The organism is Caballeronia sp. ATUFL_F2_KS9A, assembly GCF_023630765.1.
GTDB classification, from domain to species: domain Bacteria; phylum Pseudomonadota; class Gammaproteobacteria; order Burkholderiales; family Burkholderiaceae; genus Caballeronia; species Caballeronia zhejiangensis.
On the sequence record NZ_JALQEK010000010.1, the window covers coordinates 1 to 56948 of the forward strand.

At 63.4% G+C, this 56948-nt stretch carries 53 protein-coding genes and 2 tRNA genes (1 of these 55 running past the window's edge); 18 read left to right on the forward strand and 37 right to left on the reverse strand.

The features are described 5' to 3' along the window. Window positions 1-150 precede the first annotated feature (150 nt). The 6 genes from NCS67_RS08520 (at window position 151) to iolB (ending at window position 8400) form a co-directional block, all read left to right on the forward strand. Window positions 151-1317, forward strand: coding sequence for an ABC transporter permease (locus tag NCS67_RS08520; protein ID WP_008341964.1), 1167 nt, complete (start codon window positions 151-153; stop codon window positions 1315-1317). 14 nt (window positions 1318-1331) lie between these two features. Further along, window positions 1332-2117 (forward strand): ATP-binding cassette domain-containing protein, encoded by a 786-nt coding sequence (locus tag NCS67_RS08525; protein WP_008341966.1) that lies wholly within the window; start codon window positions 1332-1334, stop codon window positions 2115-2117. 13 nt (window positions 2118-2130) lie between these two features. Beyond that, window positions 2131-4122 (forward strand): bifunctional 5-dehydro-2-deoxygluconokinase/5-dehydro-2-deoxyphosphogluconate aldolase, encoded by a 1992-nt coding sequence (locus NCS67_RS08530; RefSeq protein WP_250434924.1) that lies wholly within the window; start codon window positions 2131-2133, stop codon window positions 4120-4122. Then, window positions 4119-6002 (forward strand): 3D-(3,5/4)-trihydroxycyclohexane-1,2-dione acylhydrolase (decyclizing), encoded by a 1884-nt coding sequence (gene iolD / locus NCS67_RS08535; protein WP_008341971.1) that lies wholly within the window; start codon window positions 4119-4121, stop codon window positions 6000-6002. Before NCS67_RS08530 ends, iolD begins: the two co-directional genes overlap by 4 nt. Window positions 6003-6685: 683 nt before the next feature. Next, a complete protein-coding gene (gene iolE, locus NCS67_RS08540) occupies window positions 6686-7591 on the forward strand; it encodes a myo-inosose-2 dehydratase (protein WP_250434926.1) in 906 nt (301 codons plus the stop codon). Then, entirely contained in the window at window positions 7588-8400 is an 813-nt protein-coding gene (gene iolB / locus NCS67_RS08545; protein WP_008341974.1) for a 5-deoxy-glucuronate isomerase, read from the forward strand. Before iolE ends, iolB begins: the two co-directional genes overlap by 4 nt. Window positions 8401-8483: 83 nt before the next feature. On the opposite strand, the gene NCS67_RS08550 is transcribed toward iolB, so the two are convergent. The 11 genes from NCS67_RS08550 to alaS all read right to left on the reverse strand — a co-directional run bounded on the left by NCS67_RS08550 (window position 8484) and on the right by alaS (window position 18375). Next, window positions 8484-8783 (reverse strand): PIN domain-containing protein, encoded by a 300-nt coding sequence (locus NCS67_RS08550; RefSeq protein ID WP_250434927.1) that lies wholly within the window; start codon window positions 8781-8783, stop codon window positions 8484-8486. Continuing rightward, window positions 8780-9019 carry a FitA-like ribbon-helix-helix domain-containing protein gene (locus NCS67_RS08555; protein ID WP_284504062.1) on the reverse strand — a complete coding sequence of 80 codons (240 nt, stop codon included), beginning with the start codon at window positions 9017-9019 and terminating at the stop codon, window positions 8780-8782. Before NCS67_RS08555 ends, NCS67_RS08550 begins: the two co-directional genes overlap by 4 nt. 54 nt (window positions 9020-9073) lie before the next feature. Further along, window positions 9074-9790: an ABC transporter ATP-binding protein gene (locus NCS67_RS08560; RefSeq protein ID WP_250434929.1), complete on the reverse strand. Its 717-nt coding sequence runs from the start codon at window positions 9788-9790 to the stop codon at window positions 9074-9076. Next, entirely contained in the window at window positions 9787-10527 is a 741-nt protein-coding gene (locus tag NCS67_RS08565; RefSeq protein ID WP_250434930.1) for an ABC transporter ATP-binding protein, read from the reverse strand. The genes NCS67_RS08560 and NCS67_RS08565 overlap by 4 nt, the downstream gene beginning before the upstream one ends. Next, on the reverse strand, window positions 10524-11606 hold the full coding sequence (locus NCS67_RS08570; protein WP_250434931.1) for a branched-chain amino acid ABC transporter permease: 1083 nt from the start codon (window positions 11604-11606) through the stop codon (window positions 10524-10526). Before NCS67_RS08570 ends, NCS67_RS08565 begins: the two co-directional genes overlap by 4 nt. Beyond that, window positions 11599-12480 carry a branched-chain amino acid ABC transporter permease gene (locus NCS67_RS08575; RefSeq protein WP_051996832.1) on the reverse strand — a complete coding sequence of 294 codons (882 nt, stop codon included), beginning with the start codon at window positions 12478-12480 and terminating at the stop codon, window positions 11599-11601. Before NCS67_RS08575 ends, NCS67_RS08570 begins: the two co-directional genes overlap by 8 nt. 70 nt (window positions 12481-12550) lie before the next feature. Continuing rightward, complete coding sequence (locus NCS67_RS08580) at window positions 12551-12988, reverse strand: acyl-CoA thioesterase (RefSeq protein ID WP_008341987.1); 438 nt, start codon at window positions 12986-12988, stop codon at window positions 12551-12553. A gap of 3 nt (window positions 12989-12991) precedes the next feature. After that, window positions 12992-14140: a 4-hydroxybutyrate dehydrogenase gene (gene gbd / locus NCS67_RS08585; RefSeq protein WP_250434932.1), complete on the reverse strand. Its 1149-nt coding sequence runs from the start codon at window positions 14138-14140 to the stop codon at window positions 12992-12994. A gap of 65 nt (window positions 14141-14205) precedes the next feature. Continuing rightward, window positions 14206-15240 (reverse strand): threonine aldolase family protein, encoded by a 1035-nt coding sequence (locus NCS67_RS08590; RefSeq protein ID WP_033537101.1) that lies wholly within the window; start codon window positions 15238-15240, stop codon window positions 14206-14208. Window positions 15241-15381: 141 nt separating this feature from the next. Further along, entirely contained in the window at window positions 15382-15627 is a 246-nt protein-coding gene (locus tag NCS67_RS08595) for a hypothetical protein (RefSeq protein ID WP_008341990.1), read from the reverse strand. A 123-nt stretch (window positions 15628-15750) separates the two neighbouring features. Then, complete coding sequence (gene alaS, locus NCS67_RS08600; RefSeq protein ID WP_008341992.1) at window positions 15751-18375, reverse strand: alanine--tRNA ligase; 2625 nt, start codon at window positions 18373-18375, stop codon at window positions 15751-15753. A gap of 200 nt (window positions 18376-18575) precedes the next feature. Here alaS and NCS67_RS08605 point away from each other — a divergent pair, with 200 nt between their 5' ends. Beyond that, window positions 18576-19796, forward strand: coding sequence for a CaiB/BaiF CoA transferase family protein (locus tag NCS67_RS08605; RefSeq protein ID WP_250434933.1), 1221 nt, complete (start codon window positions 18576-18578; stop codon window positions 19794-19796). Window positions 19797-19800: 4 nt separating this feature from the next. On the opposite strand, the gene NCS67_RS08610 is transcribed toward NCS67_RS08605, so the two are convergent. Next, window positions 19801-20013 (reverse strand): hypothetical protein, encoded by a 213-nt coding sequence (locus NCS67_RS08610; RefSeq protein WP_008341996.1) that lies wholly within the window; start codon window positions 20011-20013, stop codon window positions 19801-19803. 384 nt (window positions 20014-20397) lie between these two features. Between NCS67_RS08610 and NCS67_RS08615 the strand changes: the two genes are divergently transcribed. Both NCS67_RS08615 and NCS67_RS08620 read left to right on the forward strand, forming a co-directional pair. Further along, the gene (locus tag NCS67_RS08615; RefSeq protein WP_175982534.1) at window positions 20398-22107 is read left to right on the forward strand and encodes a glutamine--tRNA ligase/YqeY domain fusion protein; all 1710 of its coding nucleotides are present in this window, start codon (window positions 20398-20400) and stop codon (window positions 22105-22107) included. Between the two features lie 80 nt (window positions 22108-22187). Continuing rightward, on the forward strand, window positions 22188-23162 hold the full coding sequence (locus NCS67_RS08620) for a transporter substrate-binding domain-containing protein (RefSeq protein WP_244807460.1): 975 nt from the start codon (window positions 22188-22190) through the stop codon (window positions 23160-23162). A 9-nt stretch (window positions 23163-23171) separates the two neighbouring features. Here the strand turns inward: NCS67_RS08620 and NCS67_RS08625 are convergent, their stop codons facing one another. The 3 genes from NCS67_RS08625 to NCS67_RS08635 form a co-directional block, all read right to left on the reverse strand. Continuing rightward, complete coding sequence (locus NCS67_RS08625; RefSeq protein ID WP_008342000.1) at window positions 23172-23621, reverse strand: NUDIX hydrolase; 450 nt, start codon at window positions 23619-23621, stop codon at window positions 23172-23174. Window positions 23622-23640: 19 nt separating this feature from the next. Further along, window positions 23641-24039 carry an RT0821/Lpp0805 family surface protein gene (locus tag NCS67_RS08630; RefSeq protein WP_008342001.1) on the reverse strand — a complete coding sequence of 133 codons (399 nt, stop codon included), beginning with the start codon at window positions 24037-24039 and terminating at the stop codon, window positions 23641-23643. A 100-nt stretch (window positions 24040-24139) separates the two neighbouring features. Then, window positions 24140-25483 carry a cytochrome-c peroxidase gene (locus tag NCS67_RS08635; protein ID WP_250434934.1) on the reverse strand — a complete coding sequence of 448 codons (1344 nt, stop codon included), beginning with the start codon at window positions 25481-25483 and terminating at the stop codon, window positions 24140-24142. Between the two features lie 246 nt (window positions 25484-25729). Between NCS67_RS08635 and NCS67_RS08640 the strand changes: the two genes are divergently transcribed. Beyond that, window positions 25730-27301 carry an acid phosphatase gene (locus NCS67_RS08640; RefSeq protein ID WP_008342003.1) on the forward strand — a complete coding sequence of 524 codons (1572 nt, stop codon included), beginning with the start codon at window positions 25730-25732 and terminating at the stop codon, window positions 27299-27301. Window positions 27302-27370: 69 nt separating this feature from the next. Here the strand turns inward: NCS67_RS08640 and NCS67_RS08645 are convergent, their stop codons facing one another. Then, window positions 27371-28072 (reverse strand): GntR family transcriptional regulator, encoded by a 702-nt coding sequence (locus NCS67_RS08645; RefSeq protein ID WP_250434936.1) that lies wholly within the window; start codon window positions 28070-28072, stop codon window positions 27371-27373. 141 nt (window positions 28073-28213) lie between these two features. On the opposite strand from NCS67_RS08645, the gene NCS67_RS08650 reads away from it, so the two are divergent. Next, on the forward strand, window positions 28214-29506 hold the full coding sequence (locus tag NCS67_RS08650; protein WP_250434937.1) for a cyanate transporter: 1293 nt from the start codon (window positions 28214-28216) through the stop codon (window positions 29504-29506). Here the strand turns inward: NCS67_RS08650 and NCS67_RS08655 are convergent. The 3 genes from NCS67_RS08655 to NCS67_RS08665 all read right to left on the reverse strand — a co-directional run bounded on the left by NCS67_RS08655 (window position 29406) and on the right by NCS67_RS08665 (window position 31173). Next, entirely contained in the window at window positions 29406-29861 is a 456-nt protein-coding gene (locus NCS67_RS08655; RefSeq protein WP_063828766.1) for a response regulator, read from the reverse strand. The two genes, NCS67_RS08650 and NCS67_RS08655, sit on opposite strands and share 101 nt — an antisense overlap. A gap of 286 nt (window positions 29862-30147) precedes the next feature. Continuing rightward, window positions 30148-30224 (reverse strand) — tRNA-Arg (locus tag NCS67_RS08660). Between the two features lie 118 nt (window positions 30225-30342). Beyond that, window positions 30343-31173: an undecaprenyl-diphosphate phosphatase gene (locus NCS67_RS08665; RefSeq protein ID WP_250434939.1), complete on the reverse strand. Its 831-nt coding sequence runs from the start codon at window positions 31171-31173 to the stop codon at window positions 30343-30345. Between the two features lie 570 nt (window positions 31174-31743). Between NCS67_RS08665 and NCS67_RS08670 the strand changes: the two genes are divergently transcribed. The 3 genes from NCS67_RS08670 (at window position 31744) to NCS67_RS08680 (ending at window position 33799) form a co-directional block, all read left to right on the forward strand. Next, window positions 31744-32646 (forward strand): aldose epimerase family protein, encoded by a 903-nt coding sequence (locus NCS67_RS08670; RefSeq protein WP_250434941.1) that lies wholly within the window; start codon window positions 31744-31746, stop codon window positions 32644-32646. Between the two features lie 111 nt (window positions 32647-32757). Further along, window positions 32758-33450 carry a peptidoglycan DD-metalloendopeptidase family protein gene (locus NCS67_RS08675; RefSeq protein WP_250434943.1) on the forward strand — a complete coding sequence of 231 codons (693 nt, stop codon included), beginning with the start codon at window positions 32758-32760 and terminating at the stop codon, window positions 33448-33450. Window positions 33451-33478: 28 nt separating this feature from the next. After that, on the forward strand, window positions 33479-33799 hold the full coding sequence (locus NCS67_RS08680; RefSeq protein ID WP_008342014.1) for a hypothetical protein: 321 nt from the start codon (window positions 33479-33481) through the stop codon (window positions 33797-33799). Window positions 33800-33805: 6 nt separating this feature from the next. Here the strand turns inward: NCS67_RS08680 and NCS67_RS08685 are convergent, their stop codons facing one another. From NCS67_RS08685 to NCS67_RS08695, 3 genes are all read right to left on the reverse strand, one after another. Continuing rightward, complete coding sequence (locus NCS67_RS08685) at window positions 33806-34030, reverse strand: hypothetical protein (RefSeq protein ID WP_250434945.1); 225 nt, start codon at window positions 34028-34030, stop codon at window positions 33806-33808. A gap of 187 nt (window positions 34031-34217) precedes the next feature. After that, window positions 34218-34388, reverse strand: coding sequence for a hypothetical protein (locus NCS67_RS08690; RefSeq protein WP_167561874.1), 171 nt, complete (start codon window positions 34386-34388; stop codon window positions 34218-34220). Between the two features lie 71 nt (window positions 34389-34459). Further along, window positions 34460-34536, reverse strand: a tRNA-Pro gene (locus tag NCS67_RS08695). 106 nt (window positions 34537-34642) lie between these two features. Here NCS67_RS08695 and NCS67_RS08700 point away from each other — a divergent pair. Beyond that, window positions 34643-35110 (forward strand): SixA phosphatase family protein, encoded by a 468-nt coding sequence (locus tag NCS67_RS08700; protein WP_034474269.1) that lies wholly within the window; start codon window positions 34643-34645, stop codon window positions 35108-35110. A gap of 121 nt (window positions 35111-35231) precedes the next feature. Further along, entirely contained in the window at window positions 35232-36056 is an 825-nt protein-coding gene (locus tag NCS67_RS08705; protein WP_008342022.1) for a GNAT family N-acetyltransferase, read from the forward strand. 64 nt (window positions 36057-36120) lie between these two features. Here NCS67_RS08705 and ppx read toward each other — a convergent pair whose 3' ends face one another. Then, window positions 36121-37632, reverse strand: coding sequence for an exopolyphosphatase (gene ppx / locus NCS67_RS08710; RefSeq protein WP_008342024.1), 1512 nt, complete (start codon window positions 37630-37632; stop codon window positions 36121-36123). 253 nt (window positions 37633-37885) lie between these two features. Here ppx and ppk1 point away from each other — a divergent pair, with 253 nt between their 5' ends. Beyond that, window positions 37886-39949 (forward strand): polyphosphate kinase 1, encoded by a 2064-nt coding sequence (gene ppk1, locus NCS67_RS08715; RefSeq protein WP_175982589.1) that lies wholly within the window; start codon window positions 37886-37888, stop codon window positions 39947-39949. Window positions 39950-40191: 242 nt separating this feature from the next. On the opposite strand, the gene phoR is transcribed toward ppk1, so the two are convergent. From phoR to NCS67_RS08770, 11 genes are all read right to left on the reverse strand, one after another. Then, the gene (gene phoR, locus NCS67_RS08720; protein WP_008342027.1) at window positions 40192-41505 is read right to left on the reverse strand and encodes a phosphate regulon sensor histidine kinase PhoR; all 1314 of its coding nucleotides are present in this window, start codon (window positions 41503-41505) and stop codon (window positions 40192-40194) included. Window positions 41506-41566: 61 nt separating this feature from the next. Next, the gene (phoB, locus tag NCS67_RS08725; protein ID WP_008342029.1) at window positions 41567-42268 is read right to left on the reverse strand and encodes a phosphate regulon transcriptional regulator PhoB; all 702 of its coding nucleotides are present in this window, start codon (window positions 42266-42268) and stop codon (window positions 41567-41569) included. Window positions 42269-42313: 45 nt separating this feature from the next. Then, window positions 42314-43018, reverse strand: a complete 705-nt coding sequence (phoU, locus tag NCS67_RS08730) for a phosphate signaling complex protein PhoU (RefSeq protein WP_008342031.1) — start codon at window positions 43016-43018, stop codon at window positions 42314-42316. 38 nt (window positions 43019-43056) lie between these two features. After that, window positions 43057-43917, reverse strand: a complete 861-nt coding sequence (pstB, locus tag NCS67_RS08735) for a phosphate ABC transporter ATP-binding protein PstB (protein ID WP_008342032.1) — start codon at window positions 43915-43917, stop codon at window positions 43057-43059. Window positions 43918-43932: 15 nt separating this feature from the next. Beyond that, complete coding sequence (gene pstA / locus NCS67_RS08740) at window positions 43933-44820, reverse strand: phosphate ABC transporter permease PstA (protein ID WP_244807467.1); 888 nt, start codon at window positions 44818-44820, stop codon at window positions 43933-43935. Continuing rightward, window positions 44820-45803 carry a phosphate ABC transporter permease PstC gene (gene pstC / locus NCS67_RS08745; RefSeq protein WP_008342037.1) on the reverse strand — a complete coding sequence of 328 codons (984 nt, stop codon included), beginning with the start codon at window positions 45801-45803 and terminating at the stop codon, window positions 44820-44822. Before pstC ends, pstA begins: the two co-directional genes overlap by 1 nt. A gap of 126 nt (window positions 45804-45929) precedes the next feature. Beyond that, window positions 45930-46961: a phosphate ABC transporter substrate-binding protein PstS gene (gene pstS / locus NCS67_RS08750; protein WP_008342038.1), complete on the reverse strand. Its 1032-nt coding sequence runs from the start codon at window positions 46959-46961 to the stop codon at window positions 45930-45932. 221 nt (window positions 46962-47182) lie between these two features. Next, window positions 47183-48544, reverse strand: a complete 1362-nt coding sequence (gene glmM, locus NCS67_RS08755; RefSeq protein ID WP_008342040.1) for a phosphoglucosamine mutase — start codon at window positions 48542-48544, stop codon at window positions 47183-47185. 113 nt (window positions 48545-48657) lie between these two features. Further along, the gene (gene folP, locus NCS67_RS08760) at window positions 48658-49485 is read right to left on the reverse strand and encodes a dihydropteroate synthase (protein ID WP_250434946.1); all 828 of its coding nucleotides are present in this window, start codon (window positions 49483-49485) and stop codon (window positions 48658-48660) included. Between the two features lie 182 nt (window positions 49486-49667). After that, entirely contained in the window at window positions 49668-51554 is a 1887-nt protein-coding gene (gene ftsH / locus NCS67_RS08765; RefSeq protein ID WP_008342043.1) for an ATP-dependent zinc metalloprotease FtsH, read from the reverse strand. Window positions 51555-51739: 185 nt separating this feature from the next. Continuing rightward, complete coding sequence (locus tag NCS67_RS08770) at window positions 51740-52402, reverse strand: RlmE family RNA methyltransferase (RefSeq protein ID WP_008342044.1); 663 nt, start codon at window positions 52400-52402, stop codon at window positions 51740-51742. A 285-nt stretch (window positions 52403-52687) separates the two neighbouring features. Between NCS67_RS08770 and NCS67_RS08775 the strand changes: the two genes are divergently transcribed. Further along, window positions 52688-53224, forward strand: a complete 537-nt coding sequence (locus NCS67_RS08775; protein WP_175980371.1) for a YhbY family RNA-binding protein — start codon at window positions 52688-52690, stop codon at window positions 53222-53224. A 56-nt stretch (window positions 53225-53280) separates the two neighbouring features. On the opposite strand, the gene NCS67_RS08780 is transcribed toward NCS67_RS08775, so the two are convergent. The 3 genes from NCS67_RS08780 to carB form a co-directional block, all read right to left on the reverse strand. Then, window positions 53281-53796: a DUF4149 domain-containing protein gene (locus tag NCS67_RS08780; protein ID WP_008342046.1), complete on the reverse strand. Its 516-nt coding sequence runs from the start codon at window positions 53794-53796 to the stop codon at window positions 53281-53283. Further along, window positions 53796-54272, reverse strand: coding sequence for a transcription elongation factor GreA (gene greA / locus NCS67_RS08785; RefSeq protein WP_008342047.1), 477 nt, complete (start codon window positions 54270-54272; stop codon window positions 53796-53798). Before greA ends, NCS67_RS08780 begins: the two co-directional genes overlap by 1 nt. A gap of 114 nt (window positions 54273-54386) precedes the next feature. Next, window positions 54387-56948: the 3' portion of a carbamoyl-phosphate synthase large subunit gene (carB, locus tag NCS67_RS08790; RefSeq protein ID WP_008342048.1), read on the reverse strand. Its footprint extends 693 nt past the window's final position; only the last 2562 of its 3255 coding nucleotides appear in the window; the start codon falls outside the window, past its right edge — the gene reads right to left on this strand; the stop codon is at window positions 54387-54389.

Consider the following 56948-nt stretch of genomic DNA (forward strand, 5'->3'; position numbering starts at 1 on the left):
CGCCCCCGCCCGCCGGGCCGCGGGCGCCGCCCCCCCCCCCCCCCCCCCCCCCGCCGCCGCCCCCCCCCCCCCCGCCCCCCCCCCCCCCCCCCCCCCCCCCCCCGCCCCGCGCATCGGTACCGCATCGACATCGAGTCTCAAGGAGCCATCATGGGCGTAGCCGGCAAACACTACCCTCCTCACGTGAACCGTCAGCAGGACAACGCTGAAACACCTGACCAGGCCAAGCCCTCGGATGAGCGCGTACGCCACACGTCGTGGTTCGGTCATTTGCTGAATCGCCCGGAGTTCGCGGCCATTTCCGGCACCGTGCTCGTCTTCATCGTGTTCGGCTTCGGCGCGGGATCGTCGGGCATGTTCAACCTCGACGGCGTGATGAACTGGTCGCAAGTGGCCGCCTATCTCGGCCTGCTCGCGGTCGGCGCGTGTCTCCTCATGATCGCCGGCGAGTTCGACTTGTCCATCGGCTCGATGATCGGCTTCGCTGGCATGATGGTCGCGTTGCCGGCGGTCTATTTTCATTGGCCGCTATCCCTTTCGATTCTCTTCGCGTTCGTCATGTCGATGCTGCTCGGCGCATTGAATGGCTATCTCGTCATGCGCACGCGCCTGCCGTCGTTCATCGTCACGCTCGCGTTCCTGTTCATTCTGCGCGGCCTCACGCTCGCGCTGTCGATCATGTTCGCGGACCGCACCATCATCTCGGGCGTCGGCGATCTCGCCCAGGCCGATCCCATCGCCGACACGCTCTTTCATGGCGTCGCGTTTCACGGCCTGTTCACCTGGCTCGCGCACATGGGCATCGGCAAGCTGCTCGACAGCGGCCAGCCGCTCGTGCCGGGCATTCCGAAAGTCATCATCTGGTGGCTCGCGCTCGCGGCGGTCGGCGCGTTCGTGCTCGCCAAGACGCGCTACGGCAACTGGATTCTCGCGGTCGGCGGCGATGCGAATGCCGCGAAGAACGTCGGCGTGCCGGTGAAGCGCGTGAAGATATCGCTCTTCGTGCTCACCGCGTTCTGCTCGTGCCTCTTCGCCGTGCTGCAAGTGTGCGATATCGGCTCGGCGGCGGCGGATCGCGGCTTGCAGAAGGAATTCGAAGCGATCATCGCGGCGGTCATCGGCGGCACCTTGCTGACGGGCGGCTACGGATCGGTCGTCGGCGCATGTTTCGGTGCCCTGATCTTCGGTGTCGTGCAGATCGGCATCACTTATACGAACGTGAGCTCGGACTGGTTCCGCGTGTTCCTTGGCGTGATGCTGCTCATCGCCGTGCTCTTCAATCACTACGTGCGCCGCCGCGTGTCCCAGGCTCAATGAGAGGAGCAACGAACATGCAAGACGACAACATCCTCGCGCTCGAAAACGTCAGCAAGTTCTTCGGCAAGGTGATCGCGCTGAACGGCGTCACGTTGCGGCTCAAACGCGGTGAAGTGCATTGTCTGCTCGGCGATAACGGCGCGGGCAAATCGACACTCATCAAGACGCTCGCAGGCGTGCATCAGCCCTCTTCCGGCGACTATCTCGTCGATGGCAACCCCGTGCATTTCGACTCGCCGAAAGAAGCGCTCGATCTCGGTATCGCGACTGTGTATCAGGATCTCGCGCTTGTGCCGTTGCTATCGGTGGCGCGCAACTTCTTCATGGGACGCGAGCCGCAAAAGAAGCGCTTCGGCATCAGCGTGATGGACCTCGACCTCGCCGCCGAAACGTCGCGCGCCAAGCTCGCCGAAATGGGCATCAATGTGCGCGATCCGCATCAGCCGATCGGCACGATGTCCGGCGGCGAGAAGCAATGTCTCGCGATTGCCCGCGCGATTCACTTCGGCGCGCGCGTGCTGATCCTCGACGAACCGACCGCCGCGCTCGGCGTGAAGCAGAGCTTCAATGTGTTGAAGCTCATCCACAAGGCGCGCGAAAAAGGCATCTCGGTGATCTTCATCACGCACAACGTTCACCATGCCTATCCGATCGGCGATTCGTTCACGCTGCTCAATCGCGGCCGCTCGATGGGCACGTTCACCAAGGACAACATCAGCAAGAACGAAGTGCTCGACATGATGGCGGGCGGCGCAGAAATGCAGCAGATGATGACCGAACTCGAAGGCGCGACGATCTGAGGACATTGAATCCATGCCAACGCAAAATCCCTCTCGCTTCGCGCCGGATCGCACGCGCGATATCGTGTGTCTCGGCCGCCTCGCCGTCGATCTCTATGCGCAAAATGTCGGCGCGCGGCTCGAAGATGTATCGACGTTCGCGAAGTATCTCGGCGGCTCGTCGGCGAACATCGCGTTCGGCTGCGCGCGGCTCGGGCTGAATGCGTCGATGCTCGCGCGCGTCGGCAACGATCACATGGGGCGCTTTCTCACGGAGACGCTCGAACGCGAAGGCTGCGATGTGAGTCACGTTCGCATCGATCGTGACCGGCTCACCGCGCTCGTGCTGCTCGGCCTCGAAGACCGCGACACGTTTCCGCTCGTGTTCTATCGCGAGAACTGCGCGGACATGGCCGTCGACGAACACGATTTCGATGAAGCGTATATCGCGTCATCGAAGGCGCTGCTCATTACGGGCACGCACTTCTCGACGGAACAGGTGAACCGCACGAGCCGTCGCGCGCTCGACTACGCACGACGCAACGACGTCCGCACGATTCTCGACATCGACTATCGGCCTGTCTTGTGGGGTCTCACGGGCAAGGCGGATGGCGAGACGCGCTTCATCGCGAATGAAGGCGTCACTGCGCATTTGCAGCGCATTCTGCCGTTGATCGATCTCGTCATCGGCACGGAAGAAGAGTTTCGCATCGCGGGCGGCAAGGACCGTCTGATCGATGCGCTCGCGATGGTCCGCAAGGTCACGAGCGCGACGCTCGTCGTGAAGCGCGGGCCGCTCGGCTGTTCGATCATCGAAGGCGCGGTGCCGTCGTCCATCGACGATGCGCCGGTTCATGGCGGCGTCGAAGTGGAAGTGCTCAACGTGCTCGGCGCCGGCGACGCGTTCGCTTCAGGCTTCTTGTCGGGATGGCTGCGCGACGAGCCGCTCGAAGCCTGCGCGCGAACGGCCAATGCATGCGGCGCGCTCGTCGTGTCGCGTCACGGCTGCGCGCCCGCGATGCCCACGCCCGCCGAGCTCGATTACTTTCTCGCCGCGGCGAAGGAAGACCCCGCGCGCATGCGCCGCCCCGATCGCGATGCAAAGCTCGCGCGTCTGCATCGCGTGAGTCCCAAGCGCAAGCAATGGGACGAAGTGCTCGGCTTCGCGTTCGATCATCGCAATCAGTTCTTCGATCTCGCGCAGCAAACGGGCGCGAGCGAAGCGCGCATCTCGACGTTGAAAAACCTGTTCGTCGAAGCCGTTGCACAGACGGAGAAAGAACTCGCGCTCGAAGGACGCATTGGCGTGTTGATCGACGATCGCTACGGGCAAGATGCGTTGAACGCGGCGACGGGACGCGGCTGGTGGATCGGCCGGCCGGTCGAATTGCCCGGCTCGATGCCGCTCGAATTCGATCATGGCCGCTCCATCGGCACGACGCTCGTGCAGTGGCCGCGCGAGCAGGTCGCGAAGTGTCTCGTGCAATATCACCCCGATCATCCGCATGACGTGCGTCTCGAACAGGAAGCGCAGTTGCGCGCGCTCTACGATGCCGTTCAGGAAAGCGGCAACGAACTGCTGCTCGAAGTGATCGTGCCGAAGAACGGGCCACCGATTGAAGACGACACCGTGCATCGTGCGTTGAAGCGTCTCTACAACCTCGGTATCTATCCGGAATGGTGGAAGCTCGAACCGATGAGCGCGAAGCAATGGCAAGCCATCGATGCGCTGATCGCGCAGCGCGATCCGTATTGCCGTGGCGTCGTGTTGCTGGGCTTGTCGGCGGGCGTCGATCAGTTGCGTGAAGGCTTCGCAGCGGCGGCATCCTCGAAGACGTGCAAGGGCTTCACCGTCGGGCGCACGATTTTTCATGAGCCGAGTCATGCGTGGCTCGCCAATGAGATCGACGACCGCGAATTGATCGCGCGCGTGCGACGCACGTTCGAAGCGCTGATCGATGCATGGCGCGAGGCGCGTTCGTCTTCGGGCGCAGAACTTCGAGTGACACAGGAGCAAGCCGCATGAACCAGCGTGCAACGCAATCGGAGACTGCAGTGAGTTCGACCATTCGACTGACCGCCGCGCAAGCGCTCGTGCGCTATCTCGCGGCGCTTCGCACCGAACACGGCGAGCCGCTTTTCGGCGGCGTGTTCGCGATCTTCGGGCATGGCAATGTCGCGGGTATGGGCGAGGCGTTGTATCGGCATCGCGATGAATTGCCGACGTATCGCGCGCACAACGAGCAGGCGATGGCGCATGGCGCGATCGCGTATGCGAAGGCGCATATGCGGCGGCGCATGATGGCGGTGACGACGTCTATCGGTCCGGGCGCGACCAATCTCGTGACGGCGGCCGCGCTCGCGCATGTGAACCGCTTGCCGGTACTGCTGTTGCCGGGCGATATCTTCGTGTCGCGCGCGCCCGATCCGGTGTTGCAGCAAGTGGAGGATGGTCACGATGGCGGCGTCTCCGCTAACGATGCGTTGAAGGCGGTATCGCGTTACTTCGATCGCATCGTGCATCCCGCGCAATTGTTGAGCGCATTGCCGCGCGCGATACGCGTGCTCACCGATGCGGCGCAATGCGGCCCGGTCACGCTCGCGTTGCCGCAGGACGTGCAGGCGATAGCGTACGACTACCCTGCTTCGTTCTTCGAGCCGCGCGCCGTCGAGTTTCATGCGCCGGCACCGATTCCGCGCGAGATCGAACGCGCCGCCGCGATGCTGCGTGAAGCGCGCGAGCCGTTGATCGTATCGGGTGGCGGCGTGCTGTACGGGCTCGCGACCGATGCGTTGCGCACGTTCGCGCACAGGCATGGCGTGCCCGTCGCGGAGACGCAGGCGGGCAAAGGCGCGCTCGCCTGGGACGATGCGTTGAACGTCGGCGGTATCGGCGTGACGGGCGGCACCGCTGCGAACGAACTCGCGCATGCGAGCGATTGCGTGCTTGCTATCGGCACGCGTCTGCAGGATTTCACGACCGGATCGAACACGCTATTCACGCAGGCGCGGCTTGTCGCGGTCAATGCGAATCCGTTCGATGCGCTCAAGCAGAACGCGCTCGCCGTGCAGGCGGATGCGCGTGCCGCGCTGGAAGCGTTGTCCGAGGCGCTCGGCGACTGGCACGCATCGCCGCAATGGACGACGCGCGCGCATCGGCTTGCGAATGAGTGGCGCGAGACCGTGGCGCATGTGACGAACACGCCCGTCGCGGATGGCAAGCTGCCGCGCGAAGCCGATGTGATCGGCGCGGTGCAGCGCTCGGACGATGCTTCTTCAGCCAACGATATCGTCGTGTGTGCTGCGGGCACTTTGCCCGCGGATTTGCAGAAGCTCTGGCGCACCAGCGCGCCGGGCGGTTATCACGTCGAATACGGCTATTCGTGCATGGGCTACGAAGTCGCGGGCGGACTGGGCGTGAAGCTCGCGCGGCCCGAGCGCGAAGTGATCGTGATTGTCGGCGACGGCTCGTATCTGATGATGAATAGCGAGCTCGCTACGTCGGTGATGCTCGGCGCGAAGTTGATCGTGGTGTTGCTCGACAATCGCGGGTTCGGGTGCATCAATCGCTTGCAGCAGGCTTGTGGCGGGGCGCCGTTCAACAATCTCATCGATGATTGCAAGCAGGGCGCGCTTGGGGCGCCGGAGATCGATTTCGCGATGCATGCGCGGTCGCTCGGGGCTTTGGCGGAGCATGTTTCCAGCATCGATGAGCTTATCGTCGCGATGAAGCGCGCGCGGGCGGCGGATCGCAGTTATCTCATCTCTATCGATACGGATCCTTCGAGGACTACCGAGGAAGGTGGATGGTGGTGGGAAGTCGCCGTTCCTGAAGTGTCGGATCGCGCGGCTGTCGTCGTTGCGCGTGAGGCCTATGAGCAGGCCGTCAAAGCTCGTAGTGTTTGATTGAGCTTCTATGGAAGCCTGTGATCGCGTCGGTCTATTGGGCGTTGCCCCTGTGCGGGGCGGCAGTCACTTTCTTTGCTGCTGCAAAGAAAGTAACCAAAGAAAGCAGCTCGTCACGGCCCGCGGTCACACGCAATTTGGGTAGTTCTCTCGTCCCAGGCGGCACTCGCCTAAAGAGTGCCCTCAAAGGACCAACCGGGCTTGGCTCGCGCACGGTCCGCCGCCCGAAAACGTTGAGCGCGCTGGTTCAGCACGAAACGGTATCGGCACAGCGCTGCGCGCTGCCGCCGGGTCTGCAAGGGAAACCGACGAGCGGCAAGTGCAGTGAGATGGAGACGGCAGCAAAGAAGCACGCGCGGACCCGATTGACCGGTCGGCCGCGCAGCGGGCTGGAGCTATTTGGTGCTGAGCCCGTTTATTGTGTGGTGCGATGTGGCAGACCGTGCGCGAGCCAAGCCCGATGGGGCCTATGAGGGCACTCTTTAGGCAGCCCACGATGGACGAGAGGACTACCCAAATTGCGTGTGACCGCGGGCGTATCGGAAGCTGCTTTCTTTGCTTACTTTCTTTGCAGCAGCAAAGAAAGTAAGTGCCGCCCCGCACAGGGGCAGTGCTAATAGACCACTAAGAAACCGGGATCCGGCGAAAGCGAAAGCAAAAAGCAAAAAGGAGAACCCAACATCATGCCTTTGAAAAAGATACGCATCGGCATCAATCCATTGTCATGGATGAACGACGACCTGCCTTCGCTCGGCGGCGAGACACCTCTCTCCACCGCCCTGACGGAAGGAAAACAGATCGGCTATGAAGGCTTCGAGCTAGGCAACAAGTTCCCTCGCGAACCGCAAGCGCTAAAAGCCTTGCTCGCGCAGTACGAGCTAGCGCTAGTCTCAGGCTGGTACTCGGGCCGACTCGCAGAACGCAGCGCAGAAGAAGAAATCGAAGCCGCGGGCCCCCATCTCGACCTGCTCGCGCAAAACGGCGCGACCGTAATGGTCTACGGCGAGGTCGCCAACTCGATCCAGGGCGCGCCAAAACCGCTCTATCAACGTCCGCGCTTTTTCTCGGATGCGCAATGGACCGGGTACGCAGACCGCCTGAACCGCTTCGCCGAATACACCCTCTCGCGCGGCGTGCGCGTCGCCTATCATCATCACATGGGCGCGTATGTCGAAACGCCCGCCGACGTCGACCGCCTCATGGCGCTCACCAACGATTCGGTCGGCCTGCTGTTCGACGCGGGACACATCACGTTCGCGGGCGGCGATGCCCTGAGCGTGCTGCAAAAGCATATCGCTCGTGTATGCCACGTCCACTGCAAAGACGTGCGCCCCGAAATCGTGAAGCTCGCGCGCAATCGCAACTGGAGCTTTCTCGATGCGGTCATCAACGGCGCGTTCTCCGTGCCCGGCGACGGCTGCGTCGACTATCCGGGCATCATCGCGTGTCTCGCGAAGCATGATTACGAAGGCTGGCTCGTCGTGGAAGCGGAACAGGATCCGGTGATCGCGCCGAGCTACGCATACGCCGACAAGGGCTATCGCACGCTGCGTACGCTCGTCGACGCAACATTCAAGGAGGCAGCATGAGCCTGCTAGTGAAAGCATCGCGCGAAGGACAAACCATCGCGCGCGTCACGCCCGATTCCGCGGGCTGGAAGCACGTCGGCTTCGCGGCGTATCGCCTGAATGCGGGCGATGTCGTGCATGTCTACGACGCGGATCGCGAAAGCTGCATCGTCGTGTTGACGGGCACGGTGAGCGTCGAAGCGGGCGACGAGCATTATCAGTCGATCGGCTCGCGCGACAGCGTGTTCGAAGACGCCGCGCCGTATGCCGTCTACGTGCCGCCGAAGCTGGCCGCCATCGTGCGTGCGGAACGCGATGCGCAGATCGGCGTCGCGAGCGCGCCCGCGAAGGGCGAGTTTCCGCCGCGTCTCATCGAGCCATCGCAGATGAAGCGCTCGACGCGCGGCAAGAACGCGAATACGCGCTACGTGTGCGACATTCTTCCGCAAACGGAAGATGCCGAGTCGTTGCTGGTCGTGGAAGTGCGCACGCCGGGCGGACATGCGTCGAGCTATCCGCCGCACAAGCACGATCAGGACAATGTGCCCGTCGAAAGCTCGCTCGAAGAGACGTATTACCATCGACTGAATCCGCCGCAAGGATTCGCGTTTCAGCGCGTTTATACCGATGAACGCGATCTCGATGAAACGATGGCCGTCGAGGATCACGATGTCGTCATGGTGCCGCGTGGGTATCATCCGGTGGTCGTGCCGTATGGCTACGATAACTACTATCTGAACGTGATGGCCGGCGACAAGCGGACGTGGCACTTCAAGAACGATCCGAAGCATGAGTGGATCGTGGAGAGGGATAGCAAGGCGCAGGGTTAAGCGAGCGGGAAGGCGAATGCCGCATGTCGCGGCATTCGCTGCACTACGCGTTCCAGGGATCGAAGATCGTCGCGTCGAACTGACTAATGGGTGCCGATGCTCTTTCTCGACGCAGCGATTTCCGCGTACGCATCGGCTGCATCGTTATCGAAACTCGGCAGACGGCCAGCAAAATCTTCACTGAAGATGATCCGCGTGGCGTCCCATAGGCGCTGCCGCCTGATACCTGCGGCCATCGACCATATTCCATGGAGAATTTCTCCACGCGTGACAGTCGTGGTGAACAGTGCCGAATGCGGCTCGTTGGCGAGCCATGTCAAAACGCGCTGTTCCGGCGCCGGACGCAGCAACTCGGAAAGGACGTTGGTATCTAGAACGATCATTCATCGAGCCCCGACGGGTTACGAATCGCCTCGCGCTTGGGAAGCTCCAACTCGACTCCGCCAAGCGGATCGATGCGGCCACGAATCGATTCGACAAGAATCTTTCCTTGCGCCGGTTCTGTCCAAAGAGCTGTCCGCAGAATGTCGCGAGCCTCTTCCTCCATCGAGCGACCGTGCTTCGCTGCCTGCATACGCAAGCGCGTCTCAAGTTGCTCGTCGATATCCTGAATGGTCATGGCCACCACGTTGACCTCCGTTGAAGCGATGTATCAAATTGAACTTCAGGCATATTAACTCGAATCGAACGTGCCACCGACCGACAGCCATTGCCGCGAGATCGCTTCATCGCGCGCGAGCGTCTCGATCGTCCCATCGAACTGTATCGCCCCATGCCCCATGACCGCGACGCGCGCATCGAGCGTGCGCGCGATCGTCAATCGCTCTTCGATCAGCAGCGTCGCGACGCCGCGGTTGCGCAGCATCGCGAGACACGCGGCCACTTCCGCGAGCACTTGCGGTGCGAGCCCTTCGCCCGGTTCGTCGATGACGACCAGCGACGGATCGCCCGTCAACGTGCGCGCGAGCGCGAGCATCTGCTGCTCGCCGCCCGACAGCGCGCCCGCCTTCACCGACGCGCGTTCTTCGAGCACGGGAAACAGCCGATACGCATCGCGCAACGCAAAACGCGTGCCCTTCCTTTCGCCCAGCACGAGATTTTCGCGCACCGTGAGCGCAGGGAACACATCGCGCGTTTCGGGCACGTAACCAATGCCCAGCCGCGCGATGCGATGCGCCCTCAAGCCGACGAGCTGAACATCGCGATAGCGCATGTCGCCCGCGCATCGCACGAGTCCCATGATGGCTTTCGCGAGCGTCGATCGTCCCGATCCGTTGCGGCCGACAAGCGCCACCGCTTCGCCTTCGTCGATGCACAGGTGCACGCCGTGCAGCACTTGCGCCGCGCCGTACCACGCGCGCAAATCGTCGATACGCAACTGCGCCTTCATGACGCGACTCCACCGAGATACGCGTCCTGAACAGCGCGATTCGCGCGTATCGCAGCGGGCGTATCGGTGGCGATCACGCGCCCTTGCACGAGCACCGAAATGCGATCCGCGAGGCCGAAAACCGCATCCATGTCATGTTCGATGACGAGCAGCGTGCGCCCTTCCGTCGTCGCGCGAATCAGTTCGAGCGCGCGAGTCGCCTCCGCGCGATTCATGCCGGCGGTGGGCTCGTCGAGCAAGATCAGCGGCGCATCGGTGGCAAGCGCGATGCCCAGATCGAGCGCGCGTTGCTCCGCGTACGTCAGGCGTGCCGCGAGTTCGTCGGCGCGCGCGGCAAGGCCGATGGCATCGAGCATCGCGTGCGCGCGTTCGTCGATTCGTCGCGAAGGCAGCCATCGATCGACAAGCCGCGACGATGCCGCGCCGAGCGCCGCGCAACGCAGGTTCTCGAACACGGACAAGCCGCCGAACACGCTCGTCGTCTGAAAGCTGCGGGCAAGCGAGCGCGATACGCGTTGCGGCGGCTTGCCGGTGATATCGATTCCGCTCGCGACGATGCGTCCATCGTCGGGCCGCGTGCGTCCCGAGATCAGATCGAAGAGCGTGGATTTGCCCGCGCCGTTCGGTCCGATGAGCGCGTGCCGCTCGCCCGCAGCGACCTGCAAGTCGACGCCGCGCAGTACGCGCGTCACGCCGAAGCGCTTGACGATGCCATGCAATTCGAGCGCCGCGTTCATCGCGCGGTCCTCGTGCGTCGCGCGAGCCACAAGCCCAGCAACGCGCACGGCAACGCGATGAACCACGCGCGTGCATCGGTTCGTCCGGCGTAAAGCGCTTCGACCGGCACGACGACCGCGACGCCCCACGCGATCGCGCTCAGCATGCCGATGCACAAGGACCGCGCATCGCGCCGAACGAGGCCCGCGACGCCTTCCGGCGCGGCCACGACGACCCACATGAACAAGAGCCCGAGATACATCGGCCACGCGGTGCTGACGCTCGCGAGCCCGACGCTAAAGAACGTGAGCAGCACCGCGCCGACGATCGGCCCGGCGAACGTGCCCGCGCCGCCGATGACGGTCGCGACGAGCGCGCTCGTCGATCGCGCAAGACCGACGCTCTCCGACGACACCAGCTCGACGTTGATCAACGCCAGCACGCCCGCGATGCCCGCGAAAAACGCCGACACGATCAACACGTGCAAGCGCACGCGCGCGGGCGCGAAGCCGATCGCGGCGGCGCGCGCGGGATTGTCGCGCACGGCGTTGGCGAGACGGCACATCGGCGTGCGCGAAAACGCGAACATCGCGACCGCCGATATCACGCACCAGCACGCGATCAACGCATACGCCTCGCGCGGCGGCCCGAAGGTCATCGCGAAGAACGAAGGCCCGCTCGCGCGATCGATCGTCACGCCGCCCTCGCCGCCGAACCACCCCGGCACGAGCCACACGCATGCGGCGACGAGTTCGCTCAAGCCCAGCGTGATCATCGCGAAGGACGTGCCCGCGCGCTGCGTCGAAATCGCGCCGAAAACGACGGCGACGAGCATCGCCGCGCATCCGCCGATCATCGGCAGTAACGGCAACGGCACGCCGAATCGATTGAACGCATGCGCGGCGGCGAACGCGCCGAGACCCGAATAGACCGCGTGCCCGAACGAGAGCAAACCCGTCTCGCCGAGCAACAGGTTGTACGAAAGCGCGAGGACGATGAGCGTCGCCGTCTGCGCGAGATACGCGAGCAGCCACGATTGATCGACGACGAGCGGCGGCAGCGCGAGCGCGACGATCAGCGCGATGAAGACCTTAAGCATCGCGCGTGCGCTCGCCGAAAAGCCCGCGCGGCCGCGCGGCCAACATCGCGACGAGCAGCAGATACGGCAGCACGGGCGCGAGTTGCGCGACCGTCAACGCGCTCCACGCAGGCGGCAAGGTCACGCCGAGCGATGCCGCGATGCCGCCCGCCGTCGCGCTCGCGCCGACCGCGAAGGTCTGGACGCAGCCGATCAGAAGCGACGCGACGAGCGCGCCGCCGAGCGATCCGAGCCCGCCGATCACGACGACGACGAACACGATCGGGCCCATCGCATCGGCCATCGCCGGTTCGATGACGGCGAGCGGCGCGCCGATCACGCCAGCGAGCGCGGCGAGCGCGGTGCCGGCGGCGAAGACCATCGTGAAGACGCGCGGCACATCGTGGCCGAGCGTTTCGACGGTCGCGGGATGCGTAAGCGCCGCGCGCACGATGAGCCCCGTTTTCGATGTACGCAACACGAGCCACAGCGCGCCGAGCATGACGACGGCGACCGTCATCATGAACACGCGATAGCGCGCGAACGATGCGCCGTACAGCATGAAAAGCGGTCCGTCGAGCACGCGCGGAACGGCGGCGGGCAACGGCCCGAGTCCCCAGACGAGCTTCACGCCCTCGCCGATGACGATGGCCGCGCCGAAGGTCAGCAGCATGTCGGCGAGCGCGCCGCGCGCATGGACGCGCCTCAATAGCAGGCGCTCGAACAAGGCCCCGGCAACGCCAACGATCAATGGCGCACAGATGAGCGCGAACCAGAATCCGCCGTACGCGGCGAGCGCCTGCCCGACATACGCGCCGAGCATGTAGAAACTCGCGTGCGCGAAGTTGAGCACGCCGAGCATCGAGAAAATCAGCGTGAGTCCCGCCGACAGCATGAACAGCAGCAATCCCACGCTCACGCCGTTGAGCAGACTCACGCAAAACCACTGAAGCAAAACGCGACCCTCAGCCGGTGATGAGCGGCTTCAACGCATCGACGAGCGGCGCGGGCAACGGTACCGGCCTGCGCGTCACGCGATCCACGTAGACATGCACGAAATGCCCCTGCGCGGCGGCTTCGTCCGCGCCTTGCGTGAAGATCGCGACTTCGTAGCGCACGCTCGTATTGCCGAGCTTCTCGACGCGCAAGCCCGCCTCGATCGGTTCGGGAAACACGACCGGCGCGAAGAAATTGCAGCGCGTCTCGACGACGAGGCCGATGGTTGCGCCCTCGCTGAAATCGAGCACGCCCGCTCGCAGCAGGTACTCGTTCACGACCGTATCGAAGTAGCTGTAGTAGACGACGTTGTTGATGTGACCGTAGACGTCGTTATCCGACCAGCGCGTGCTGATCGGCAGGAAGTGCGCGTAATCGGCGCGCGTGGTCGGGACCGGCTTGCTCATCGCTCAGAGAGACTCCATCAGCATGCGTCGATAATCGTCGGCGCTCGCCTCGCGCGGGTTCGTCTTGTGGCAGTGATCCGCGAGCGCGCCCTTCACGACCTTGTCGAACATGCTTTCGTCGACGCCCATCTGCGACAGACGCGTCGGCAGGCCGAGGCGCGCGGTCATGTCGTGCACGGCCTGCGCGACATCGGCGTTATCGGGGAGATTCATCACGCGGCGCATGCGCCCGAAACGCCGGTCCGCGACGACCGTCGGCGCGCTTTCGTTGAAGCGCAGCACGGCAGGCAAGACCACCGCGTTCAGCGTGCCGTGATGCAGCGACGTGCGTCCGTTCACCGCCAGCCCGCCCAGCGGATGCGACAGCGAATGCACGCAGCCGAGGCCCTTCTGGAACGCCATCGCGCCCTGCATCGACGCGGACATCATATTCAGACGCGCGTCGCGGTCCTGGCCGTCGTGCGTCGCGCGCTCGATGTTGGCCCACGCGCGTTCGAGTCCATCGAGCGCGATGCCGTCGGCGGGCGGATTGAACGCGGGCGCGAGAAACGTTTCGATGCAATGCGCGATCGCGTCCATGCCGGTCGCGGCGGTGAGCGACGGCGGCAGGCCGAGCGTGAGCGACGGATCGCAGACCGCCGATTTCGGCAGCAGATGCCACGAATGGAAGCCGAGCTTGCGCCCGTCGTTCAGGATGATGATCGCGCCGCGCGCCACTTCGCTGCCCGTGCCCGACGTGGTCGGCACCGCGATCAGCGGCGCCGCGCGCTCGGTGATCTTGCCGCTGCCGCCTTCGATCGTCGCGTAGGTCGTGAGCGGCTCGTCGTGCGTCGCGGCAATCGCCACGCCCTTCGCCAGATCGATCGATGAGCCGCCGCCCACCGCGATCAGGCCGTCGCAGCCTTCGCGCTTGTATTGCGCGGCGGCTTGCATGACCATCGCTTCGGTCGGATTCGACGGCGTGTCGTCGAACACCGGCAGCGCGCCGAGCCGCGCGCTTTCGATCACGCGATCGGCAAGCCCCGCTGCCTTCACGCCTTTATCGGTGATGACGAGCGGACGCTTCATCCCGATGCGCGCGCATTCGCTTTGCAGCGTCTGTAGCGCGTCGTAGCCGAGATGAATGTGGGTCAGATAGAAGATGAAGGCCATGGCGTCAGCGTCGATAAAAGAGGTGCGGCCATGTTGAAACCGCACGCCGGAAGTGTCAATCGGGGTTAGATCGACGCCGACAAGGCGCGCACTTCATCGACGAAGCGCTCGACGGTCCCCCGCTGCGTATCCCACGCGCACATCAGACGGCAGCCGCCCGAGCCGATGAACTGATAGAAGCGCCAGCCCTTCGCGCGCAGCGCCGCCGCGACGTGCGCCGGCAACTCCGCGAACACCGCGTTCGATTCGGGCTTGAAGAGCAGCGACACGCCCGGAATGCCGGCGAGGCGCTCGGCCATCAGCGATGCCATCGCGTTCGCGTGACGCGCGTTGCGCAGCCAGACGTCGTCGTCGAGCAGACCGAGCCACGGCGCGGAAATGAAGCGCATCTTCGAGGCGAGTTGCCCGGCCTGCTTCAGGCGATAGGCAAAATCGGCGGCGAGCGCCTTGTCGAAGAACACGACCGCCTCGCCCACCGGCAGACCGTTTTTCGTGCCGCCGAAGCACAGCACATCGACGCCCGCGCGCCACGTGATCTCCGACGGATGCACGTTCAGCGTCGCGACCGCGTTCGCGAAACGCGCGCCGTCCATGTGGATCTTCAGATGCCGCCGCTTGGCGATGGCCGCGATCGCGCGGATCTCCTCGACGGTGTAGACGGTGCCGACTTCCGTCGCCTGCGTAAGCGAGACGACCTTGGGCTTCGGATAGTGGATATCCGAGCGCTTCGTGACGAGTTCCTCGATCGCGTCGGGCGTGAGCTTGCCGTTCTCGCCCTTCGCGGTGAGCAGCTTCGAGCCGCCGGAGAAGAATTCGGGGCCGCCGCATTCATCGGTTTCGATATGCGCGAGTTCGTGGCAGATCACCGAGTGATACGACTGACAGAGCGACGCGAGCGCGAGCGAATTCGCCGCCGTGCCGTTGAAGACGAAAAAGACTTCGCAATCGGTCTGGAAGAGGTTGCGGATGCGGTCGCAGACTTGCGTGGTCCACGAATCGTCGCCATAGGCGGGTTCGTGGCCGCTCGTGTTGGCCTGGATCAGCGCTTGGAGCGCTTCCGGGCAGATGCCTGCGTAGTTGTCGGAGGCGAAGTGTTGGATCGGGTCCGTGGGCGCTGTCATGGGGTCGCTGTGATGGCCGGTTTGAACGCGGCGCGCGCGGACGCTAAGACATCGAACGTCATCGCGCGCGCCGGCAATCGGGCCATTTTAGCGGTTCATCGCCTTCCGAACCGCGTGCGCCTACTTGGTGTTCGGCGCGCTCGCGGCGTTGGCCTGCTGCGCCTGTTGCGCCTGCTTGTCCTTCTTGTTCGCTTCGTGATGGCCGATCGCGCAGCCGCCGATCGCGCCCGCGGTGCCATGTCCGCCCGCGACATGTCCCGCGACGCCGCCGACCGCCGCGCCCTTCAGACAGCCCTTCGCCTGCGCGGCGCCCGTTGCTGCGAGCATCGTCGAAGCCAGAATGATCGATGCGAGTCTGCGATTCATATGTCGTCTCCCTTGTGTTGATGGAACTTCACGGGAAGACGCACGCGCCATACCTGACAGCGTGTAAAGAAAAACGGCCCGATCTTCGTCAGATCGAGCCGTTTTGTCAGAAGCGATGAACGCTTAAAGCTGCTGCTGCACCCATCCGGTCACGCCGGCCAGCGCGGCCGGCAGATTGGCCGGTTCCGTGCCCCCTGCCTGCGCCATGTCGGGACGGCCGCCGCCCTTGCCGCCGACCTGCTGCGCGACGAAATTGACGAGCTCGCCCGCCTTCACCTTTTTCGACGCGTCCGGCGTCACGCCCGCGATCAGGCTGACCTTGCCGCCATCGACGGACGCGAGCACGATCGCCGCGCTCTTGAGCTTGTCCTTGAGCTTGTCGACGGTTTCACGCAGCGTCTTCACGTCCGCGCCTTCGAGTTGCGCGGCGAGCACCTGCACGCCGGAAACATCGACGGCCTTCGAGACGAGTTCGTCGCCCTGGCTCGCCGCCAGCTTCGATTTCAGCGCGCCCAGTTCCTTCTCCAGCGACTTCACGTGCTCCTGAACCTGCGCGATGCGTTGCGTGAGTTCGGACGGTTGCGCCTTCAGCACGCCCGCCGCCGCATTGATGCGCTGATCCAGTTCCTGCACGTAGCGCACGGCGTTGTCGCCGGTGATCGCCTCGACGCGGCGAATGCCCGCCGCCACGCCGCCTTCCATCACGATCTTGAAGAAGCCGATGTCGCCGGTGCGCTGCACGTGCGTACCGCCGCACAGCTCGCGCGAGAAGCCGAGATCGAGCACGCGCACGGTGTCGCCGTATTTCTCGCCGAAGAGCGCCATCGCGCCGCCCTTCACCGCGTCGTCGTACGGCATCACGCGCACGACGCCCGGCGCGTTCGCGATGATCTCGTTGTTGACGATCTGCTCGACGCGACGGATTTCTTCGTCCGACATCGGCGCGTTGTGGGCGAAGTCGAAGCGCGTCTTGTCCGCATCGACGAGCGAGCCTTTCTGCTGCACGTGACCGCCGAGCACTTCGCGCAGCGCCTTGTGCATCAAATGCGTGGCCGAGTGATTGCGCGCGGTGCGGGCGCGGCGCACGCCGTCGATTTCCGCCTTCACGACGTCGCCGACCTTGAGCGTGCCCTGCTCGACCGTGCCGTGATGACCGACGACATCGGCCTGCACTTTCAGCGTGTCCGCGACGGCGAAGCGCACGCTTGCGTTCGCGAGCACGCCCTGATCGCCGACCTGGCCGCCCGATTCGGCATAGAACGGCGTGTGATCGAGCACGACGACCGCTTGCTGGCCGTCCTTCACTTCATTGACCGATGCGCCTTCGACGTACAACGCGAGGATTTTCGCGTCGTCGAAGATTTCCTTTTCGTAGCCGTGGAACGTGGACTTCGCGCCCGAGTATTCGAGGCCCGCCGCCAGCTTGAACTTGCCGGCCGCGCGCGCCTGATCGCGCTGACGCGCCATCGCGTCGTCGAACGCGGGTTCGTCGACGGTCACGCCACGCTCGCGGCACACGTCCGCCGTGAGGTCGAGCGGGAAGCCGTAGGTGTCGTGCAGCTTGAACGCGAGTTCGCCGTCCAGTTGCTTCACGCCCTTCTTTTCGAGATCGGCGAGTTCGCCTTCGAGGATCGACATACCGTGCTCGATGGTCTCGAAGAAGCGCTCTTCTTCCTGACGCAGCACGTCGGTCACGCGTTGTTGCGCATCGGTGAGTTCCGGATACGCCGCGCCCATTTCCGCGACGAGATCCGCGACGAGCTTGTGGAAGAACGCGCCCTTCTTGCCGAGCTTGTAGCCGTGACGGATCGCGCGGCGCACGATGCGGCGCAGCACGTAGCCGCGGCCTTCGTTGCCGGGAATGACGCCGTCGACGATCAGGAACGAGCATGCGCGGATGTGGTCCGCGATCACCTTCAGCGAGTTGTTTTCCAGATCCGGCGTGTTCGTTTCGCGCGCCGCGGCCTTGATGAGATTCTGGAACAGGTCGATCTCATAGTTGCTGTGCACGTGCTGCAGCACCGCGGCGAGACGTTCGAGGCCCATGCCGGTATCGACGCACTGCTTGGGCAGCGGCGTCATGTTGCCTTGCGCGTCGCGATTGAACTGCATGAACACGAGATTCCAGATCTCGATGAAGCGGTCGCCGTCTTCTTCGGGCGATCCCGGCGGGCCGCCCCAGATTTCCGGGCCGTGGTCGTAGAACACTTCGGAGCACGGACCGCACGGGCCGGTGTCGGCCATCTGCCAAAAATTGTCCGATGCGTAACGGGCGCCCTTGTTGTCGCCGATGCGGATGATGCGCTCGACCGGCACGCCGATTTCCTTCGCCCAGATATCGAAAGCTTCGTCGTCTTCCTGATAGACCGTGACCGTGAGTTTTTCCGCCGGCAGGTTGTAGACCTTCGTCAGCAGTTCCCAGCAGTAGTGAATCGCGTCGCGCTTGAAGTAATCGCCGAACGAGAAGTTGCCGAGCATCTCGAAGAACGTGTGATGCCGCGCGGTGTAGCCGACGTTCTCCAGATCGTTGTGCTTGCCGCCCGCGCGCACGCTGCGCTGCGCGGTCGTCGCGCGCGAATACGGACGCGATTCGCTGCCCAGGAACACGTCCTTGAACTGGACCATGCCCGAGTTGGTGAAGAGCAGCGTCGGGTCGTTGCCGGGCACGAGGCTCGACGAACGCACGATCGTATGGCCCTTCGATTCGAAAAACTTCAGGAATTTCTCGCGTATTTCGGCGGCTTTCATAGCGTACGGGGCGTGTCTTCGGTTCTTTGATGGCGCCCGCGGGCAGCTGATTTCGCAGGCTGCCGGCGGAACAAGGGTGATTGTCGATTATACGGGATTCGCCGCGCGCGCCCGGGCGATGCGGACGCCCGCGCTATCGCGCACGCCGCGGTTCTGTGCGACAGTCGCACTCCGGAGACACAACGTAGCGAGACACATCGATGGGAGCCTTGAGCCATATCCGCGTGCTGGACCTGACCCGCGTGCTGGCGGGACCGTGGTGCGCGCAGACGCTCGCCGACTTCGGCGCGGACGTCATCAAGATCGAGCGGCCCGGAACCGGCGACGACACCCGTCACTGGGGCCCGCCCTACCTCAAGACGCCCGAGGGCAACGACACGCACGAAGCCGCGTACTACCTCGCGGCGAACCGCAACAAGCGCTCGGTGACGGTCGATATCGCCACGCCCGAAGGCCAGCAGATCGTGCGCGAGCTGGCCGCGCAAAGCGATGTCGTCCTCGAAAACTACAAGGCCGGGCAAGTGAAGAAGTACGGGCTCGACTACGAGTCGCTGAAGGCCGTGAAGCCGGACATCGTCTATTGCTCGGTGACGGGCTTCGGGCAGACGGGGCCGTACGCGTCGCGCGCGGGCTACGATTTCATCGTGCAGGGCATCGGCGGATTCATGAGCATCACCGGCGAGCGCGACGGCCAGCCCGGCGGCGGTCCGCAGAAAGCGGGGGTGGCGATCGCCGATCTGATGACCGGCATGTACGCGACCATCGGCGTGCTCACCGCGCTCGCGCACCGCGACCGCACGGGCGAGGGCCAATACATCGACATGGCGCTGCTCGACGTGCAGGTCGCGATGCTCGCCAACATGAACACGAATTTTCTCGCGAGCGGCAAGCCGCCGGTGCGCTGGGGCAACGCGCATCCGAACATCGTGCCGTATCAGACCTTCCAGACGAGCGATGGCTGGATCATCGTCGCGGTGGGCAACGACGGGCAGTTCCGCAAGTTCGTCGAAGCGGGCGGACGCCCCGAGCTGGCCGACGACGCGCGTTTCGCGGCGAATCCGTCGCGCGTGCGCAACCGCGACATGCTCGTGCCGATTCTCGCGGACATGGTGCGTCTGAAAGGCAAGCACGAATGGATCGCCGAGCTCGAGGCGGCGGGCGTGCCGTGCGGGCCGATCAACGATCTCGGCGAAGTATTCGAGGATCCGCAAGTGCTCGCGCGCAGGATGCAGATCGATCTGCCGCATCCGACGGCCGGCACCGTGAAACTCGTCGCGAGCCCGATCAAGATGAGCGCGACGCCGCCCGAAGCGCGCACGCATCCGCCGCTGCTAGGCGAGCACACGTCGAGCGTGCTGGCCGACGTGCTCGGCTACGACGAAGCGAAAATCGCGCGATTGCGGGAAAAGAAGGCGATCTGAACCCTTATCGAACGCCCGCGCCGATCAGACCGCCCGCCGCCGCGCCCGCGACGGTGCCGATCGGCCCGCCCGTGACCAGATACCCGAGCGCGCCGCCGGCGGCCGCGCCGACGCCCGCGTGAGCCTGCTGACGCGAGACGTTTGCGCAGGCGGCGAGGCTCGATACGAGCGCGGCTGCGGCGGCGAATTTGAGCGTCGTGAGGGCGATCTTCTTCATGATGGGCTTCCTTGTGTTGTCGTTGTGATGTGTTGTGCCTGGCGCTCGAGCGTGCCCCCGGAACCGGCGCGCTCGATGCAGGCGAGCCGATCTTAAGAGCCCGCGCGCGCGCCTTTCAACGCGATTTACGTCCCGTTACGGCGGTTACGAGGCGTGCCGCGGCACGTAAACCATGTAACGGAACTCGCGAAACGGCGCGACGGCTGGAACCGCCCGGCGAAACAAAGCGCGAGCGCTTCCTCATACGCCGCCGCGGCCTGCCCCGGACGGTTGCGTAAGGTAGAATCGACCCAATATTCAAGGCCTTCGTACGCGTTTCGAGTTTCATCGAGCGCTTCCCGAACCGATCACGCGCGCGAGCGCATCCGCTGCCACTTTTTCCGCATGAACACCGATCGCAACGACGCTCCGGCGCCATCCAATTTCATTCGCAACATCATCGAAGACGACAACCGCTCCGGCAAATGGTCGCAGCGGGTCGAGACGCGCTTTCCGCCGGAGCCGAACGGCTATCTGCATATCGGCCATGCGAAGAGCATCTGCGTGAACTTCGGCCTCGCCGCGGATTACGGCGGCGTGTGCCATCTGCGCTTCGACGATACGAATCCCGAGAAGGAAAGCGTCGAATACGTCGATTCGATCATCGACGCCGTGAAATGGCTCGGCTTCGACTGGAACAAGAACGGCATCGAGCACCGCTATTTCGCGAGCGACTACTACGACAAGCTGTACGAATACGCCGAAATGCTCATCAAGAAGGGCCAGGCGTACGTCGACAGTCAAACGGCCGAAGAGATGCGCGCGACGCGCGGCTCGGCCACCGAAGCCGGCATCAACTCGCCGTATCGCGATCGTTCGCCCGAAGAAAACCTCGACCTCTTCCGCCGCATGAAGGCGGGCGAGTTCAAGGAAGGCGAGCACGTGCTGCGCGCGAAAATCGACATGGCGTCGCCGAACTTCAACATGCGCGATCCGGTCATCTACCGCATCCGCTTCGCGCATCATTACCGTACCGGCGATACGTGGTGCATCTACCCGATGTACGACTACGCGCACTGCGTGTCGGACGCGATCGAGAACATCACGCACTCGCTCTGCACGCTGGAGTTCGAAGATCATCGGCCGCTCTACGACTGGTTCCTCGCGCAGCTCGCGGACGACGGCGTGTTTCAGCGTCCGCTCCCGCAACAAATCGAGTTCTCGCGCCTGAACCTCACCTACGCGATCACGAGCAAGCGCAAGCTGCTGCAGCTCGTGCAGGACAATCACGTCGACGGCTGGGACGATCCGCGCATGCCGACCATCGTCGGCGTGCGTCGCCGCGGCTTTACGCCGGAAAGCATTCGTTTGATGGTCGAGCGCGTCGGCGTGACGAAGGTCGATTCATGGATCGACATGAGCATTCTCGAAGGCGCACTGCGCGACGATCTCGACGAGAAAGCGCCGCGCGCGATCGCCGTGCTCGATCCGCTGAAGCTCATCATCGACAACTATCCGGAAGGACAGAGCGAGGAATGCAGCGCGCCGGTGCATCCGCATCATGCGGATCGCGGCGTACGCACGTTCCCGTTCTCGCGCGAATTGTGGATCGAGCGCGAGGACTTTCAGGAAACGCCGCCGAAGGGCTATTTCCGCCTCTTCCCCGGCAACAAGGTGCGTCTGAAGTACGGCTTCATCGTCGAATGCACGGGCGCGGACAAGGACGAGAACGGCAACGTGATCGCAGTGCACTGCAACTACTTCCCGGACAGCAAGTCGGGCACCGAAGGCGCGAACAACTACAAGGTGAAGGGCACGATCCACTGGGTCAGCGCGGCGAGCGCTTATGCGGCCGAGGTGCGTCTGTACGACCGTCTGTTCAAGGAACCGCAGCCGGGCGCGGGCGGCGCGGAGTTCCTCGACGCGCTCAATCCGGATTCGAAGCGCGTCGTGAACGCCTATCTCGAACCGAGCGCGCGCGATGCGAACGCCGAAGACCGCTTCCAGTTCGAGCGGCACGGCTACTTCGTCGCGGACCGTGTGGATTCGCAGCCGGGTAAGCCCGTGTTCAACCGCATCGTCAGCCTGCGCGACAGCTGGGGCAAGCCGGCCTGACATCGATGCAACGAGAGCGCCGCGCGGCGCCCTCGTCGTGTCTGGCGGCCCGGCCATACGCCGCTTCCAACGAGGAGAACATGAAGCAGTCGCATTCCTTCGCGCCGCGCCGCACACGGGCCCAACGAAGCGCCGCCCTCGCCTCCGTGCTGCTGTTCGCATCCGCCGGCGCGGGTGCCGCCACGAGCGCCGAACTGGCGACGGCCCAAGCCAGCGTCGATCAGATGCCGCCGTCGGCGACGCTGCGCAAGATCGCCGAGAACGGCGCGATCGTGCTGGGCACGCGCGAATCGTCGGTGCCGTTTTCGTACACGGTGAAGCAGCAGCCAGTGGGCTACTCGTACGACATCGCACTGAAGGTCGTCGACGACATCAGGAAGCGCCTCAAGATGCCGAACCTCGCGGTCAAGAACGTGATGGTCACGTCGGCGAACCGCATCTCTTATGTCGTGAACAATCAGGTCGATCTGGAATGCGGCTCGACCGCGCATGTGGCCGATCGCGATCCGCTCGTCGCGTTCTCGAACAGCTTTTTTCAGTACGGCATCCGCATGGCCGTGAAGAAGAAGTCGGGCATCCGCGATTACGACGATCTCGCGAACAGGACGGTCGTGACGACGGCGGGCACGTCGGACGAGCGCATGCTGCGGCAGATGAGCATCGACAGGAAGCTGAACCTGCGCATCATCAGCGCGCGCGATCATGCGGAGGCGTTCGCCGCGCTGAAGTCGGATCGCGCGGTCGCGTTCGTGATGGACGATCCGCTTCTCTACGGCAAGATCGCGCAGGAAGGCGCGGCGCGCAATGAATACACGGTGACGGGCGCATCGCTCGCGAACGAAGCGTACGGCTGCATGATGAGAAAGGGCGACCCGGTGTTCAAGCGCATCGTCGACGACGTGATCGCCGGCATGCAGCGCTCGGGCGAAGCCACGAAGCTCTACGAGACGTGGTTCATGCGCCCGATTCCGCCCGACGGCATCAACCTGCAATTCCCGATGTCGCCGGAAATGAAGGCGCTCTTCGCCAATCCCAACGACCGCACGATCGACTGATCGCGCCGGTCAAAGCGTCTCGTGCAGTTCGGCGAGCGAGAGCGTGGTCTGAAAGAGCCGCGCGAGACTGCGGCTCGCGAACTGATCGACATCCGCCGGACTGACCCAGCGATACGCATCCATCTCCGGAATCATGGTGCCGTCGCTGTAGCGCGGGAAAAACGATTCGCACACGCAATTTTCAAGCTGCACTTCCTCGGCGGAAACGCGCACCGCGAACAGATGCAGATCCTTGTCGCGGCGATAGACGAAGCGCCCGAGATCCTTCAGACGTTCAGCGGGCAGCACGATGCCCGTCTCCTCGACGAGCTCGCGCAACGCCGCCTCGCGCGGGCTTTCGCCCGGATCGGCGGCGCCCTTGGGCACGTCCCAGTGCGTGGTTTCGGTCGCGTGACAGAGCAGCACGTCGCCCTGTTCGTTGAGGATGACCACGCCGCACGATACGGTGCGCGCGGTCATCGATCGCTTGCCCGGTTCGTCACTGCTTCTTGAGTTTCCACGTGCCGTCGCTCTGCTTGCATGCGGTCGGGATCCAGGTTTGCGTCTGTCCCTTCGCGTGTGCGACGAGCGTGACCTTGCGGCATTTGAGGCCGCCGGATTCGAAGGTTTCCTGCGGCGTCACCGTTCCGTTGATCGGGACCGTGTTGCCCGTGCCCTCGTTGTTCCAGTCGAGCGATTCGCCGTCCTGCTTCGTGTTGAGCGCGATCTGCGCGGCCTTGTTGAGCGCCTGCAGGTCGCGCTGCTTCATGTAGGTGATCGGCGTGTTGTTCAGGAAGCCGAGATTGGCGGCGGATGCGGTCGCGCTCACGGCGACGAGCGCGGCTGCCGCGATCGTCCGGAGAGAGGCGTGAGCGAACGCTCGATCTCGTATCGGCATGAAGTTTCTCCTCGTTGCATTGGTGTTTCGCCGGTGACCGCGCCGGCCGTCGGCTGCAACGAGAATAGCATGAGGCGCGGGCCGCGCCGCCCGCGCTGTCTCAGTTATGCGCGGACTTCATTTCGTTGATGCCGATGCCCTTTTGCGAGTCCTTGTCCCTCGCCGGATCGTAGTCGTCGGTGAGCGTGCCGAGGAACGCGACGACGTCCTTGATCTCGGCTTCGTCGAGCGCGGGTTTGTCGCCTTTCTTGCGATCGAACGGCGGCTCGGTGTTGACGTTCTCCCAGTACTTCTTCGGCAGGTCGTCGAACTTCTGCACGGCGCCGTTCTTCGACACCGGATAGAACTTTTCTGGATTCGTGTCGCGCTCGACATAGAAACGCACCACGTCTTCCAGACGATGATAGATGCCGTTATGGAAGAAGGTCTTGCGCGTCGCGACGTTGCGCAGCGACGGCGTGCGGAAGATCCCGCAATACTCGTCCATGCCCTTCAGGTCGCGACGCTCGGGACCGCATGCGCCGAGATCGTGGAAATTCGGATTCTTGTTGATCGGCAAGGCGCGGTTGCGCGGCACGCCGATCGCGATCAGGCCGAAGTCGCTGAACTGCGGCGGCGAGCCGTCCTTCGCGCGCTGGCTGATGTGGCACGACGCGCAATTGCCCTTGTTCTCGTCGTTGAAGAGTTGCGGGCCGTGCATTTCGGCGTCGTTGAGCTTCGCGCGGCCGGCGAGGAACGCGTCGTACTTGCTCGTGTACGGATAGAACTTGTCGGGCGATTGCTCGAACGCTTCGAGCGATTCCAGCACCGACGCGAACGCCTTGTCGTCGCTTGCGAAGACATCGGCGCCGAACGCGCGGCGGAAATCATCGGCATAGGACGACGCCTTCACCGCCGCGACGACCTTGCCCGGCGTGCTGCCCATTTCGAACGACGACAGAATCGGGATGCGCGCCTGATCCGATCCGCGATCGACGCGGCCGTCCCACGTCAGGCCGCCGGTCGGACCGGCATCGACGCTTTCGTCGCCTTCATCGTCGGAATCGTGGAAGTGACGCGTGAAGGCAGGCACCGACTGCAAGTACCTGAGCGACGGCACCGCGCGAAAGCCCGCCTGATGCATGTCGTTGCCGCCGAGCTGCACGGACAGCGCATTCGGCGGCCCGAACGCATGACTCGGGCTATGGCACGACGCGCACGCGAGCTTGCCCGACCCGGACAGCGACGGATCGAAGAAAAGCTTCTCGCCGAGCGAGGTGATCTGCTTCACATGCGCGAATACTTCCGCGCGCGATTGACCGTGCGGCGCCGAGTTGTCCGCGTTGGCCGCATTCACCGTCTTGGCCGCGACGTTCGCCGCGTGCGAATCGCAGCCGCTCATCGCCGCCCAAAACGCGGCAAGCGCGATGGAACACAGGACGAACGGCAGGCGCATCGAAGACATGGCGTAGGAGGCGGAATCGAAAGATGCCGAAGCGTATGTCGTCTGCGTGTCTTTCATGTGACAAGCCTCGACGCTTTCACATCGAACCATCTACGCGAAATTTATTAAGCAAACATTACGCAAACGAAAGCGTTATTACATGGTTGCGTCAATTTGCGTTGCGACACTGCGCACGCCGGCGAGCAAAGACTCATTCGACGATGAAGCCGCGCCGTGCGCCGGTCCCCAACACAAGAGAGATCCTCAATGAACAAGAAACTCGTTTGCGCGGTGCCGATCGTGGCCACTGCCGCATTCGGCCTCTACGCATGCGGTGGCGACGACCATCACGACAGCAGCGATATTTCTTCGGTGAAAAACGTCGTCGTGATCTACGCGGAAAATCGCAGCTTCGACAATCTGTACGGGCATTTCCCCGGCGCGAACGGCCTGCAGAACGTAACGGCGGCGAGCGCGCAGCAGCTCGACCGCGACGGCAGCGTTCTGCCGACATTGCCGACGATCTGGACCGGCCTGACGGCGACGGGCGTGACGCCCGCGATCACCGCGGCGATGACGACGAATCTGCCGAACGCGCCGTTCGCCATCGACGATCCGAAGGGCTTCAACATCCAGCTCAACGTCACGACGCGCGATCTGTATCACCGCTTCTACGAGAATCAGATGCAGATCGACGGCGGCAAGAACGACAAGTTCGCCGCGTGGGGCGATTCGGGCGCGCTCGTGATGGGTCACTACGACACGCCGCCGGACAAGCTGCCCCTCTACAAGATCGCGCAGCAATACACGCTCGCGGACAACTTCTTCATGGGCGCGTTCGGCGGCTCGTTCCTGAATCACCAGTGGCTCGTCTGCGCCTGCACGCCGATCTATCCGAACGCGGACAAGAGCGTCGCGGCCGGCTCAATTTCGGCCGTGAATGCCGATGGCGTGTCGCTGAAGCTCAAGACGAATCCGCCGCCTTCGGCGCTCACCGGCTCGGCGGACGCGCAGTTCGTGAACTCGGGCACGCTCACGCCCGACTTCTACGCCGTCAACACGATGCAGCCGCCGTATCAGCCGAGCGGCAACCCGGCGCCCGCAGGCGTCGATCCGGCGCTCGGCGATGCGACCAAGGCCAACACGCTGCCGCCGCAGACGCAGCAGCACATCGGCGATCTGCTGAACAGCGCGGGCGTGAGTTGGGCGTGGTACGGCGGCTCGTGGGCGGCGGCGCTCGCGAACCGCTCGGTCATCAACGGCGCGGTCAACGTCGTGCCTGACTTCCAGACGCATCATCAGCCGTTCAACTACTTCGCCGATCTCGCGCCCGGTACGGCGAACCGCGCGCAACACTTGCTCGACGGCGGCACGAACGGTTCGGAGTTCATCAAGGCGATCGACGCGGGCACGCTGCCGCAAGTCGCGTTCTACAAGCCGCAGGGCAACCTGAACGAGCACGCCGGTTACACGGACGTCGCGCAGGGCGACCAGCACATCGCCGATCTGATCTCGCATTTGCAGAAGAGCCCGCAGTGGAAGAACATGGTCGTCGTCGTGACGTATGACGAAAACGGCGGCTTCTGGGATCACGTCGCGCCGCCGAAGGGCGATCGCTGGGGTCCGGGCACGCGCATTCCGGCGCTCATCATTTCGCCGTACGCGAAGAAGGGCTTCGTCGATCACACGCAGTACGACACCACGTCGATCCTTCGCTTCATCACGAAGCGCTTCAACCTGCCGACGCTGCCGGGCCTCGCCTCGCGCGACGCCGCGCTGGTGGCGAACGGCGCGCCGAAGATGGGCGATCTGACCAACGCGCTCGACTTCTCGCAGTAAGCATCGCGCGCACGCAACAATGACAGGGCTGCGGCTTTCGAAGCCGTGGCCCTTTCTTTTTGCCGACGATCACGCGAGCGCGAAGATCGTCGCCAGATCGCTCGTGCGCGACGCGCCCGCTTGCGCGAGAACACGCGCTTCCAGTTCGTCGATGTGCGTACGCATCGCAGTTAGCGCGGCATCGAGATCGCCCTGTTCGAGGGCGTCGATGAGTTGCGCGTGTTCATCGGATGAGCAGTTCGACAGCTTCGATGGATCGAAAAGCGCCTTGTAGAGCTCGGTCTTCGCGACGAGCCTCGCGAGAAACGCCTCCACTTCCGGCGCGCCCGCGAGTTCCGCGAGGAGCACATGAAAGTGGCCCGCGAGACGCACGCATTCCGCGACGCTCCCCGCTTTCAGCGCGCGCTGTTCGGCCTTGACGTGAGCGCGCAACGCACGCAACGCCTTCACGCTCAACGCGCCGCACAGCGATGCGACGATGCCCGCCTCCACCACTAGCCGCGCGCGATAAACCTCGCGGATGTCGTCGACGGTCGGCGACGGCACGAACGCGCCGCGATTCGCTTCGAGCGTGAGCTTGCCTTCCGCGCCGAGGCGCGCGAGCACCTTGCGGATCGTGCCGCGCGTGCACTCGAAGGCTGCGGCGAGCTCGCGCTCGACGAGCTGCGCGCCGGGCGCGAGCTTGCCCTGCAAAAGCGCGGACGCGATTGCCGCGTAGACGCGCTCGTCCGCGGAAATGTCCTTCGATGAAGTGTCCTTGCGTGATGCCATGATGCCCGCCGTGCTTGCGATGAATCGCATTGTAGCGAGCGCGCACCGCCGCGTACGAATGCGCCCTATTCGGTTCGTCGTATTTTTGGTTGACCAAAAATAGATAGAATGGTCAACCATTTCGCACCGAGGATGAGTCGCATGAAAGCATCGAACGTCGCGTGGCTCGCGGTGATCGTCGCGATCGGCCTGAATCTGCGGCCGCTGCTCACGTCCGTCAGTCCGCTGATGGGCGTGATCTTGCACGCGACAGGACTGTCGTTTCGCGGGGCGTCGATGCTGACCGGCTTGCCCGTCGTCGCGATGGGCGCGTGCGCGTTCGGCGCGAGCGCGCTGTCACGCTCGGTCGGCAATGCGCGCGGCGTGGCGCTCGGGCTCATCGCGATCGTCGCGGCGTGCGCGGCGCGCCTCGTCGCGGGGAACGCGGTGGCGCTCGTCGCGAGCGCGGCCATCGCGGGCACGGGCGTCGCCGTCATTCAGGCGCTCTTGCCGGGCGTGATGAAGACGCGCTTTCCCGCGCGCCTGCCCTTCGCGATGGGCCTCTATTCCGCATCGATCATGGCGGGCGGCGGGCTCGGCGCGAGCATCACGCCGGCGGTCGCATCGCGCGTGACGTGGCAGGCTGGACTCGCGTTCTGGGCTGTTCCCGCGCTGATCGCGCTCGCGGCTTGGATGATGCTGATGCGCGCCGATGCGTTGCCGCGCGTCGCATCGACGGGCCGCGCGAAGCCCGCGCCGTCGCTCTTTCTCAATCGTCGCGCGTGGACGCTCGGGATTTTCTTCGGGCTCGTCAATGGCGGCTATACGAGCCTCGTCGCGTGGATGCCCGCGTATTACCAGCAACTCGGCCGCGGCGTGACCGAAAGCGGCGCGCTGCTGGCGATGCTCACGGCGTTCCAGGCGTCGTCCGCGCTGCTGTTGCCGATGGCGGCGGCGCGTTGCGGACGCGGCAGGGATCGTCGTCCGTGGATCGCGCTCGGCCTCGCCGCGCAGCTCGCGGGGTTCGCGCTGTTGCTAGTGGCGCCGCTTGCCGCGCCGCTCGCCGTCGTCGCGTTGCTCGGCGCGGGCCTTGGCGGTGTGTTCGCCCTTTCGCTCGTGCTGACGCTCGATCACGCCGACGATCCCGCGTTGGCCGCGCGGCTCGTCGCGTTCGTGCAGGGCGTGGGGTTCGTGATCGCGGCGATTGCGCCGGTCGTCGCGGGCATCGTGCGCGACGTGAGCGGCGGCTTCTCGATGTCGTGGATGATGCTCGCCGCGAGCCTCGTCGCGATGATCGCGCTCAACGTCGTGTTCGGCCCGCGCGGGTATGCGCGCGCGATGCGGTCCGCGCGGGTCAGCGGACCGCGTGACAGGCGAAGAACTCGTCGAGCAGATCGGTCATCTGCCATACGGGACACGGACGGCGGCAATGGCCGTCGTAGCCCGCTTCCTTGAGATGCGCGATCGGCTCTTCGGGCAGAAAACCGCTCATCGCGATGATGAGGCGAGTGGCGTCGTCATCGGCTTCGCGCAGCGCCCGCACCAGCGCGTAGTTGCCGGAACCTCCGATGCGCGTATCGAGAAAAAGCACATGCGGACGCCATTGCTCGACGATGTTTCTGGCCGATGACACATCCGCCGCAAGCTGCGCCGGAAAGCCCTTCAGCTCGAACAGCGACGCAAGCGATGCGCCGAGCACGCGTTCCGGCAGCGCGAGCAGCACGCGGCGCGATTCCGGTTGCAGGCGCAGCTTCTTGCGATTCCATAGCGAGCATTGCGCCGGGCTGGTTTCGTATGCTCGATTGTTCAAGTCACCCTCTTTCGACGATGCGGTACGCACCGTCACCGTTGTGGCGCACCGCGCGCCACGATGACGCATCGGCGCACCGTCGATGGGCGGCACGTCTGCTTGTACGAGATGGTTAAATTTGTGAAGCGTTGTGTGGCGCGGAGTTGCGGGGATCGGGCGCGCACGCGGGGGAAGGACGGGCAGGAAGCGGGCCAGGCGATGGCGCCTCGCTGCTTGCTTTGCGCGGAGCGCAAAGCAAAAAGCCCAGCCGAAGGAAGACTGGGCTTTTGCCTGTGTGCAGGCCGTTTGGCCCGCCCTACACGACTCGAACGTGTGACCTACGGCTTAGAAGGCCGTTGCTCTATCCAGCTGAGCTAAGGGCGGAGAACCGGAGCGCGCGGCGGAAGCAACGCGAGTAAGACGCGAGACAACCGCGAAAACCGCCGCGAATCAGAAGAGATCGCGATTTTACCTCATTCGCCGCTGCCCTTGTCCCGGCTCGTCACATCGGCTGCGGATGCATCATGAACCAGCCGAGGAAGAAGATTCCCGCGATCACGCAATACACGCCGAACGACGCGAGCTTGCCGTGGCCTTCGAAGTAGCGCATCAGGAAGCGCACGCTCAGATACGCCGCGATGCCCGTCAGCACCCCGCCCAGCACCGAATCGGCGAGTTGTCCCGGCGCGTGAAAGAGCTTCGGCAATTCGAGCACGCCCGCCGCGAAGATGATCGGCGTGCCGAGCAGGAACGAGAATTCCGCCGCCGCTTCAGCCGTGAGACCCGCGCCCACGCCCGCGATTATCGTCAGGCCGCTGCGCGAAAAGCCCGGAATCAGCGCGCCGATCTGCGCGAGCCCGACCAGAAACGCCTGCCTGAACGTGAGCTTTTCCGGCGCCCGCGTCGCGCGGCTTCGCTGCAGACGGTCACCGAGCCACAGCAGCACGCCGTTGACGATCAGCGCCGCCGCGACGATCCGCAGATCGTGAAAGATGGCCTCGAGCCGCTTCTCGAGCAGCAAGCCGACGATGCCCGTCGGAATCGTGCCGATGATGAGCGCCCACATCATGTGCCCGTCGTCGTTCTTGCGTCCGCCGAGCGACGCGAAGAAGCCGCGGATCAGCGCGATCCAGCGTTCACGGAAATACCAGAGCAGCGCGACGGCCGTGCCCAGATGCAGCGCGACGAGAAACGGCAGCAGTTGCGGCGCGTGCTTGTCGATGTGCATGCCGATCAGGCCGGGAACGAGGAGCGTGTGCCCGAGGCTGCTGACAGGAAAGAGCTCGGTTACGCCCTGGAGCACGCTTAAGAAAACGAGAAACCACAAAGTCACGCGTCGGTCCTTTTTCGGGGAAGGTGGAGGACGCGCCGTGCAGTTCCATTCCTCGCGTCACGCGAAGCCAAAGATGCCGGACAGGGAATGTGGAACAGGAAGGATGAGTCGATACGGCGCGCAAACGGGACCGATTATGCCGTCGGCTAAATCGAGCGCCAAGCGCTTACCGCACACAAATTGCGCCGACAGTCAATCGTCGGCAAAACGAAGCATTATCGAAAGTCGATGACAGGCAATACGAAAGCGAGCGCGCCTCCGAACGGGACGCGGACTCGCAATTCGGCGATCGCCCGTCAGGCCTTCAGCTTGTAGAGGAAAAGCGCCGTGCTTGCCCCGAAGAGCCCGAACATCGCGACGCCTATTGCCATCGCCAGATCCATGGTTACTCCTTGTCCGTCTGATTCCCAACACAGGGAGCATATAACAACATATTGCATAAGCCTTGCTTAGTCGCAATTTCCCGCAAAGGGTTTTTCCGGACAGAATTCCAAGGCAGAATCGTCAGGTTGAGCCGCGTCGCTCAGGAGCGTGCGCGGCGTCTCGCCATCCAACGGAGCGCCTGCCATCATGTCACCGGAATCCGACATCATCGAAATCGAGCGCGACGGCGCCGCCATCCAGCTCGCGCCGCACGCGGGCGGACGCCTCATGACCTGGCGCGTCGGCGGCAAGCCCGTCGTGCACTGGCCCGACGCCGCCGACTGGTCCAATCCCGCGAAGATCCGCGGCGGCAATCCGCTGCTCTTTCCGTTTCTCGGACGGCATTTCGTCGATGGCGAAATCGGCAAGTGGCGCGATCCGGAAGGCATCGTGCATGCGCTGCCGACGCACGGCTTCGCGCGCAACCTGCCCTTTTCCCACACGCGCGACGCCGACGGCCACGGCCTGCGCATGACGCTCGTCGACAGCGACGCCACCCGCGACGGCTATCCGTTCGCGTTCCGCTTCGAGGCGGCGTACCGCATCGTCGACGGCCATACGCTCGAAGTCGAGCTGACGACGTCGAATCCGGGCGAGGTCGCGCTGCCCTACTACGCCGGGCATCACTTCTATTTTCATCTGCCGCACGGCCAGCGCGGCGAGAGCAGCGTCGCGCTGCCGCATACCGAACGGCGCCGTCAGCTTCCGGACGGCTCGATCACCGAAGCCGAGCCCGGCCTGCCGCGTTATTCGCTCGCCGATCCGGGCATCGTCGATACGTTTCATTGCCTCACGCGGCAGTCCGACGAACCGGTGCTGTTGAATCTGCCGGGCCTCAAGCGCACGATCGCCTTCGAGTTGCAGCAGCCCGATTCCGTGCCGTGGTACGCGGTCACGACCTGGACCGAATCCGACGCATCGGACTTCTATTGCGTCGAACCGTGGATCGGCCTGCCCGATGCCATCCACAACGGGCGCGGCCTGCGCTGGCTCGCGCCGGGCAAGACGGAGACGGCTTCGCTGCGGCTCGTCGTCGGCGAGCAGGCGTAGGCGAAGCGGCGTCATTCTGTCCGGGGAAACCCGAGACGGTAAAATCCTGCCTTTCGATTCGCCGCGCGGCTGTGCTCGCACTGCTCGCGGCGATGCTTTGCGAGGTCAGGTTTGCAAAAAACAATTCGACGGCTCGTCTGCGCATCGCTCATCGCAGTGTTGGCCGCTTGTGGAACGGGGCCGGTCGCGCCGGGTTTCTATCGTGTAGAGCGTGGAGACACGGTTTCCAAAATCGCGCGCGAGAATCGCACGACGATCGCGAACATCAAGCGCTGGAACGGGCTCGCGAATCCTGACGCCATCGAGGTCGGACAGGTGCTGCGCATCGCGCCGCCTGCGGGCAGCGCGAGCACCGCGGATTCATCGGGTGCGGCGGCAACGGGCAGCGCGAAGAGCGAAGCCGGCGCGCAGGCGTCCTCGCAGAGCAAGGCCGGACCGGGCGTCACGCTCGTGTGGCCGGCGCAGGGCAGCGTCGTTCGCAGCTTCGACGGCAAGAACTCGAAGGGCATCGACATCGCCAATGCGGCGGGCACGCCCGTCGTCGCCGCCGCGAGCGGCAATGTCGTCTACGCCGGCAACGGTCTGCGCGGCTACGGCAACATGCTGATCGTCAAGCATGACGACGATTATCTGACCGCCTACGCCCACAATCGCGTGCTTCTGGTGAAGGAAGGCCAGACCGTGCAGCAGGGCCAGCAAATCGCCGAAATGGGCGACACCGACAGCAATCGCACCATGCTGCATTTCGAAGTGCGCTACTTGGGCCGCTCGACGGACCCGGCGCGCTATCTGCCGCCGCGCTGACAGCCGGCGGCCGCTTTAAGGAAGATCGATGAGATTGACGATGAGGATCAACACTGCCGCGCTCGGCGCGGCTCTCGCGCTCACCGGCGCGCTGGCCGGCTGCGCGAGCGGCCCGACGATGACCTATCTGCCTTCGGGCGACACGGGCTTCGCGATCAACTGCAGCGGCGGCGACGCGGCGACGAGCTGGGCGGCCTGCTACAAGCAGGCGGGTGAAACGTGCGGCGCGTACGGTTACGACGTGATTTCGAAGGATGCCGACAACGGCGCGACCGCAGGCGGCACGGTGGGCGGGATCTTCGGTGCGAACATCAAGAACCGTTCGATGGTGATCCGCTGCAAGCAGTAACGCCCGTCAGCGGTCTTTCGGCGCCCACGTGCGCCAATGCCCCGACAACGGATCGATATGCGCGGCAAACGCCACGAGCGAAGCGACGGCGAGCGGCGCGACAGCAGCAAAAATCCAGAGCAGATCCATGACAGATACATTTTGCAACAAGTTCGGGCGATGATACCCGAGCAGCAAATGTTTCGTTGGATCAATCCCGCCGATATCGCCGAAACGGAAAGAGTTACGCATTACGGTTTCTTGCATCCCTGCACGAGGCGCGCCTTGCATCCCGTTACGCACGGAAACAAGCGCATACAGCCGTGACGCGCTCGAATTCCTAGACTGGCGACAGCCCAAGTGCCGTATCTCCGCGCGAACGGTTGGCGCGGGTCAGAAGCCCCGGTGCGCCCGCATCGGGGCTTCGTCTTTGCGGGGCTTACTGAGGCTTGGCAGGATCGGAGATCATCGACGGCGGCGTCATGTCCGTCGGCACGCCCTTGTAGTCGGGCGGATCTTTCGGTTCGTGCTTTTGATGGCCAGACTCCGCACAGGCGGCGAGACCGAGCGTAAAGAAAACGGCGCAAGCGAAGGCGGAAACAGCGCGCATTGAGACTCCTGGAAGAGCGTAGAAAAGACAAAGGGGTTACAAGCCGTAACTTGTAACCCCTTCGTGTATCGTGGTCGGAGCGAAAGGATTCGAACCTTCGACCCTCTGATCCCAAATCAGATGCGCTACCAGGCTGCGCTACGCTCCGACGAGCCGCAGATTGTAGCGTGCCTGACCCGCGTCCGCAATGCCGAACTCAGGCACGCAACTTTCTGCTGCATCCGAAAGCGAACCTCATCATCCGGAGACAATCGATGAACCTCATTCTCTGGCGACACGCCGAAGCAGAAGATCAGGCGTCGAGCGATCTCGCGCGGCAGCTCACGCCGCGCGGGCGCAAACAGGCGCAAGGCATCGCGAAGTGGCTGAAGGCGCGCATCGACGATGACGCCGTGCTGCTCGCCAGTCCCGCGACGCGCACGATCCAGACGGCCGAAGCCTTCGGCGACCGCTATCGCGTCGTCGACGCGCTCGCGCCCGGCAACGGCGCGCAGGCCGTGCTCGATGCGGCGGGCTGGCCGGACGGCATTGCGGAGACGGTCGTCGTCATCGGGCATCAGCCAACGCTCGGCCGGGTGGCCGCGCTCCTCATGACGGGCCACGAAGCGGATTGGTCGATCAAGAAGTCGGGCATCTGGTGGCTCCAGTCGCGCACGCGCGGCGGCGACGGGCAAAGCGTGCTGCGCGCGGTCATCAATCCGGACCTGCTTCAGGCGTCGTAAGCTCGCGTTCATGCGGATGTCGTTTCATCGAAACGTCATTGCGATGCCATGCGAGCGTCACTGTGCATTACTACATTGGCGAGGACTTGAAGCCACAGCAACGTCCTGTCGAGGAACGCCAATGCAAGAACTGCCGACGCCTTTCCTGCAACTCGGAGCGTCATCGCTCTCGCTCGATTCGCGCCGCCACCTTCCGCGCACGTCGGAAACGAACACGGGCCGCGAGCGCCTGCAAGTCGCGTGGGCGCGCGACGACGACGCCCTGCGCGACGCGCAGCGCCTGCGCTTTCGCGTGTTCTCGGAGGAAATGGGCGCGCGTCTGTCCGGCCCCGCAGGGCTCGACGTCGACGCCTTCGACGCCTATTGCGATCACCTGCTCGTGCGCGATCTCGACACGCTGCAGGTCGTGGGCACGTATCGCGTGCTGCCGCCGCATCAGGCGGCGCGCATCGGGCGTCTCTACGCTGAAAGCGAATTCGACGTGTCGCGCCTCACGCACCTGCGCCCGAAGCTCGTCGAAGTAGGACGCTCGTGCGTGCATCCGGATTATCGCAACGGCGCGGTGATCATGTCGCTGTGGGGCGGCCTCGCCGCGTACATGATGCAAAACGGCTATGAGACGATGCTCGGCTGCGCGAGCGTCGGCATGATCGACGGCGGTCATTACGCCGCGAATCTCTACACGTCGCTACCCGCCGATGCGCTCACCGCCCCTGAGTACCGCGCGTTCCCGCACACGCCGCTGCCCGTCGAGGAGTTGCGCACCGGCGCGAACGTGAGCCCGCCGCCGCTCGTGAAGGGTTATCTGCGGCTCGGCGCGAGGATTTGCGGCGCGCCGGCATGGGATCCGGATTTCAACACCGCCGACTTCCTCACGCTCTTCCGTCTGTCCGATATCAACGCTCGTTACGCGCGGCATTTCATCGGCGACATGCAGGGACGTTGAAGCCCTGAAACGCAAAAGGCCCCGTTGACTCGACGGGGCCTTCTCTTTTCTCACGACGCGAAAATCAGTCGCCCGTATAGACCACGCGATACGGCCGCCCGATCTTCTCCCATTCCATCGCTTCCTGAACGAGGCTGTAGTCGGTGAGCGGATTGTTCGCCACCCACTCGTTCGGCAGATGCACTTCGAAACCGCCACTCGCCTGCCTCACTTCGATGCCGGGCAGCCCGACATCCGTGCGCCGGCGCGACAGCAGCGCGGCGAGCCGCAGGCAAAACAGCAGCGTCCATTCGACGTCGCGCGCCTGCGCGAGCTTGCCGAGCTTGCCGGCGTGGCCGAGCACGAGCGCGGCGAGACGCGCCTGATCGGTGCGGGAAAACCCCGGCATGTCGGCGTTGCTCGCGATATACGCTGAATGCTTGTGATACGCACTGTGCGCGATCGACAGTCCGATCTCGTGCAGCGACGCGGCCCACGCGAGGAACATGCGGTTCTCCTCGCGCACGTCTTCGTCGGGTTCGCCGAGCTGGTCGTAGAAGCTGATCGCCAGTTCGCCGATGCGCTCCGCCTGCGCGGCATCGACGCCATAACGGCGCTTGAAGCCTTCGACCGTCACCGTCCGCATGTCCTGATGCTGCGAGCGTCCGAGCAGGTCGTAGAGCACGCCGAGGCGCAGCGCGGCATCGGTCGTATCGGCATAGTCGATGCCCAGTTCCTCGAACACGCCGAGCATGATCGACAGCCCGCCCGCCAGCACCGGCACGCGATCGGGCTTCAACGCGACGAGCTTCAGCCGGTTCACGTTCTCGGCCTTGATGAGCGCGCGCTTGAGCTTCTCCAGCCCGCCGCGCGAGATGCCGTGCGTGATGCCTTCGTCGTTGAAGCCGTTCGCCTCGATCAGTTCCGCGAGCGCGCGCGCCGTGCCCGACGAGCCGATGGCCTGATCCCAGCCGGTGCCCTTGTATTCGCTCGAAATGATCTGGATCTCGCGTTTGGCGGCGAGTTCGGCCTGCCGCATCGTGTATTCGTCGACGTTGCCGGCCGGGAAAAACTGGCGGCTATGGCTCACGCAGCCGATATAGAGGCTTTCCATGTGGATCGGCGTGTAATGCGATCCGATGATGAATTCCGTCGAGCCGCCGCCGATATCGACCACGAGCCGCTTGCCCGCGCTCGCCGGCACCGAATGCGCGGCGCCCGCGTAGATGAGGCGCGCTTCCTCGCGCCCGGCGATGACTTCGATCGGAAACCCGAGCGCGGCTTCCGCCTCGGCGAGAAAGTCGGGCGCGTTTTTCGCGACGCGCAGCGTGTTGGTGGCGACGGCGCGCACCTGGTCGGGATGGAAATCGCGCAGACGTTCGCCGAAGCGCTTCAGCGCGTCCCAGCCGCGCACCTGCGATGCGCGGTCGAGCATCTTGTCCTTGGAGAGGCCGCCGCCGAGGCGTACGGGCTCGCGCAGCGCGTCGACCTGATAGATCTGGCTGCCGGCGGGCGTTTCCTCGACCCGTCCGACGATCAACCGGAAACTGTTCGATCCGAGGTCGACCGCGGCAAGTAGATGGGGATGTGTGACCATCGGATATCCAGAAATCGTGAAGTGGGGGGAAGCACTGTCACAGCGGCGCTGCTGCAGCGCACGAATTCTATTCTATGCCGGGTTGGCGAGCGGGCCTTGCCGTCCCGTTCGGAACCGCGCGTTTGCGCTGGCAACGCTATCGGCAATGTGAGTAGAATTTGTGACATCCGTTATGTCATAAAAAATACATCATACTGTGAGAGCATCCGAGAGTTCCCTTGCCCATCTGATCGAGACACCTTCCCTCCCTCCGATGTCCATACGCTATCCGCTCTTCAACCGCGAACTGGGCATACTAGGTTTCAACGAGCGCGTCCTCGCGCAAGCCGCCGATACGACGGTTCCCCTGTTGGAACGCCTGCGTTTCATCTGCATCACCAGCAGCAATCTCGACGAATTCTTCGAAGTCCGTATGGCGGGTCTGCAAGAGCAGATGCGCGACAACCCCGGCTCGCTCTCGCCGGATGGCATGTCGCTGCAGCACGTCTACGACCTCGTCTCCGAGCGCGCGCAGCGGCTCGTGCGCCAGCAATATTCGATGCTGCATGACATCGTGCTGCCCGCGCTCGAAATGGAAGGCATCTATTTTCACGGCGCGGAGGACTGGACGGAGCAGCAGACCGGATGGGCGCGCGACTACTTCTACAACGAACTGCTCCCCGTCCTGACGCCTATCGGGCTCGATCCCGCGCATCCGTTTCCGCGCGTGCTGAACAAGAGCCTGAACTTCGTCGTCGAGCTGGAAGGCACCGATGCCTTCGGCCGTCAGGCGATGATGGGCATCGTGCAGGCACCGCGCGCGCTGCCGCGGCTCGTTCGCATGCCCGAAGCGCTGTCGGGCTATCCGCATGGTTTCGTGCTGCTGAGTTCGTTCATGCAGCACTTCGTGAACGAGCTGTTTCCGCATCTCGTCGTGCGCAGTTGCAATCAGTTTCGCATCACGCGCAACAGCGAGCTTTTCGTCGACGAGGACGAAATCACCAATCTGCGCGTCGCGCTGCAGGGCGAATTGCCGGCGCGGCATCTGGGCAACGCGGTGCGTCTCGAAGTGTCGGCGGAAACGCCGCCGCATCTCGTGCGGCGTCTGCTCGACGAAGGTCAGCTGAGCGAACGCGATCTGTATCGCGTGAACGGGCCGGTGAATCTCGTGCGGCTCATGCAGTTGCCCGAGATGGTCGATCGACCCGATCTCAAGTTCGTGCCGCATATTCCGTCGGTGCCGAAGGCGATCGTGAACACGTCGAATCTTTTCGATGCGATCGATCAGGGCGATATCCTTTTGCATCATCCGTACGAGAGTTTTCAGCCGGTGCTGGAGCTGCTGCTTCAGGCCGCGAAGGATCCGCAGGTCGTCGCGATCAAACAGACGATTTATCGCACCGGCACCGATTCGCCGCTCATGGATGCGCTGATGCAGGCCGCGCGCAATGGCAAGGAAGTGACGGTCGTCGTGGAACTCCTCGCGCGCTTCGATGAAGAGACGAACATCAATTGGGCGTCGCAGCTCGAAGCGGTTGGCGCGCATGTGGTGTATGGCGTCGTCGGCCATAAGTGCCACGCGAAGATGATGCTGATCGTGCGGCGCGTGTCGCAAGGCGGCAAGTTCGTGTTGAAGCGTTATGCCCACTTGGGCACGGGCAACTATCATCCGCGCACGGCGCGTCTTTATACCGACTTCGGTCTGATGACTTCCGATCAGGAAATGTGCGAGGACGTGCATCACGTCTTTCAGCAACTGACGGGCATTGGCGGAGAGATTCCGCTGCATCAGTTATGGCAATCGCCTTTCACGCTGCATGCGAAGCTGATCGATGCGATCCGCGCCGAGGCCGAGCATGCGCGGGCGGGACGGCGTGCGCGCATCGTCGCGAAGATGAATGCTCTGCTCGAGCCTACGGTCATTGCCGCGCTTTACGAGGCTTCGCATGCGGGCGTGAAGATCGATCTGATCGTGCGCGGGGTTTGTTCGTTGAAGCCCGGCGTCGAGGATCTTTCGGAGAACATTACGGTTCGGTCAATCGTCGGGCGCTTTCTCGAGCATCATCGGATTTTTTACTTCTATGCGAATGGCAGGGAAGATGTGTTTTTGTCGAGCGCTGACTGGATGGATCGCAACTTCTTTCGTCGTGTGGAAGTGGCGTTTCCGATTCGCGATAGGCGGTTGAAGCGGCGGGTTATTGCTGAAGGGTTATCGGTTTGTCTTGGCGATAATCAATCGGCTTGGGTCATGCAGAGCGATGGGCATTATCGGAAGCGCCGTCCGGGTAAGTCTATTCGCAACGCGCAGTTGGGGTTGCTGGCTAAGTTTTGTTCTTGATGTTTTTTGCCCTTTTTCGTGCGTGTTTTCTTCTTCGCTGGATTCGGTATTCGTGTCGGGCTTTGTGCTTGTTCGCTTCCGCTTTCGTGGAATCCTGCGTTCGTGTCGGTCTATTAGCACTGCCGCCCCGCACAGGGGCAACGCTAATAGACCGACGCGAAAACAGGATTCTACGAAAGCGGAAGCAAACAAGCACAAGACCGACACGACAACGGGATCCGGCGACAATCACCAGAACCCACTCAAGCCGCAAGCGACTTCCTAAACGCTGTCCGCGACCCCGGAAACCTCACGATAAACATACTCCCCTTCCCCACTTCGCTTTTAACGTCGAGCTCTGCACCGTGCCGTTGCAGCACATGCTTGACGATGGCAAGCCCAAGCCCTGTCCCCCCCGTATCCCGCGACCGGCTCCGATCCACTCGATAAAACCGCTCCGTCAAACGCGGAATATGCTCCGCAGGAATCCCGAGCCCCGTATCCCGCACCGTGAAAACCGCACGATCCTTCATGCGCTGCCACGTCACCTCGATGGTCCCGCCATCAGGCGTATAACGCACGGCGTTGGTCACGAGATTGCCGAGCGCGCTCATCACTTCGGTCTCGACGCCCGCAACCGTCAGCGCATCGTCGCTATGAAACGTGATGCGATGGCGCCCGTTCGACAGATTGTTCGCGTCGTCTTCCAAATGACGCAGCACGGCGCGCATATCCAGCAGTTCATCGCCAGGCGGCCGCATATCGCCTTCGAGATTCGCGAGCACGAGCAGATCGCGCACGATGTTCTGCATGCGCGACGCCTGCTGCTCCATCATGTCGAGATAACGCATGCGATCGGCTTCATCGAGCGGCAACTCACGCATGGTTTCGAGAAAGCCGGATAGCACGGTAAGCGGCGTCTTCAACTCATGCGAGACATTGGCCACGAAATCGCGGCGCATCGAATCCGTGCGCTCCAGTTCGGTAATGTCCTGCGTCAGAAGCAGCTTGCGATTGTCACCGTACGGAAACACCTGCACCGAAACCGTGTACTTGCGATTCACGCCCATGCCGCGCATCACGAGCATCTCTTCGTAGTGGTGCGCGTTCAGATAGCGGACGAAATCGGGATTGCGCACGAGATGCGTGATGTGCTGGCGCAAGTCGCGCTTCGCATCGAGACCGAAGTGCTTCTCGGCGATGTCGTTACACCACTCGATCTGATCGTGATCGTCGAGCATCGCGACGCCGTTCGGTGACGCCTGGATCGCCTGAATGAAGCGCGCATGCTGTTGCTCGACCTGACGCACTTGCGCGTGCCAGCGCTTCGCGAGCTTGTGCAGGCGATAGTAGATCTCGCCCCAGATGCCGAGCGCGCTCGGCACCTCGCCGTAGACCGGCGCTTCGAGCAGACGCCAGAGGCGCTGCATGTGATACGTGACGAAGAAGCCCTGCACGACGAGCATGAGCACCGCGAAGGCAAGCGCGATGCGCAAGCCCGCGAATGCGCCGATCGCGGCGCACAGCGCGGCGAGCAGCGCGAGGGACACGATCGCACGCGTCCAGATGATGTTCATGTTGTCGGTGAGTCTGAGTGACGTTGATGCGGCAAGTTAGAGCGGATAACGTTGACAGAATTCAGGCGCTCTTCGCAAGCCGGTATCCGCTGCCGCGCACCGTTTCGATCATAGCATCGCAACCCGCCGGCTTGAGCGCAGCACGCAGACGCTTGATATGCACATCGACCGTGCGCTCTTCGACGAACACGTGATCGCCCCACACCTGATCCAGCAATTGCGTGCGGCTGTGCACGCGCTCAGGATGCGTCATGAAAAAGTGCAGCAGGCGAAATTCCGTCGGACCGAGATCGAGCTTGATGTCGTTGCCCGAATGACTCGCCGCCACGCGATGCGTCGCCGGATCGAGACGCAGCCCGTTGATCGCGACGACGTCTTCGGTCAACTGCGGCGCGCGCCGGCGCAACACCGCCTTGATGCGCGCCATCAGTTCCTTCGGCGAGAACGGCTTCGTGACGTAATCGTCCGCGCCGATTTCGAGGCCGAGCACCTTGTCCTGCTCGTCGCCGCGCGCTGTCAGCATGATGATCGGAATGTGCTTCGTGCGCTCGTTGTTGCGCAGTTCTCGCGCGAACGCGATGCCCGACTTGCCCGGCAACATCCAGTCGAGCAACACGAGATCGGGCAGCACGTCGCTGATCAGGTTTTGCGCCTGTTCCGCGTTATACGCACGAATCGGGCAATGTCCCGCATGTTGAAGGTTCACCGAAATCAGTTCGGAGATCGCGGGTTCGTCTTCGACGACGAGGATACTGCTGGGCATCGGCACCTCTTGACCTTTTGCTTGAAATGAAACGATTGCGCGCGATTAACTCAGCGCCTCGCGTTCGAGCTGATCGCGCGAAATATGCCGCACGTCGGTGCCCTTGACGATGTAGATGATGAACTCAGCGATGTTCTTCGCGTGATCGCCGATGCGCTCCACCGCTTTCGCGATGAACAGATAATCGAGGCCCGCCGAAATCGTGCGCGGATCTTCCATCATGTACGTCACGAGCTTGCGCACGAAGGCGCGGAATTCCTCGTCGATGGCCTTGTCGTCGCGCACGATCTGCGCGGCGGCAACCGTGTCGAGACGCGCGAACGCATCGAGCGCGCGGCGCAGGATCGATACCGCCATTTCGCCCGACAGCTTGATCTCGGCGATGTTCACCGTGCGGCCCGCGCCGTCTTCGTTGATGCGCTTCACGCGCTTGGCGATCTTCTCCGCTTCGTCGCCGGCGCGTTCGAGATTCGTGATCGTCTTCGAGATCGCCATCAACAGACGCAGGTCACGCGCAGCCGGCTGACGGCGCGCGATGATGTTGCTGCACTCTTCGTCGATCTCCACTTCCATCATGTTCAGCCGCGCTTCGGCCGCGATCACCTGATCCGCGATGCCGATGTCGAATTCGTTCAGCGCCTGCATCGCCGCGATGATCTGCGACTCGACCAGACCGCCCATTTCCAGCACTTTCGACGACACCGCGTTGAGATCGGCGTCGAACTGGCTCGAAAGATGTTTATCGGACATATATGCTCCTTAAGCCTTCTGTTTCACCTGGCTGACGATCAGCCGAAGCGGCCCGTGATGTAGTCTTCCGTTTCCTTGCGGGCCGGCTTGATGAAGATCTTTTCGGTGTCGCCGAACTCGATCAATTCACCGAGATACATATAGGCAGTGTAGTCCGAACAACGCGCCGCCTGCTGCATGTTGTGCGTGACGATGACGACCGTGTAATCGCTTTTCAGTTCGGCGATCAGCTCTTCGATACGGCCCGTCGAAATCGGGTCGAGCGCCGAGCAAGGTTCGTCCAGCAGCAGCACTTCCGGACGGATCGCGATGCCGCGCGCGATGCACAGACGCTGCTGCTGGCCACCCGACAGACCGTAGCCGCTTTGCTGCAACTTGTCCTTTACTTCGGTCCAGAGCGCGGCTTTCGTGAGCGCCCATTCGACGCGGTCATCCATTTCCGAGCGCGACAGTTGCTCGAACATCTTCACGCCGAACGCGATGTTGTCGTAGATCGACATCGGGAACGGCGTCGGCTTCTGGAACACCATGCCGACGCGCGCGCGCAGGAGCGAAATATCCTTCGTCGTGTCGAGCAGGTTCGTGCCGTCCATCAGGATTTCGCCTTCGGCGCGCTGCTCCGGATAAAGCGCATACATCTTGTTGAACGTGCGCAGAAGCGTGGACTTGCCGCAGCCCGACGGACCGATGAACGCCGTCACTTTCTTCTCGGGAATGCGCAGGTTGATGTTCTTCAGCGCGTGATACTTGTTGTAGAAGAAGTTGAGGTTGTTCACCTCGATCTTCGGCTTGATGGAATCGGCAGGCTGCGAACTGTGCGTCGGGCGCACGCTGCCCGGCACCGGGCCGCGCTCGATCTGCTTTTCCTGGTGGTTGACACCGCTTTCGACCATGTTCATGGAATCACTCCACCCTTATTTCTTCGAGAAGATCGCGCGCGCCAGGATATTCAGACCCAGCACGCCGAGCGTAATCAGGAACACACCGGCCCACGCGAGCGATTGCCACTGCGGGAACGGACTCATCGCGAACTTGTAGATCGTCACCGGCAGATTGGCCACCGGCTGGTTCATGTCCCACGAGAAAAATTGATTCGACAGCGCCGTGAAAAGCAGCGGCGCGGTTTCGCCGGCGATACGCGCGACCGCCAGCAACACGCCCGTCACGATGCCGCCCACCGACGCCTTCAGCGTGATCGACATCACCATCTTCCACTTGGGCGTACCGAGTGCGAACGCGGCTTCGCGCAATGCGTTCGGCACGAGCTTTAGCATGTTTTCCGTCGTGCGGATCACGATCGGAATCTGCAGCAGCGCCAACGCGATCACGCCGGCCCAGCCCGAGAAGCGGCCCATCTTCGCGACGACGATCGCATACACGAAGAGACCGACGACGATCGAAGGCGCGGACAGCAAGATGTCGTTGATGAAGCGCGTGACGCTCGCGAGCCAGCGCTTCTGGCCGTACTCCGCGAGGTAGACGCCCGCGAGAATGCCGAGCGGCGTGCCGACGAACGTTGCGAGCACGACGAGCATCAGCGAGCCGACGATCGCGTTGGCGAGACCGCCGCCATCGGTGTTCGGCGGCGGCGTCGATTGCGTGAACAGATCGACCGACAACCCGCCGATGCCGAGCCTGAGCGTCGTGAAGAGAATCCACACGAGCCAGATGAGGCCGAAGGCCATCGCGGCGAGCGAGAGCGTCAGCGCAACCGCGTTCGTGCCGCGGCGGCGGCGCTGCAGCTTCTGACGCGTGGCTTCCACGCGGCTCGAATCCTGGTTGAACGTAACGGGACGGCTCATTATTTACGGCCCTCCCCGCGTTCCATGCGCAGAAGCATCAGCTTCGAGAGCGCGAGCACGAAGAACGTGATGACGAAAAGAATCAGACCGAGCTCCATCAACGCCGACGTATGCAGGCCCGGACTCGCTTCCGCGAATTCGTTCGCGAGCGCCGAGGTGATGCTGTTGCCGGGCGAGAAGAGCGACACGTTGTCGAGCAGGTTCGTATTGCCGATGACGAACGTCACAGCCATCGTCTCGCCGAGCGCGCGGCCGAGGCCGAGCATGACGCCGCCGATCACGCCGGCGCGCGTATAGGGCAGCACGATCTTCCACATGACTTCCCACGTCGTGCAGCCGATGCCGTATGCCGATTCCTTCAGCAGCACGGGCGTCACTTCGAACACGTCGCGCATCACGGATGCGATGTACGGAATGATCATGATCGCGAGAATCACGCCGGCGCACAGAATGCCGATGCCGATCGGCGCGCCTTGAAAGAAGATGCCGATCAGGGGCACGTCGCCGAGCAACTTGCCGAGGGGCTTTTCGAAGTATTGCGCGAAGATCGGCGCGAACACGAGCAGGCCCCACATGCCGTAGACGATCGACGGAATCGCCGCGAGAAGTTCGATCGCGACGCCGAGCGGACGGCGCAGCCACGCGGGCGACAGTTCGGTCAGAAAGAGCGCGATGCCGAAGCTCACCGGCACCGCGATGATGAGCGCGATGATCGACGTCGCAATCGTGCCGTAGATGGGCACGAGCGCCCCGAACGAGTCGCTGGGCGGATCCCATTCCGAACGCCAGAGGAACGAGAGGCCGAATTTCTGAATGGTCGGCATCGACGCGATGATCAGCGAAACGATGATGCCGCCGAGCAGGAGCAGCGTGATGACAGCCGCAAGCCGCGTCACGCCGCCGAAAATGATGTCGCCGATGCGGCTCGGCGCGCGCTGCGTATGCGCCGCCGGCACGGCCGACGATAGGTTGATGTCCGACATGGGAGCCTTGGTTTCGCTACGTGTCAGACCGCGCGGCGAACGTTGGCTCGCCGCGCGGCTTCCTTGCTGCGTTGCTGTCCCGCGAATCAGAAGCTTAGGACAGTTTCAAACGACTGCTTGCTTCCCTTATTCCGCGACCGCCTTGCCCGATGCGTCCTTGACCTTCGCCTTCCATTGCGTCTTGATTTCGGCGACGACCGAATCCGGCAGCGAGATATAGTCGAGATCGTTCGCAGCCTGGCCGCCGTTCTTGAACGCCCAGTCGAAGAATTTCAGCGTTTCCGTGCCCTGCGCCGGCTTCTCTTGCGTCGCGTGCAGCAGCACGAAGGTCGCGCCGACGATCGGCCATGCGTTCTTGCCCGGCTCGTCCGTCAGGATCTGATAGAACGACTTCGACCAGTCCGCGCCCGCTGCCGCTGCCTTGAACGTGTCGGTCTTCGGCTCGACGACCGTGCCGGCCGAATTCTTCATGCCGACGTAGGTCATCTTGTTCTGCTTCGCGTACGCCCATTCGACGTAGCCGATCGCGCCCGGCAGACGCTGCACGAATGCCGCGACGCCGTCGTTGCCCTTGCCGCCCGTGCCCGTCGGCCAGTTGACCGTCGAACCTTCGCCGACCTTCGACTTCCACTCGGTGTTCACCTTCGACAGATAGTTCGTCCAGATGAAGCTCGTGCCGGAGCCGTCGGCGCGCCGCACGACCGCGATGTCCGTATCCGGCAGCTTGACCTTCGGGTTCAGCGCGGCGATTTCCGGATCGTTCCACTTCTTGATCTTGCCGAGGTAGATGTCGCCGAGCACCTGGCCCGATAGCGTCACTTCGCCAGCTTTCACGCCCGGCACGTTGATGACCGGCACCACGCCGCCGACGACCGTCGGGAACTGGAACAGGCCGTTCTTCGCGAGTTCGTCGTCTTTCAGCGGAGCGTCCGAGCCCGCGAAATCCACGGTCTTCGCGATGATTTGCTTGATACCGCCCGACGAGCCGATGCCTTGGTAGTTCACCTTGCCGCCGCCCGTTTTCTGGTAGGCGTCCGCCCACTTCGTGTAGATCGGCGCTGCAAAGGTGGAACCCGCGCCGGTGATGTCGGCTGCTTGAGCGGAGATGGCGAACACTGCACCAATCAGGCCGGCCAGCGCGGTTTGCATCAATTTCATTCTTAATCTCCAGTAGTGAGCGTGTGTCGCGTGAGCGTGTAGACGACACCGCGAAATATAGGAGGAGTCTGTGACAGTAATATGACTAATCGTGAAGCCAGCATGTCAATGCGCTTACGTGCTGAAAGTTTGATCACAGCCGATTTGTCAAGCCAGCGGCGCAAATAAAAAAGCGGGCCGAAGCCCGCTTTTAGCGAAACGCGATGAACTTCAGTGAACGCCTACGAAGTCGCGTCCTTTACGACCTGCGCAATCGTTTCCGCGTATCGAACCGCGTCCTGTTGCGCCGATGCTTCCACCATCACGCGCAAGACCGGTTCGGTTCCCGACGCGCGAATCAAGACCCGGCCGTGCGATTGGAGGGATTGCTCGGCTTGCTCGACCGCGCGGCGAATCGCGGCGCTGCCTTTCCAGTCCGCGCCCGCGCTCATCCGCACGTTGATGAGCTTTTGCGGGAACAGGCTGACGCCGCGAAGCAGATCGGCGAGCGACTTGCCGCTGCGCTGGATCGCTGCTAGCACGAGGAGCGCCGAGACGATGCCGTCGCCGGTCGAGTGACGGTCCAGCGAAAGGATGTGGCCCGAGCCTTCCGCGCCCAGCAGCCAGCCGTTCTCGCGCAATTTTTCGAGGACGTAGCGGTCGCCGACCGCCGCGCGCACGAACTGCACGCCCGCCTCCTTCAGCGCCACCTCGACGGCCATGTTGGTCATCAGCGTGCCGACTGCGCCTTCCACCTTGCCATCGGTCGCGATGCGATCCTTGACCAGCACGTAGAGCAATTCGTCGCCGTTATAGAGACGGCCGGACGAATCGACGACCTGCAGACGGTCCGCGTCGCCGTCGAGCGCGATGCCGATATCCGCCTTGTGCTCGACCACCGCGCGCACGAGCGCGTCCGGGGCGGTCGCGCCAACGCCGTCGTTGATGTTGAAGCCGTTCGGCGACACGCCGATCGACACGACTTCCGCGCCGAGTTCATGGAAAACGTGCGGCGCGACGTCATATGCGGCGCCGTGCGCGCAATCGACGACGAGCTTCAGACCGCGCAAGTCGAAACTCGCGGGAAAGGTGCTCTTGCAGAATTCGATGTAGCGTCCGCCTGCATCATCCAGACGCCGGGCTTTACCGAGGCGCTCGGAAGGCGCGCATTCCATCGGCTGCTCGAGCTGGCGCTCGATTTCCAGTTCGACTTCGTCGGGCAGCTTGTTGCCGTCGGCGGAGAAAAATTTGATGCCGTTGTCGTCGTACGGATTGTGCGACGCGCTGATCACGACGCCCGCCGACAGCCGCAGTGCCCGCGTCAGATAGGCGACGCCAGGCGTCGGCATCGGGCCGGCCAGCATCACGTCGACACCCGCCGCCGAAAAGCCGGATTCCAGCGCAGCTTCGAGCATGTAGCCCGACACGCGCGTGTCCTTGCCGATCAATACCGTCGGACGATTGCCCTTCTTTTGCTGTGCGCGGTCGGCGCCCGCGAGCACCTTTCCGGCCGCGTAGCCGAGCTTGAGTACGAAATCCGGCGTGATCGGCGCGACGCCTACGCGGCCGCGGATGCCGTCGGTTCCAAAATATTGACGTGCCATTGTTGCTTGACCCTCCTCGCGACCGTTCGGCGCATCGTATCGGTCCACGATTTTAGTTAATGAGTTCTATCGGCGCGCGCCTGCGCCCAAATTGCTGATGAATGAGGCCAGTGTCAATAATGCCCATTCCCGGCAGCATTCTTTGTTGCCTGCCAGACTTTCAGCGCATCGACGGTTTCGGCGACATCGTGGACGCGGATGATGGCCGCGCCCCGCTCTGCCGCGCACACCGCCGCGGCGACGCTCGCCGCGAGCCGCTCGCCCGCGCCGCGTCCGGTGACGGCGCCGAGCATCGACTTGCGCGACATGCCCGCGAGCAACGGAAAGTTCGTCCCGGCGGGCGACGTGTCCGTGAGATGCGCGAGCAACGCGTAATTATGCTCGACCGTCTTGCCGAAGCCGTAACCCGGATCGAGACTGATGCGCTCTGTCGCAATGCCCGCGCGCCCGAGTGCGGCGACGCGCTCCGCGAAGAACTTGCGCACGTCGGCGACGACGTCTTCGTACACCGGCTCGTGAAGCTGCATCGTGCGCGGCTCGCCGAGCATGTGCATCACGCAAAGTCCGCAGTTGCTGCCCTTGACGGCGTCGATCGCGCCGTCCTGACGCAAGCCCCAGATGTCGTTGATCATGTCCGCGCCGGCGTCGAGCGCGGCGCGCATCACGGCTGGTTTGTACGTGTCGACGGAAAGCGGCACTCGAACGGTGCGCAATGCCTCGACTATCGGGACCACGCGCTCGAGTTCCTCGTCGAGCGGCACGGGCGGCGCGCCGGGACGCGTGGATTCGCCGCCGATATCGATCATGTCGGCGCCGTCGGCGAGCATCTGCTCGGCGCGAGCCAGTGCGGCGTCGCGCGAAATGAAGCGGCCGCCATCGGAGAACGAGTCCGGCGTAACGTTGAGAATGCCCATGACGAGCGGGCGGTCGAAGGTCAGCATGAAGCGTCCGCATTGGAGCGGCGCGGCTGAAATCGGGGATGGGGTTGAAGTGGCCAAGCGGATAGAACGGAACGGAGGGACGGAGACGGCGCCGCGTTCAGCACCTGATTAAAAACGGACGCCAGAAAGTGAAAATGGGCCGGCGTGCTATGCACACCGGCCCATGAACTCATGCAGGAAACTCAGGCCGTTGCCGGCGCGTTACCCGGTTTGACCTCGGTGCCGCTGCTACCACCGGATGGCGTGTCGCCGGACGGCGGCGGCATGTTCTTCGGCGGACGCGGCGGACGATCCGACATGATGTCGCCAATCTGGTCCGCGTCGATGGTTTCCCATTCGAGCAGCGCCTTGGTCATCGCTTCGACCTTGTCGCGGTTGTCTTCCAGCAGCTTCCGGGCGAGCGCATATTGCTCGTCGAGGATGCGGCGGATTTCCGCATCGACCTTCTGCTGCGTGGCTTCGGACACCGACTTCGCGCCCATCTTGCCGAACATGCCGTTGTCTTCCGTATCGACGTAGACCATCGTGCCGAGCACGTCGGACATGCCGTAGCGCGTCACCATGTCGCGCGCCATCTTCGTTGCGCGCTCAAAGTCGTTCGACGCACCGGTCGACATCGAATTCAGGAACACTTCCTCCGCTGCGCGGCCACCGAACAGGATCGCGATTTCCTCCAGCATCTTGTCGCGATACAGGTTCACGCGGTCATGCTCGGGCAACTGCCACGTAACGCCCAGCGCCCAGCCGCGCGGCATGATCGTGACCTTGTGCACCGGATCGGCATGCGGAAGCAGCTTCGCAACCACCGCGTGACCCGACTCGTGGTATGCCGTATTGCGACGCTCTTCTTCGCGCATCACAGCCGATTTGCGCTCCGGACCCATGAAGATCTTGTCCTTCGCGTCCTCGAAATCCTGCATCTCGACGATGCGCTTGCCGCGACGCGCCGCGAACAGCGCAGCCTCGTTCACGAGATTCGCGAGATCGGCGCCCGAGAAACCCGGCGTGCCGCGCGCGATGACCGATGCATCGACGTCGTTCGCGATAGGCACCTTGCGCAGGTGCACCTTCATGATGTGCTCGCGGCCGCGGATATCCGGCAGACCGACATAGACCTGACGGTCGAAACGGCCCGGACGGAGCAGCGCCTTGTCCAGCACGTCCGAACGGTTCGTCGCCGCGATCACGATCACACCGGAATTCGCCTCGAAGCCGTCCATCTCGACGAGCATCTGGTTCAGCGTCTGCTCGCGCTCGTCGTTGCCGCCGCCCATGCCGGCGCCGCGATGACGGCCGACCGCGTCGATTTCGTCGATGAACACGATACACGGCGCATGCTTCTTCGCCTGCTCGAACATGTCGCGCACACGAGCCGCGCCCACGCCGACGAACATTTCGACGAAGTCCGAACCCGAAATGCTGAAGAACGGCACTTTCGCTTCGCCCGCGATGGCGCGCGCCAGCAGCGTCTTACCGGTTCCCGGCGGGCCGACCAGCAGCACGCCGCGCGGAATGCGTCCGCCGAGCTTTTGGAATTTCTGCGGGTCGCGCAGGAAGTCCACGAGTTCCGAGACTTCTTCCTTGGCTTCGTCGCAACCCGCGACGTCGGTGAAATTGATTGCGTTGTTGTTTTCGTCGATCAGCCGCGCTCGCGACTTCCCGAACGAAAACGCCCCGCCTTTGCCACCTCCCTGCATCTGCCTCATCATGTAGAACCAGAAGCCGATGATCAGGATCGTAGGTCCGAGGTAGTACAGCGCGGAGACGAGCGCATTCGGTTCATCGTCAGCCTTGCCGCTGACCTGAACGCCGTATTTCATCAAGTCGCCGACCATCCATATGTCGCCGGGCGACACGATCTGGTACTTCTGGCCGTCGTTCGGAGTGACCGTCAGATTGCGGCCCTGAACGGTGACGTTCTTGACTTTGCCGTTCTTCGCGTCGTCCATGAACTGCGAATAGGACACACCTTCCTGGACGCGGGGCTTATCGAACTGCTTGAACACCGTAAACAGCACCAGTGCGATCACGAGCCACACTGCCGCTTTAGAGAACATATTGTTGTTCAAAGCACCACTCCTCACTCATAGACGGGCGCCTACATAAACCTTGCGACGCCACCAAAGCATTCTAATCCAGACCGCTAACCCCTGCCATAAGGTTTAACTACCGCACAAATAGCGGCAGAGAGGTTTTTTTCGGCATATTCCGCGAAAATATCGCCGTAATTCGCCGAATCGCTCGAGCGGGCCGTTCAGTTCGGTTGCTTGAGCCGCCGCCCGAGAATAAAAGTCTCCGACGATTTGTCGCGAGAAGCTTTCGGCTTGCGTGGCGCAACCACCTTGAACTGTTGCTTGAACTTCTCAACGATCTGGCTGTATCCGCTGCCGTGAAAACATTTGACCAGCAGCGCACCCTCCGGTTTCAGATGGTTCTGCGCGAACTCCAGCGCCAGATCGCATAGATGCTCGATGCGCGCGGCATCCGCACTCGCCACGCCTGAGAGGTTGGGGGCCATGTCGGAGATTACAAGGTCCACCTGACGCTCGCCGACGATTTCATCGAGTTGCGCAAGCACTTCGTCCTCGCGAAAGTCGCCCTGGATGAACGTGACGTCCGAAATCGGCTCCATCGGCAGAATATCCAGCGCGATGATCGTGCCGTCGATGCCGCCCTGGCGCTCGGCATCGCGCTTCGCGCCCTGCGCGAGTTTGTTGCGCGCGTACTGGCTCCAGGAGCCGGGCGTCGAGCCGAGATCGACGATGACCTGACCCGGCTTGATGAGTTTGTCCTGCTCGTCGATCTCCTTCAGCTTGTATGCGGCGCGCGCGCGATAGCCCTCGCGCTGCGCCATCTTTACGTAGGGATCGTTGATGTGGTCATGCAACCACGAATGATTAAAACGGTTCTTTGCCATTCAAACTGAGCTCATGTGGCGCGCTGACAGCACGCCCGGTGCGTATTTTGCTGCATCGCGCGAGGCTTTTAGCGGATAATACGCGTCTTGTCGGCCGGACCGGTCCTCGGCGCGCTCGCGCTCCGAAAACCCGTGCATCCGGCCTGTTCTGTTTCTGGTGGGCGGTGGCGCGACCGATGCGCCGAAGATCCGGCACGAAGCCGTGCGCTTTCGCTGCAGCGTGTTCAAACCGCCTCGCGAATCTACCTCACGCCGCCCACATTTTAGTCGAGTCCGAAATTTCTCATGCCAGCTCTTAAACTCTCCCCCGCCGAACGCGCCGATCTGCGCTCCCAGGCCCATGCGCTCAAGCCCGTCGTGCTCGTCGGCGCGGAGGGTCTGACCGATGCCGTGCTGAAGGAAATCAACGTCCACCTGGAAGCGCATCAGCTCATCAAGGTCCGCGTATTCGGCGACGAACGCGAAGCACGCGTCGAAATCTACGACGAAATCTGCGATCGCCTGAACGCCGCGCCTATTCAGCATATCGGCAAGCTGCTCGTGATCTGGAGGCCCGAAGGCGCCGCTCCGAAAACCCGCGCCACCCGCACGCGCAGCACGATGCCTCCGAGCGCAGGCGAAGCCGCCGAACGCGAGACGAAGGGCCGCGCGCCGCGCACGGTGAAGGCAGTGAAAATCACCCGCGATGCGCCCGCGTTCAAGAAACCCAAAAAGCAGACGCTGAAGGTACTGGGCAACGAACGTGTGACCGCCGGCGGCAACGTGAAGCGCGCGAAGAAACGTCAGACCAGCTCGAAGCGCCAGCATCAGACGGTCAAATGATCGAACGGCGTGTGCATTTCCAATGAAACGCACGCGCCGTCCCGAGCAAGCGCGATTCAGCTTCGCGCTCTTTTCGCCGCCACCTTGGCGGATTTCCCCTTCGGCACGATCTTGACGGGCGCCGCGCCCGGCAAGCGCCACACCAGCGCAATGCCGAACAGGCATTCGATCAGATAGATCGCGCTGGATAGGCCGTGCAGAATGCCGAACTCCTTCGCATACGGCGAGCTCGCGAGATCGGTGCCCGCTTCCTGCGCCGCCATTCGCAGCGAGTTCATGAACGGCTGCAAGGCGAAATAGCCGACCAGCACGCACACGAGCATCACCGCGACGATCCACCGCACGCGTTTGTAATCGACGATGCCGCTTTTCACGAAGCGATTGCCGATGAGGATCAGCACCAGCGCGCTGATCACGCCGATGATCGCCTCGATGCGGAAGAGCTGCGCCGCCACCGAGCCCGCCGACGTGCGGTCGAGCATCGAAAAGAGCACGGGCGCAGCGACCAGGCCGAGGGTCAGCAGACTGCCGACCCAGACCATGCTGATGGTGCGAAAGAGCCGGTGCTCCATCAGACGTAGCGAACCGCGATGATCTCGTATTCGCGTGCGCCGCTCGGCGCCTGCACCGATGCCACGTCGCCTTCCGACTTCGCGATCAGCGCGCGCGCGATCGGCGAGCTCACGGAGATGAGGCCGTGATCGATGTCGGCTTCGTCATCGCCGACGATCTGATACGTCACCATGTCGCCCGATTCCAGGTCCTCGAGTTCGACGGTCGCGCCGAACACCACGCGACCTTCCGCTTCGACCTGCGTCGGATCGATCACTTGCGCGGCGGCCAGCTTCGACTCGATTTCCGCGATGCGGCCCTCGATGAACCCCTGCTTTTCCTTCGCGGCGTCGTATTCCGCGTTTTCCGACAAGTCGCCTTGCGCGCGCGCCTCCGCGATCGCGTTGATGACCGCCGGACGCTCCACGGCCTTCAGGCGTTGCAATTCGTCGCGCAGCAACTCCGCGCCGCGCTTCGTCAAAGGAATCGTGCTCATAGACCACTCACAAACAATTTCGTCAAAAAAATTACCGCGGTTAAGCGCATCTCCCACAGAGCAGGAGACGCCGCTTAACCGCGGCTCGTGATACTTAGACCAGTAATCGAAGCCTTAGTTTAGGCGAGCATGCAAGCCTTGTAAATCATAGACTTCCAAATCTCGGAGATACCTCAACCCTTCGACCGCCGCGCGCGCTCCCGACATCGTCGTGTAGTACGTGACCTTGTTGGCCTGCGCGCTCATGCGGATCGAGCGCGAATCGGCGATGGCGGCGCGCGTTTCGTCGACGGTCGTGAAGACGAGCGCGATCTCGCCGTTCTTGATCATGTCGACGATGTGCGGACGGCCGTCTTTCACCTTGTTGACGACCTTCACCGGCACGCCTGCCGCCGCGATGGCCGCGGCCGTGCCCTTGGTTGCGACGATCGGATAGCCGAGCTCGTGCAGCATCTGCGCGACTTCGACGGCCTTCGGCTTGTCGGCGTCCATCACGGTCAGAAGCACCGTGCCCGATTCCGGCAGACGCGAGCCCGCCGCGAGCTGCGACTTGAAGAGTGCTTCGCCGAACGTGCGGCCCACGCCCATCACTTCGCCGGTCGAGCGCATTTCGGGTCCGAGCACCGGATCGACCGCCGGGAACTTCACGAACGGGAACACCGCTTCCTTCACGCTGAAGTACGGCGGAATGACTTCCTTCGTCACGCCTTGTGCCTTGAGCTTCTGGCCGACCATCGCGCGAGCGGCGATCTTGGCGAGCGGCAAACCGGTTGCCTTCGACACGTACGGCACCGTGCGCGATGCGCGCGGATTCACTTCGAGCACGTAGATGATGTCCTTCTTGGAGCCGTCGTCTTGCGCGACTTGCTGAATCGCGAACTGCACGTTCATCAGGCCGATGACGTTCAGTGCCTTCGCCATTGCGGCGGTTTGCCGCTTCAGTTCGTCGACGGTTTCCTGCGACAGCGAATACGGCGGCAGCGAGCAAGCCGAGTCGCCCGAGTGCACGCCCGCCTGTTCGATGTGCTCCATCACGCCGCCGATGAACACGTCGTCGCCATCGGAGATGCAGTCGACGTCGCATTCGATCGCGTCGTTCAGGAAGCGGTCGAGCAGCACCGGCGAATCGTTCGACACCTTCACGGCTTCGCGCATGTAGCGCTCGAGGTCGCGCGGCTCGTGGACGATTTCCATCGCGCGGCCGCCGAGCACGTACGACGGACGCACGACCAGCGGATAACCGATTTCCTCCGCGAGCTTCAGCGCTTCGTCTTCGGCGCGCGCCGTGCGATTCGGCGGCTGACGCAGATCGAGATCCTTGAGCAGCTTCTGGAAGCGCTCGCGGTCTTCGGCGGCGTCGATCATGTCCGGCGACGTGCCGATGATCGGCACGCCGTTCGCTTCCAGATCGAGCGCGAGCTTGAGCGGCGTCTGGCCGCCGTACTGCACGATCACGCCGACCGGCTTTTCCAGATCGACGATTTCGAGCACGTCTTCGAGCGTCAGCGATTCGAAGTACAGACGGTCGGACGTGTCGTAGTCGGTGGACACCGTCTCCGGATTGCAGTTGACCATGATGGTTTCATAGCCGTCCTCGCGCATGGCGAGCGCGGCATGCACGCAGCAGTAGTCGAACTCGATGCCCTGCCCGATCCGGTTCGGGCCGCCGCCCAGCACCATGATCTTCTTCTTGTCGGTCGGATTCGCTTCGCACTCTTCTTCGTACGTCGAGTACATGTAGGCGGTCTTCGTCGCGAACTCGGCCGCGCACGTGTCGACGCGCTTGTACACCGGGCGCACCTTCATTTCGTGACGCTTCTTGCGCACGTCTGCTTGCGTCGAACCGGTCAGCTTCGCCAGACGCCGGTCCGAGAAGCCGCTCTTCTTCAGATACAGCAGTTCGTCACGCGTGAGGCTCGCGAGCGTGCGGCCTTCGAGCGCCTTTTCCTTGAGGATGATCTGTTCGATCTGCGCGAGGAACCACGGATCGATCGACGTCTCTTCGAAGATTTCTTCCATCGTCAGGCCGAGACGGAAGGCGTCGCCGAGATACCAGATGCGGTCCGGACCCGGCTCGCCAATTTCGCGGATGACTTCGTCGCGGCTCGTGGTCTTCTCATCGAGACCGTCGACGCCGACTTCCAGACCGCGCAACGCCTTCTGGAACGATTCCTGGAATGTGCGGCCCATTGCCATGACTTCGCCGACGGACTTCATCTGCGTGGTCAGGCGCGAATCCGCTTCGCGGAATTTCTCGAACGCGAAGCGCGGCACCTTCGTCACGACATAATCGATCGTCGGTTCGAACGATGCGGGCGTTTGTCCGCCGGTGATTTCGTTCTTGAGTTCGTCGAGCGTGTAGCCGCACGCGAGCTTCGCGGCGACCTTGGCGATCGGGAATCCCGTTGCCTTCGATGCCAGCGCCGACGAACGCGACACGCGCGGATTCATTTCGATGACGACCATGCGGCCGTCCTTCGGGTTGATCGCGAACTGCACGTTCGAGCCGCCGGTATCGACCCCGATCTCGCGCAGCACCGCGAGCGACGCGTTGCGCAGCACTTGATACTCTTTGTCGGTGAGCGTCTGCGCCGGCGCGACGGTGATGGAATCGCCGGTGTGCACGCCCATCGGGTCGAGGTTTTCGATCGAGCAGACGATGATGCAGTTGTCCTT

Bases quoted from the DNA above. Each gene is read 5' to 3' on its own strand.
- NCS67_RS08520 (WP_008341964.1), top strand. From the start codon at position 151: ATGGGCGTAGCCGGCAAACACTACCCTCCTCACGTGAACCGTCAGCAG.
- NCS67_RS08525 (WP_008341966.1), top strand. From the start codon at position 1,332: ATGCAAGACGACAACATCCTCGCGCTCGAAAACGTCAGCAAGTTCTTC.
- NCS67_RS08530 (WP_250434924.1), top strand. From the start codon at position 2,131: ATGCCAACGCAAAATCCCTCTCGCTTCGCGCCGGATCGCACGCGCGAT.
- iolD (WP_008341971.1), top strand. From the start codon at position 4,119: ATGAACCAGCGTGCAACGCAATCGGAGACTGCAGTGAGTTCGACCATT.
- iolE (WP_250434926.1), top strand. From the start codon at position 6,686: ATGCCTTTGAAAAAGATACGCATCGGCATCAATCCATTGTCATGGATG.
- iolB (WP_008341974.1), top strand. From the start codon at position 7,588: ATGAGCCTGCTAGTGAAAGCATCGCGCGAAGGACAAACCATCGCGCGC.
- NCS67_RS08550 (WP_250434927.1), bottom strand. From the start codon at position 8,783: ATGATCGTTCTAGATACCAACGTCCTTTCCGAGTTGCTGCGTCCGGCG.
- NCS67_RS08555 (WP_284504062.1), bottom strand. From the start codon at position 9,019: ATGACCATTCAGGATATCGACGAGCAACTTGAGACGCGCTTGCGTATG.
- NCS67_RS08560 (WP_250434929.1), bottom strand. From the start codon at position 9,790: ATGAAGGCGCAGTTGCGTATCGACGATTTGCGCGCGTGGTACGGCGCG.
- NCS67_RS08565 (WP_250434930.1), bottom strand. From the start codon at position 10,527: ATGAACGCGGCGCTCGAATTGCATGGCATCGTCAAGCGCTTCGGCGTG.
- NCS67_RS08570 (WP_250434931.1), bottom strand. From the start codon at position 11,606: ATGCTTAAGGTCTTCATCGCGCTGATCGTCGCGCTCGCGCTGCCGCCG.
- NCS67_RS08575 (WP_051996832.1), bottom strand. From the start codon at position 12,480: ATGCTGTCGGCGGGACTCACGCTGATTTTCTCGATGCTCGGCGTGCTC.
- NCS67_RS08580 (WP_008341987.1), bottom strand. From the start codon at position 12,988: ATGAGCAAGCCGGTCCCGACCACGCGCGCCGATTACGCGCACTTCCTG.
- gbd (WP_250434932.1), bottom strand. From the start codon at position 14,140: ATGGCCTTCATCTTCTATCTGACCCACATTCATCTCGGCTACGACGCG.
- NCS67_RS08595 (WP_008341990.1), bottom strand. From the start codon at position 15,627: ATGAATCGCAGACTCGCATCGATCATTCTGGCTTCGACGATGCTCGCA.
- alaS (WP_008341992.1), bottom strand. From the start codon at position 18,375: ATGAAAGCCGCCGAAATACGCGAGAAATTCCTGAAGTTTTTCGAATCG.
- NCS67_RS08605 (WP_250434933.1), top strand. From the start codon at position 18,576: ATGGGAGCCTTGAGCCATATCCGCGTGCTGGACCTGACCCGCGTGCTG.
- NCS67_RS08610 (WP_008341996.1), bottom strand. From the start codon at position 20,013: ATGAAGAAGATCGCCCTCACGACGCTCAAATTCGCCGCCGCAGCCGCG.
- NCS67_RS08615 (WP_175982534.1), top strand. From the start codon at position 20,398: ATGAACACCGATCGCAACGACGCTCCGGCGCCATCCAATTTCATTCGC.
- NCS67_RS08620 (WP_244807460.1), top strand. From the start codon at position 22,188: ATGAAGCAGTCGCATTCCTTCGCGCCGCGCCGCACACGGGCCCAACGA.
- NCS67_RS08625 (WP_008342000.1), bottom strand. From the start codon at position 23,621: ATGACCGCGCGCACCGTATCGTGCGGCGTGGTCATCCTCAACGAACAG.
- NCS67_RS08630 (WP_008342001.1), bottom strand. From the start codon at position 24,039: ATGCCGATACGAGATCGAGCGTTCGCTCACGCCTCTCTCCGGACGATC.
- NCS67_RS08635 (WP_250434934.1), bottom strand. From the start codon at position 25,483: ATGTCTTCGATGCGCCTGCCGTTCGTCCTGTGTTCCATCGCGCTTGCC.
- NCS67_RS08640 (WP_008342003.1), top strand. From the start codon at position 25,730: ATGAACAAGAAACTCGTTTGCGCGGTGCCGATCGTGGCCACTGCCGCA.
- NCS67_RS08645 (WP_250434936.1), bottom strand. From the start codon at position 28,072: ATGGCATCACGCAAGGACACTTCATCGAAGGACATTTCCGCGGACGAG.
- NCS67_RS08650 (WP_250434937.1), top strand. From the start codon at position 28,214: ATGAAAGCATCGAACGTCGCGTGGCTCGCGGTGATCGTCGCGATCGGC.
- NCS67_RS08670 (WP_250434941.1), top strand. From the start codon at position 31,744: ATGTCACCGGAATCCGACATCATCGAAATCGAGCGCGACGGCGCCGCC.
- NCS67_RS08680 (WP_008342014.1), top strand. From the start codon at position 33,479: ATGAGATTGACGATGAGGATCAACACTGCCGCGCTCGGCGCGGCTCTC.
- NCS67_RS08685 (WP_250434945.1), bottom strand. From the start codon at position 34,030: ATGCGTAACTCTTTCCGTTTCGGCGATATCGGCGGGATTGATCCAACG.
- NCS67_RS08690 (WP_167561874.1), bottom strand. From the start codon at position 34,388: ATGCGCGCTGTTTCCGCCTTCGCTTGCGCCGTTTTCTTTACGCTCGGT.
- NCS67_RS08700 (WP_034474269.1), top strand. From the start codon at position 34,643: ATGAACCTCATTCTCTGGCGACACGCCGAAGCAGAAGATCAGGCGTCG.
- NCS67_RS08705 (WP_008342022.1), top strand. From the start codon at position 35,232: ATGCAAGAACTGCCGACGCCTTTCCTGCAACTCGGAGCGTCATCGCTC.
- ppx (WP_008342024.1), bottom strand. From the start codon at position 37,632: ATGGTCACACATCCCCATCTACTTGCCGCGGTCGACCTCGGATCGAAC.
- ppk1 (WP_175982589.1), top strand. From the start codon at position 37,886: ATGTCCATACGCTATCCGCTCTTCAACCGCGAACTGGGCATACTAGGT.
- phoR (WP_008342027.1), bottom strand. From the start codon at position 41,505: ATGAACATCATCTGGACGCGTGCGATCGTGTCCCTCGCGCTGCTCGCC.
- phoB (WP_008342029.1), bottom strand. From the start codon at position 42,268: ATGCCCAGCAGTATCCTCGTCGTCGAAGACGAACCCGCGATCTCCGAA.
- phoU (WP_008342031.1), bottom strand. From the start codon at position 43,018: ATGTCCGATAAACATCTTTCGAGCCAGTTCGACGCCGATCTCAACGCG.
- pstB (WP_008342032.1), bottom strand. From the start codon at position 43,917: ATGAACATGGTCGAAAGCGGTGTCAACCACCAGGAAAAGCAGATCGAG.
- pstA (WP_244807467.1), bottom strand. From the start codon at position 44,820: ATGAGCCGTCCCGTTACGTTCAACCAGGATTCGAGCCGCGTGGAAGCC.
- pstC (WP_008342037.1), bottom strand. From the start codon at position 45,803: ATGTCGGACATCAACCTATCGTCGGCCGTGCCGGCGGCGCATACGCAG.
- pstS (WP_008342038.1), bottom strand. From the start codon at position 46,961: ATGAAATTGATGCAAACCGCGCTGGCCGGCCTGATTGGTGCAGTGTTC.
- glmM (WP_008342040.1), bottom strand. From the start codon at position 48,544: ATGGCACGTCAATATTTTGGAACCGACGGCATCCGCGGCCGCGTAGGC.
- folP (WP_250434946.1), bottom strand. From the start codon at position 49,485: ATGCTGACCTTCGACCGCCCGCTCGTCATGGGCATTCTCAACGTTACG.
- NCS67_RS08770 (WP_008342044.1), bottom strand. From the start codon at position 52,402: ATGGCAAAGAACCGTTTTAATCATTCGTGGTTGCATGACCACATCAAC.
- NCS67_RS08775 (WP_175980371.1), top strand. From the start codon at position 52,688: ATGCCAGCTCTTAAACTCTCCCCCGCCGAACGCGCCGATCTGCGCTCC.
- NCS67_RS08780 (WP_008342046.1), bottom strand. From the start codon at position 53,796: ATGGAGCACCGGCTCTTTCGCACCATCAGCATGGTCTGGGTCGGCAGT.
- greA (WP_008342047.1), bottom strand. From the start codon at position 54,272: ATGAGCACGATTCCTTTGACGAAGCGCGGCGCGGAGTTGCTGCGCGAC.